Source organism: Streptomyces sp. NPDC055966 (assembly GCF_042269865.1).
GTDB lineage: Bacteria > Actinomycetota > Actinomycetes > Streptomycetales > Streptomycetaceae > Streptomyces.
The window spans coordinates 56,784-102,747 of the sequence record NZ_JBHJYK010000028.1; the positions used below are offsets into that span (position 1 = coordinate 56,784).

Sequence of the window (45,964 nt, forward strand, 5' to 3'; positions counted from 1 at the left end):
GGAGGCCGGCCACGTCGCCTGGGTCGGCTCCGAGGGCGCCGCCGACGCCTTCGCCGAGGGTGTGGACGAGGTCGTCGACCTCGACGGCGCCCTCGTCACCCCCGCCTTCACCGACGCCCATGTGCACACCACGTCCACCGGCCTCGCCCTGACCGGCCTCGACCTGTCCGCGGCCCCCTCGCTGGACGCGGCCCTCGCCCGGGTCCGCGAGTTCGCCGCCGCCCGCCCGGACGACCGCGTCCTGCTGGGCCACGGCTGGGACGCCGCCCGCTGGCCCGGCGGCCGCCCGCCGACCCGCGCCGAGCTGGACGAGGCCACCGGCGGCCGCCCGCTGTACCTCTCCCGCATCGACGTCCACTCCGCGGTCGTCACCACCGCCCTGCTCGACCTGGTCCCCGGCGACCTCCCGCGCACGGACGCCCCGCTCACGAAGGACGACCACCACGCCGTACGCCGGGCCGCGTACGCCGCCGTCACCCCGGCCCAGCGTGCCGAGGCCCAGCGCACCGCCCTGGCGCACGCCGCCTCGCTCGGCATCGGCACGGTGCACGAGTGCGGCGGGCCGCAGATCTCCTCCGAGGACGACTTCACCGGCCTGCTCGCGCTCGCCGCCGAGGAGTCCGGCCCGCGGGTCGTCGGCTACTGGGCCGAGCGGGCCGACGAGGGCGTGGCCAGGGCGCGCGAACTGGGCGCCGTGGGAGCGGCCGGTGACCTCTTCGCCGACGGCGCCCTCGGCTCGCACACTGCCTGCCTGCACGAGCCCTACGCCGACGCCGCCCACACCGGCACCGCCTACCTGGACGCCGGGGACGTCGCCGCGCATGTCGTCGCCTGCACCGAGGCGGGCCTGCAGGCCGGCTTCCACGCCATCGGCGACGCCGCCGTGAGCGCCGTCGTGGAGGGCGTGCGCGCCGCCGCCGAGAAGCTGGGCCTCGCCCGCGTCCGCGCCGCCCGCCACCGCGTCGAACACGCCGAGATGCTCACCCCGGAGACGGTCGCCGGCTTCGCCGAACTGGGCCTGATCGCCTCCGTGCAGCCCGCCTTCGACGCGCTGTGGGGCGGCGAGGACGGCATGTACGCGCGGCGGCTGGGCGCGGCGCGGGCCCGCACCCTCAACCCGTTCGCGGCCCTGCTGCGCGCCGGCGTGCCGCTCGCCTTCGGCTCCGACAGCCCGGTCACCCCGCTCGACCCGTGGGGCACCGTGCGCGCCGCCGCGTTCCACCACACGCCCGAGCACCGGATCTCCGTGCGCGCCGCGTTCACGGCCCACACGCGCGGCGGCTGGCGGGCCGTGGGACGGGACGACGCGGGGATCCTGGTGCCGGGCGCCCCCGCCGACTACGCCGTCTGGCGCACCGACGAGCTGGTCGTCCAGGCCCCCGACGACCGGGTGGCCCGCTGGTCGACCGACCCGCGCTCCGGCACACCGGGCCTTCCCGACCTCACCCCGGGTCGGGACCTGCCGGTCTGCCTGCGTACGGTGGTGGGCGGACGAACGGTGTTCGTACGGCCGGGCGAGTGATCTGCCGGGGTGGCGCGGCGCCGGCCGGTCGCCGCCGTCGCGCCGCCCGACCTGCGCATCCTCCCGGGCCGGCCCGGCGCCCCGGCCGTCGTGGCCGGTCCGGGGGGTGTTTGACAGTCGGCGCCCACGGGCCGGTAGGTTCGTCCGAGTCCACCACCGGACGTCCGACCGGGGAGCGTTCACGCGACTCGTCGCAGCGCCGCTGGGTCAGGGACGGTGTGCCGCACCGGGCACCGTCACTGGGAGCCAGGCTCAGCGCCCGCGCCGACGAGGGAACGTTCCGGCCGGTCGGCAAGGTGTGACCCGGGTGGGGCCCGGCGCTCAGTAGACAACGGCTTTCGGTCGATCCGCAGCCAGCGGGTCCCAGGTCGGCCCGAAGGGCGCCGGGCCTCCATCCGCAGGGGTCACAGGGGGCGTCGGGGTCACAGGCGGCGGTAAAGATACTCAATGCCCACCGCCAAGGTGCCGAAAAACGCGTTCTTACCCCACTCTTGTGGAATCGACACCACGATACGAACGATGTCGGTGCGACCGGCCAGGCCACGGCCACTATGGTTGGACCCCTGCGTACGACCAGAAGGGGCAGCAGTGAACGACGGCGACGGGACCCTGGACGCCAAAAACCAGGGGAGGCAGTTCGGTCCGCTCGGCACAGCCTTGGTGATCATTCCGACCTACAACGAGGCGGAGAACATCAAGACCATCGTCGGCCGGGTACGCAAGGCCGTCCCCGAGGCGCACGTGCTGATCGCGGACGACAACAGTCCCGACGGCACGGGCAAGCTCGCCGACGAACTGGCCGCCGAGGACACGCACGTCCAGGTGATGCACCGCAAGGGCAAGGAAGGCCTCGGCGCCGCCTACCTCGCGGGCTTCCGCTGGGGCATGGAGCACGACTACGGCGTGCTGATCGAGATGGACGCCGACGGCTCCCACCAGCCCGAGGAGCTGCCCCGGCTGCTCACCGCCCTCAAGAGCGCCGACCTGGTGCTCGGCTCCCGCTGGGTGCCCGGCGGCCGGGTGGTCAACTGGCCCAAGTCCCGTGAGTTCATCTCCCGCGGCGGCAGCCTCTACTCCCGCATCGCCCTCGACCTGCCGCTGCGCGACATCACCGGCGGCTACCGGGCGTTCCGGCGCGAGACGCTGGAGGGCCTGGGCCTGGACGAGGTCGCCTCGCAGGGCTACTGCTTCCAGGTCGACCTCGCCCGCCGCGCGGTCAGGGCCGGCTACCACGTGGTCGAGGTCCCGATCACGTTCGTCGAGCGCGAACTCGGCGACTCCAAGATGAGCAAGAACATCCTCATCGAGGCGCTGTGGCGGGTCACCGCCTGGGGCGCCGGGGACCGTGTCGCCAAGCTCAAGGGCAAGCGGGCCTGACGCTCGTCCCACGGTCGGGGCCGATCGGCCCCTTATCCCGTGCTGAAGGGCCGCCAGGCACACTGGGAGCATGACGACTGGCGTTCCCACCTCCGCGTACACCACCCGGCCCCGGCGCTCCCGGCTGCGCAGGTATCTGCCGCTGGGGGTCGCCGCGTGGCTGGTGCTGGAGATCTGGCTGCTGACCCTGGTCGCGGGCGCGGCCGGCGGTCTCGCCGTCTTCCTGTTGCTCGTCGCGGGCCTCGTCGGCGGCTCCGTGGTCATCAAGCGGGCGGGCCGCCGTGCCTTCCAGAGCCTCAACGAGGCCTTGCAGCAGGGCGGTTCCCCGGCGCGCGGCGGCGGCAACGGCCTGATGATGCTCGGCGGTCTGCTGCTGATGATCCCCGGCCTCCTCTCCGACGCGGCGGGTCTCCTGCTGCTCCTGCCGCCGGTCCAGAAGGCCGTGAGCCGCTTCGCCGAGAACACCCTGGAGAAGCGGCTGCGTGCCGCGGCCCCGGGGAGTCTGGGCGACGCCTTCCAGCAGGCCCGTATGCACCGGCCCGACGGCAAGGTGGTGCAGGGCGAGGTCATCCGCGAGGACGGCGCGGGACACCGTCCGGAGCCGGGGGAGCAGTACCCGCCCCTGACGCGCTGAGCGTCCCGTAACCCATACGAAGACCGCGGGCGCCGTACGTGAGATTCACGTACGGCGCCCGCGGTGTGTTCGTCTGCGGCGTTATGCGGACTTACGGCTGTCCCGAGGGTGAACCGCGATGTTCATCGCCCCCGAGCGCAGAACCGCCAGGCGCTCCTCAAGGACCTCTTCGAGTTCCTCACGGGTACGCCGCTCCATCAGCATGTCCCAGTGGGTACGCGCGGGCTTGGCCTTCTTCTCCTCAGGGCCGTCGCCGTCGACGAGGAGTGCCTGGGCCCCGCAGACCTTGCACTCCCACTCCGGCGGGATCTCCGCCTCGACCGAGAAGGGCATCTCGAAACGATGCCCCTTCTCACATGCGTACTCCACGGCCTGGCGCGGGGCCAGGTCGATACCGCGGTCCGTCTCGTAGCTGGTCACCACGAGGCGCGTACCGCGAAGAGCTCGCTCACTCATGAATCGTGCCTCCCGGGCTTGTCGCCCACAGGACAGGTGTCGCTGTCGTCGTCATCCGGTCAACGTCCGGTCGGCGGTAAAGATTCCCGTTCCGAGTCCCGTTCCGGGTCATGCGTCGCCGTCGTAGCCGCCCCTTGTTGTACCCACCAGCGCCCGGTTTGTCACATCTGCTAGCAGATGTCACCCAGCGTTTCGGCATCTTTGACGCGCAGTAACGGTACGCCTGGCAGGCCAAACGCGTACACTACCGCCCTTTCGCCTTGAGCGCTAAATCCGCGCTAGATCTTTTCCGGGACGGGGTTCCCCGCCTCGGCGATCGCCCGCCGCACCGGAACCCGGGCGAGCAGGGCGAAACCGATCACGAAGAAGGCCACCAGCGAGATGATCGCGGAACGATAGCTGCCGGTCAGCTGATACGTCACGCCGAACAGCAGCGGCCCGAGCCAGCTCATCCCGCGGTCGCTCATCTCGTATGCCGAGAAGTACTCGGCCTCCTTGCCGGGCGGTACGAGATGGGAGAACAGCGACCGGGACAGCGCCTGGCTGCCGCCGAGGACCAGGCCGATGCCGGAGGCCAGCACGAAGAAGAACACCGGCGCCTTCGCGGGCAGGAAGTAGCCGGCCGCCAGGGTGAGCGTCCAGGCCACCAGCGAGCCCAGGATCGTGCGCTGCGCGCCGTGCGTCCGGGCCAGCCGCCCCATCGCCAGCGCCCCGGCCACCGCCAGCACCTGCACCAGCAGCACCGCCACGATGAGCGTCGACTGACCGAGCCCCAGCTCCTGCGAGCCGTAGACCGAGGCCTGCGAGATCACCGTCTGGATGCCGTCGTTGTAGATCAGGTACGCCAGCAGGAACGACAGCGTCAGCGGATGCCGGCGCATGTCCCGGACCGTCGCCGCGAGCTGGCGCAGTCCGGGCGCCGTGGCGCGCTCCACGCGCGTGTGCCGGTCGCGCAGCCGGCTCAGCGGTACGAGCGTGAAGGCGCCCCACCACAGGCCCGCCGCGGCCAGGCAGATCCGCACCGCCTCCGTCTGGGACAGCCCGAAGGAGCCGTGCGCCGAGTACAGCACCAGGTTGGCGACGAGGACCGTGGAGCCCGCCGCGTAGCCGAAGGCCCAGCCCCGCGAGGAGATCGCGTCGCGCTCCTCGGGCGGGGCGATCTGCGGCAGGTACGAGTTGTAGAGCATCATCCCGACGGACTGCGCCGCGTTGGCCACGACGAGGAGCACCCCGCCGAGCAGATAGCGGTCGCCGTCGAGGAAGAACATGCCGGTGGTCGCGGCCGCCCCGGTGTACGCCGCCGCCGCGAGCAGGGGCTTCTTGCGGCCCGTGCGGTCGGCCGCGCTGCCGACCAGCGGCATCAGCACCACGGCCACGATCACCGAGAGGGACACCGAGTAGGCGAAGAAGGAGCCCGCCCGGACCGGCACGCCCAGCGGATGCACATAGCCGCCGGAGTCCGCGGCCCGCTCGGCGACCGAGGTGAGGTAGGGCCCCAGGAACACCGTGAGGACGCTCGTCGAGTAGACCGAGCAGGCCCAGTCGTAGAAGTACCAGCCGCGTTGCTCGCGCCGCAGAGCGGCGGTCTCGTCCGCAGCCCCTGTGCGCACGGTGTCGATTCCCACCCGTGCCCTCGCTTTCCCCGCTGAACTGCGAAGGCTCGGGCCGCCGCCGGGCCGGTCAGGCCCAGACGCCGCGGTCCTCCATGACCTTGCGCAATGTGTCGATGTGATCGGTCATGATGCCATCGACACCCAGGTCCAGGAGCCGGTGCATGCGTTCCGGTTCGTTGATCGTCCACACGTGCACGTGCAGCCCGCGCGCGTGGGCGGCGCGAACGAAGCGCTGGTCGACCACCGGCACGCCCGACTGCGCCTCGGGCACCTGGGCGGCGACGGCGGAGCGGCGCACGGCGGCCGGCAGACCCCACGAGCGCAGCCGCAGGCTGAGCACCCCGCGCGTGCCGAACGAGGTCGCGAGGCGCGGCCCGGCCAGCCGCTGGGCGCGCAGCACCCGCGCCTCGGAGAAGGAGCCCACGCAGACCCGGTCCCAGGCGTCCGTGCGCTCGATCAGGTCCAGCAGCGGCCGCAGGGCGGGCTCTGCTTTGACGTCGACGTTCCAGCGGACCCCGGGGAAGGTCTCCAGCAACTCCTCGAACAGCGGCACCGGTTCACGCCCGCCCACGCGCGCGTGCCGTACGTCCTCCCACGGCAGGTCCGCGATCCGGCCCGCCCCGTCGGACACCCGGTCCAGGGTCGAGTCGTGGAAGGCGACGAGCCGGCCGTCCGCCGTGGCGTGCACATCGGTCTCGATGTACCGGTAGCCCATCTCCACCGCGCGGCGGAACTGCGCCACGGTGTTCTCGATGCCGTCGGCGGCCCCGCCCCGGTGGGCGAAGGGGATGGGGCCGGGGTGGTCGAGGTACGGGTGGCGCTTGGCCGGTCTCGTGAGGGTCACGGACGCAGTATCACTCGTTCCGGTGTCGCTTCGGCAACGACCGTGCTGCGGGGCGATTCCGCCGGGATGGCGAACACCCGGAGGAAGAGCTGGGCGAGCGGGCCGATGGACACCGCGTACAGCACGGTGCCCACGCCGACCGTGCCGCCCAGGGCGAAGCCGGTGACCACCACCGCCACCTCGATCGTCGTCCGCACCAGCCGGATCGAGCGGCCGGTGCGCCGGTGCAGCCCGGTCATCAGCCCGTCGCGGGGGCCGGGGCCGAAGCGCGCGGAGATGTACAGGCCGGTCGCGGCGCCGTTCAGCGCGATCCCCGCGAGCATCAGCGGGATCCGTACGGCGAAGGAGTGCGGGTCGGGGACCAGTGCGAGCGTGCCGTCCATGGCGAGGCCGACGGCGAAGACGTTGGAGACCGTGCCGAGTCCCGGGCGCTGGCGCAGCGGGATCCACAGCAGCAGCACCGCCGCGCCCACGACGATCGACACGACGCCGATGGTCAGCCCGGTCAGCTTCGCGAGCCCTTGGTGCAGTACGCCCCATGGCTCCAGGCCGAGGCCCGCCGCCACGAGCAGCGCGGCACTCGCGCCGTAGAGCGCGAGGCCGGCGTACAGCTGGATCAGCCGGCGTACGAGACGGTCGGGAGTGGACATGAAATATCCCCCTGGGTGGTGGCGGTGGCCTGACGCATGTCACTCTGTGGCTTGGGATGAAGAGTCATCCATGGCCAATTCGGGGAAGGTGGACTGATCGTCATGGCGCAGTGGACCTCTGCGATGGGCGCCGCGCAACTCGCCCGGCTCCTCAACTCCCAGCAGGAGCGTCCGGCCGGTCCGGGCACCCGCCGCCCGCCCGCGTACCGCGCACTGGCCGACGGCATCCGGCTCCTGGTGCTCGAAGGGCGCGTGCCGGTCGCCGCCCGCCTCCCCGCCGAACGCGAACTCGCCCTCTCCCTGTCCGTGAGCCGCACCACCGTCGCGGCCGCGTACGAGGCGCTGCGCAGCGAGGGCTTCCTGGAGTCCCGGCGCGGCGCCGGCAGCTGGACCGCGGTGCCGGCCGGGAACCCGATCCCGGCCCGCGGCCTCGAACCCCTGCCCCCGGAGGCGCTGGGCTCGGTGATCGATCTGGGCTGCGCCTCGCTCCCGGCCCCCGAGCCCTGGCTGACCCGGGCCGTGCAGGGCGCCCTGGAGGAACTGCCGCCGTACGCCCACACGCACGGCGACTATCCGGCCGGGCTGCCCGCGCTGCGCGAGATGATCGCCGAGCGCTACACCGCGCGCGGGATCCCCACCATGCCCGAGCAGATCATGGTGACGACGGGGGCGATGGGCGCCATCGACGCGATCTGCCACCTCTTCGCGGGCCGCGGCGAACGCATCGCGGTGGAATCCCCGTCCTACGCCAACATCCTCCAGCTGATGCGCGAGGCCGGCGCGCGCCTGGTCCCGGTCGCCATGGCCGAAGGCCTGTCGGGCTGGGACATGGACCGCTGGCGCCAGGTGCTGCGCGAGGCCGCGCCGCGCATCGCCTACGTGGTCGCCGACTTCCACAACCCCACCGGCGCGCTCGCCGACGAGGACCAGCGGCGCCGGCTGGTGGACGCGGCGCGCTCGGCCGGCACCGTGCTCGTCGCGGACGAGACGATGACGGAGCTGTGGCTGGACGAGGACCTGAGCGCGGCGGACATGCCCCGCCCGGTGTGCGGGTTCGACCCGGCGGGCTCCACGGTGATCACGGTCGGCTCGGCCAGCAAGGCGTTCTGGGCGGGCATGCGCATCGGCTGGGTGCGGGCGGCGCCGGACGTGATCCGCAGCCTGGTCGCCGCGCGCGCGTACGCCGATCTCGGCACCCCGGTGCTGGAACAGCTCGCCGTCAACTGGCTCTTCAGTACAGGGGGTTGGGAGCAGGCGGTGGAACTGCGCCGCGCTCAGGCCCGGGAGAACCGGGACGCGCTGGTGTCGGTGCTCCGCCGTGAACTGCCCACCTGGGAGTTCGAGGTGCCGCGGGGCGGTCTGACCCTGTGGGTCCGCGCCGGCGGCCTGTCCGGGTCCCGGCTCGCCGAGGCGGGCGAACGCACCGGCGTCCGCGTCCCCTCCGGCCCCCGCTTCGGCGTGGACGGCGCGTTCGAGGGCTATGTACGGCTGCCGTTCACCGTCGGGGGAGTGGTGGCGGAGGAGGCGGCGGTACGGCTGGCGGCCGCGGCCCGGCTGGTGGAGACGGGGGCGACGGGGGGCGTGGAGCCGCCGCGGACGTTCGTGGCCTGACGCCTCCTGGGCGGCTTTGCGGGGCGCCGATCGCGGGACCCGGTACGCGCACCCCTTACGTGGTCTCCGCCCCCACCGTCTCCGTACGCACCGTCTCCGTGCTCACCGTCTCCGTGCTCACCGAGGGTTTCGTCAGATCCGCCGGCTCCCGCGGCTGGGCCTCCACCACCGCGGTCCGGGGCGGCAGCAGGTCCAGCACCGCCGCGCTGTCGGCGTCGCTCGTGGCGTCGTCGTACGGGTCCGGGGTGCGCGGCACCTGGAGGCGGTGCACCGGGCCGGAGCCCAGGCGGGCGTAGCCGCGCCCGGGCGGGACCTGGCCCGGCGGCGTGGTGTGCGGCGCGGCGCCGAGGACCGCCTCCACCTGGCGAGGCGTGGTGGAGCCGAGGACGACACGCGCGCGTGTGTGCTGGCGGACGACGTCGCTCAGCGCCTCCGCGCCGTCGAACTGCTCGGCCACCACGACGGTCACGTTCGCCGCGCGGCCGTGCCGCAGCGGGACCTGGAGCAGGGCCTGCGGGTCCTGGCGGCCCTCCGAGCCGGCGAGGTGCGCGAAGACGGCGGGTCGGTCGAGGAGGATCCACAGCGGGCGGCGGGTGTCCGCCGGCGGTGGGTCGCCCGCCTGCCGGGCCAGGTTGATGGCGATGAGCCGGCGTTCGGTCTCCTGCGCGGCCCACTCCAGGCTCGCCAGGGCGCCGGGCAGCGCGCACTCCACGGCCAGGACGCCGTCCCGGCCGGTCAGGCACGCGTACTCGCCGGTGCCGCCGCCGTCGACGATCAGGACGTCGCCGTACCGCAGCGCCTGGAGGGCGAGGGAGCGCAGCAGGGTCGACGCGCCGCCGCCCGGCTGGCCCACGGCCAGCAGGTGCGGCTCGGTGGAGCGCACGCCGGTGCGCCAGACGACCGGCGGGACGTCGATCTGTTCCTCGCCGTAGGCGAGGGGGAGCGTGCGCTGCACCTCGCCCGGGTCGGTGAAGCCGAGGACGGTCTCGCCCGGCGCGGTGACGAAGTGCTGGGCGGCGATGTCGGTGGGCAGCGGGGCGAGGACGGTGACGGTGAGCTGGTTGCCCTCCTCGTCCCACCCGAAGTGGTATTCGCGGCCGCGTCCGGCCTTCGCGGTGAGCAGGTGCTCGATCCGCGCGCGGGCCTCGGACTCGCCGTCCGGGAAGTAGGCCGGGTAGCGGATCACGAGGTGGCCGACGCGGCCGTCGTCGTCGAACTCGTGCGCCGCGAAGACCTTCTCCCACTCCCCGCCGTGCGTGTACAGGGGCGCCGGGTCCTCGGGGTCGGCGAAGTACGGCACCAGGGCCTCGTAGAGGGACTGGAGCCGCTCGATCTGGGACTCGTCCGGCCCTTCGGGGGCCGGCTCGGTGCGGTCCCGGCCGTGCCAGGCCGCTGCCGCCATCACGGACATGACGGCGAGCAGCGGGCCGTACGGCGCCAGCGCCACGACCAGGACCACGGCGGCCACCAGGAACAGCAGCGGCCCGCGCTTGTCCTCGGGCGTGTCCGCCCACTTGCGCCGCCCGGCCGAGGCCAGCCGGCGCATCCCGCGCGTGACGGCGATCAGCGGATGGAGGACGTCGGTGGCACTGTCGGCCGCCGTCCGGGCCAGCTCCCGGCTCCGGGCGAGCTGCGTCCGGGCGATCTGGGCGCTGTCCTTGCTCAGAATGCGGGGGAGAGGGCGCCGGGCCACTGCTGTCTCCTGGTGGTGCGTGCGGGCGGGAGGGGCTGGGTCAGAACTTGATGCCGCCGAGGAGGCTCGCCAGGCTCTCGCCGCCGGCCTTGATGCTCGGGGCGATGCCCGTGCTGGCGAGATAGAAGCCGAACAGGGCTGTCACGGTCGCGTGCGAGCCCTTGAGCCCGTCCTTGCGGAAGAACAGGAAGACGATGACGCCGAGAATGATCACGCCGGACATGGAAAAGACCATTTGAGGCCTCCTGGTGTCGAGGGGGACAGTCACCATGAGTTCTTCCAGGATCACAGGATGTGTCCATACGATAAAAGGTGCAAATGGGTGAAATCTGACCGCTTTCCCTCGGTCGGCGGAGCGGGCTCCGCCCGATTGGCCAGGGCTGATGCCCCGAACAGGGACGAGCGTGATCTTTACCTCGGGCGCATCGGGTCATGTGCCCCGCGAGCCAGTACGCTGACGATTCACTCGTACGGCCGTGTTCCGCTCGCTGCCGTACGCTCCCTGCAAGTCCCCGAAGTTTCCAGGAGAGGCGGTCCGGCCGATGAGCGAAGCCCCCGACCCCGAGGTCGTGGAGCTGGCGACCAAGATCTTCGATCTGGCCCGGCAGGGGCAGACCGAGGCGCTCGTGGCGTACGTCGACGCGGGTGTTCCGGCCAACCTCACCAATGACCGCGGCGACTCCCTCGTGATGCTCGCCGCCTACCACGGCCACGCGGCGACGGTGCGCGAACTGCTCGCGCGCGGCGCGGCGGCGGACCACGTCAACGACCGAGGCCAGACGCCGCTCGCGGGAGCCGTCTTCAAGGGTGAGGCCGAGGTCATCAAGGCGCTCCTGGCGGGCGGGGCCGATCCCGCCGCGGGCACGCCCTCCGCCGTCGACACCGCGCGGATGTTCGGCAAGACGGAACTCCTGGAACTGTTCGGCGCACACTGACGCACATGTCCTGACCAGGTACGACACACAAAACGGGGGAGGCGGTACAAGGCCGCCGGAAATACGGTCGCGGCAGCACACACCGCGGGTCATCATGACGACGTGATTCACGGACGCGATGGCTGGGCAGGTGTTGCCGCACCGCGCGGGCCGTGATGCGGTCCGCATGGGCCACCGACGAGAGGCAGAGAGAAATGGTCTACAGCAAGCAAGAGACGGCGGGCGCTCCGACGTTGTGTCACGCGGCCAGGTAGTGCGTGTTCTCCGGTTGCGTCGACGCTTGATGTGAGGCTGTTTCCCATGTTCGATCCGTTCATAGCGCCGAGCGGTACGCTGCTCGGCCTGTTGCAGCGGGGCCGCGGCGACGGCACGCTGCACGCGCTCACCGCCCCGCGCGCGGAAGCGCTCGCGGCGCTGAACCAGTGCGTGCTGCGCGACCCCCGCCAGGACTGGCAGGTGGAGAACCGCTCTCTCTACTACGCACGCCTGTACCTCGACCTGAATGGCGAGCTGGACGCGATCGCGGCCCATCTCTTCGGCCCCGAGGACGTTCTCGACACCGACGAGTCCCGCACCGGTCTCGCCCTCGCCGTGCTCGGACACCTCGCCTCCTACGGCAGGCTCGACGCGCTCGAACTGCTGCGGCGGTACGCCGCCACGGGCAGCAACTGGGCGTGGGCCCTGGACGAGCTGGCCCTGCGGGACGACGACGCGGGCCTGCGCGCCCTCGCCGCCCCCGTCCTGGCCCGCTTCGGCACCGACCCCGAGGGCGAGGCCGAGCTGGCCGCCGCCGTCCGGGACGCCTTCGAGCCCCGGCCGTGGCGGCTGTGGGCGGAGGATCCGCGCGAATCGATCGCCACGCGTGTGCGTGCCGCGCAGGAGACCGGCTGTTTCGACCGCTGGCAGCGGCAGATGCAGCCGACCGGTCCCCGGCCGGGCTGGAGCGTGCGCGCCGTCTTCGAGTGGGCGCAGGCGGGCATGGACCGCGGCGCCGCACTCCATGTGCCGGCCGCCCGCTGTCTGGTCGCCGTGGCCGGTCCCGAGGACCGCGCGGAGATCGTCCAGGCCGCCCGGTCCGGCACCGACGGCGCCCGCTGCACCGCCCTGCGCTATCTCGCCGACGGCAACGACGCCGAAGCCCTCGACCTGATCGAGGCCGCGGTCGCCGACGGCACCACCGTCGTCGTGGAGGCCGCCGTCGACGCCTTCGAACGGATGCGCAGCGTCGCCGCCGTCGACCGCGCCCGTCGCTGGGCCCAGCGCCCCGACCCCCTCGGCGCCGCCGCGGGCCGCATGCTCGCCTGCCGGGGCGGCGCGCGCGACAAGGACCTGGTCCTCGGCGCCCTGCGCGAGGCCGTACGCGGCGAGGGCCCCGACGCACCCACCCTGTGGACCCTCGTGGACGGTGCCGGACGCCTCGGCATCGCCTGCGCCGCCCCCGTCCTGCGGCACGTCTACCGCGAGACGGCCTCGTCCCACCTGCGCGGCCGCGCTGCCCACGCCCTGGCCGCCACCGACCCCTCCTTCGCCGCCGGCTTCGCCGTCGAATGCCTGTGGGACTGCGAGGAGACCACCCGCGAGATCGCCGCCCGGCACGCCGAGACCGGTGACACCCGGGTCGTGGAGCGCCTGCGCCGCCTGGCCGCCGATCCGGCCGAGGAGGCAGAGGTGCAGACGGCCGTCCGCAGCCGCTTCGGCTCCGACACCGCCGGCGGCTGAACCCCCCACGCGCGCGTACGGAACACGCGGACGACCGCCCGCCGGGTGAACACCGGATGACCGGCGGGTCAGGCGGCCATGACGGCCGTCTGACCCGCTCGGGTGTGCAGCCCAACGCTCACAGGACGTTCCCCGAGCGGAAAGATCGACGTTGACGCGGCCACGTCCAGCGCGGCGACAACACCCGTATGCGTGTCGTCATCGTGACCGAATCCTTTCCCCCCGATGTGAACGGCGTGGCCCACTGCGCGCTCCAGACCGCCCGGCACCTCGTTGATCGCGGTCACTCCCCGCTCGTCGTCGCGCCGGCCCCCGCTCCCGGCAGCGCACCGGACACGGACGCCCCGTGCCCGGTCGTCCGTGTCCCTTCCCTCCCCCTGCCCGGCTACCCCCAGGTCCGCGTCGCCCTCCCGAGCCGGCGCCTCGCCGCGGCCCTCCTCGACCACCGCGCCGACCTTGTCCATCTCGCCAGCCCCTTCGTCCTCGGCGTCCGCGGCATGGCCGCCGCCGCCCGGCTCGGCATCCCCGCCGTCGCCGTCTACCAGACCGATCTCGCCGGGTACGCGCGTACGTACATGGGCGCCGGGGAAGCGGCCGCCTGGCGGCGCATCCGCTCGGTGCACTCCGCCGCCGACCGCACCCTGGCCCCCTCCAGCGCCGCCCTCACCGACCTGGAGGCCCACGGCGTGCCCCGGGTCCGGCTGTGGCCGCGCGGCGTGGACACCGTACGTTTCAAGCCAGAACACCGTGATGAGGCCCTGCGCCGCGAACTCGCCCCGAACGGCGAGCTGATCGTCGGCTATGTCGGCCGGCTCGCCCCCGAGAAGCACGTAGAACTCCTCGCCGGAGTCTGCGGACTGGAGGGCGTGAAGGTCGTGGTCGTCGGTGACGGGCCCAGCCACGCCCACCTCGCCGAGGCGCTGCCCGGCGCCGCCTTCCTCGGCCGCCGCACCGGCCACGACCTCGCGCGGATCTTCGCCTCGCTGGACGTGTTCGCGCACACCGGCCCCTTCGAGACGTTCTGCCAGACCGTCCAGGAGGCCATGGCCAGCGGCGTCCCGGTCGTCGCGCCCGCCGCCGGCGGCCCGCTCGACCTGGTCGCCCACGAGCGCACCGGACTGCTCGTCCCGGCGCTCGACGCCGCCGCCGTGACGGAGGCCGTGCGCACTCTGGTCACCGACCCCGACCGCCGGATCGCGTACGGCCTCGCCGCCCGCACCATGGTCGAGGGCCGCACTTGGGCCGCCGTCGGCGACCAGCTGATCGGGCACTACGGCGACGTCCTCGCGGCCCGCAGGACGGCGGTGGCGGCATGACCGGCACCGGCTCCTCCCTGCGCATCGTCCGCCTCGCCAACTTCGTCGCCCCCGCCTCCGGCGGCCTGCGCACCGCCCTGCGCGAACTCGGCAAGGGCTTCCGCGCGGCCGGCCACGAACCGGTGCTGGTCGTGCCCGGCGAACGGCACACCGACCAGGACACCGAGCAGGGCCGTGTCATCACCCTGCCCGGCCCGCTGCTGCCCGGCACCGGCGGCTACCGCGTCCTCACCGACAAGCGGCGCGTGGCCGCCCTCCTGGAGGAGCTGGCCCCGGACCGGCTGGAGGTCTCCGACCGGACCACCCTGCGCTGGACCGGCCGCTGGGCCCGACGCGCGCGCGTGCCCGCCGTGATGGTCTCCCATGAGACCGCCGACGGCGTACTGCGCACCTGGGGCCTGTCCGAGAACCTGTCCCGCAAGGCCGCCGACGCCCTCAACACCCGCACCGCGCACGTCTACTCGCGGGTGGTGTGCACCACGGAGTTCGCCGAGCGCGAGTTCGTCCGCATCGGCGCGCGCAACGTCGTACGCGCCCCCCTGGGTGTCGACCTGATGCAACGCCACCCCGCGCTGCGCGACCCCGCCCTGCGCGAGCGCCACGCGCGCGAGGACGAGGCGCTGCTCGTGATGTGCTCGCGGCTCTCCGTCGAGAAGCGTCCCGGCACCGCCCTCGACGCCCTGGAGGCGCTGCTGCGGCGCGGCCGGAAGACCGTGCTGGTGGTCGCCGGGGACGGACCGCTCAAGGCCCGGCTGGAGCAGCGCGCGCGGGAGCGCGGGCTGCCGGTGACCTTCCTGGGGCACGTCTCCGACCGGGCCGTGCTCGGGGCGCTCCAGGCGTCCGCCGACATAGCCCTCGCCCCCGGGCCCGCCGAGACCTTCGGGCTGGCCGCGCTGGAGGCCATGGCCTGCGGCACGCCCGTCGTGGCGAGCGCCTCCTCGGCGCTGCCCGAGGTGATCGGGTCCGCGGGCGCGACCGCGGCCGACCACGGCGAGGCCTTCGCCGACGCCGTCGACATGCTCCTGGAACGCGGCGAGCGCGAGCGCCGCGAGACGGCACGCGCGCGTGCCGAGTGCTTCGGGTGGGGCACGGCCGTGGAGGCGTTCCTCGCCGCGCACGACGCCCCGGTGACCGCGCCCCGGCGCGGCGCCGTCCCGGAGGGCGTGGCATGAGAGCCGTCCGCTTCGTCGCCCTCGGTGACTCGCTGACCGAGGGCGTGGGCGACCCCGTCGGCACCGGCTGGCGGGGCTGGGCCGCGCTGCTGGCGCCGTCCCTCGCGGGGAACGTGGAGTTCACCAACCTCGCCGTCAGCGGGGCGCAGACCCGTGACGTGGGGGAGCGGCAGCTCCCGGCCGCCCTCGCCCTGCGCCCGGACGTGGCCTGCGTGGTCATCGGCGTCAACGACACCCTGCGCCACACCTTCGACATCCGCACGGTGGCCGCCCGCCTCGACGAGGCCTACGCCGCCCTCACCCGGCAGGGTGCCACCCTGCTCACCGCCTGCCTGCCCGACCCCGGCGCGATGCTGGGGCTCCCCGGCGCCCTCGCCCGCCCGCTGGCCCGCCGGCAGCGCGCGGTCAACACCGTCGTGCACACGCTGTCCGAGCGTTACGGCGCCGTCCATCTGCACGCGACGGGCGGTACCTGGATCATGGACCGGGCCCTGTGGAGCGCGGACCGGCTGCACCCGAGCGAGCGCGGACACCGGCAGCTGGCCGCCCACTTCCACGCCCTGCTCGCCGAGACGGGCCGGGCGAGCGGCCAACCTCCCTCGCCCGAGCCGGAGTTCCCCCCGCCGACCCGTACGGCGAGCCTGCTGTGGCTGGCCACCGCAGGCACGGGGTGGGTGGTGCGGCGGTGCAAGGACCTGCTGCCCCAGCTGCTGCGTCTCGCCGCCGACGAGATGCGCCACCAGGCCCGCGGGACCGGCGCCCGGCTCGACCAGAGCGCGTCGGCGGCGGTGTCCGCGGCCCTGGCCGCCCTGCCGGAGCGCACCGGCGCCGCCGGCGGGGCACAGCTGCGCCGTATCGTCGTGAACCGTGCCGCGACGCCCGGCGGTGCGGGCCACCGCGCGGAGGCGGAGGCGCCGGCGTCCCACCGGGAGGACGCGGAGGTGGCGGCGAACGGGATCGGCTAGCCGAGGCGGACGGATGATGGGTCGTTCAACAATCCGACAATACCCGTGTTGTCTGGTTCCGCCTGTCTGCGATTGAATTCCCGGCATGGCAGAGCAGCTGACGGGACTGGCCGGCGACCGGGCCCTCCTCGGGCGTACGAGCACGGCCGAGCGCGTGTCGGACATCCTCCGCAGCCGTATCGCCGACGGGTACTTCCCGCCCGGCACGCGGCTGTCGGAGGACGGCATCGGCGGGGCGCTCGGGGTCTCCCGCAACACCCTGCGCGAGGCCTTCCGGCTGCTCACGCACGAACGCCTGCTGGTCCACGAGCTGAACCGGGGCGTGTTCGTCCGCGTCCTGACCGTCGAGGACGTCGAGGACATCTACCGCGCGCGCACCCTGGTCGAGTGTGCCGTCGTCCGCGGGCTCGGCGAGCCGCCGTACCCGCTGGACGGGCTCGCCGCGGCGGTCGCCGAGGGGGAGACGGCGGCCGGCGCGACCGACTGGAAGGCGCTGGGCACCGCCAACATCCACTTCCATCGCGAACTGGTCGCCCTCGCCGGCAGCGAACGCACCGACGAACTGATGCGCAGCGTCTTCGCCGAACTGCGCCTCGCCTTCCACGTCGTGGACGACCCGCGCCGGCTGCACGAGCCGTACCTCGCCCGTAACCAGCAGATCCTCCGGGCGCTCCAGGCCGGTGACCGGCTCGGGGCGGAGGACCTGCTGGAGACCTACCTCACCGACTCGCTGGAGCGGGTGGTGGAGGTGTACCGGCGCAGGGTCGGCGAGGAGAGCGCCGGGCTCTCCTGAGCCTGTGTGACGCCCGTCGCTTCTGCGTCGTTTGGGTCGATGTCAGACCGAGGACCTAGTCTGTGCACCGTGACTTCACCCGCATCGACGGACAGTGTTCCGCCCCAGCTCAGCGCCGCGGCGCGCCCGGCTCCGGGCCCGGCCGCCGACGAGGGCCTGGCGCGGCGGCTGCGCGCCCTCGCCTGCACGGCGCCGCTGCACGACCTCGACGCGCGCAAGGCCAACCTCGCCGGTGAGTACTCGGTCTACGGAATGGCCGAGGTGGCCCTGGCCGCCATCGACCTCGTCACGCTCAACATGGACTTCGACACCGGCGCGGACCACGAGCAGATCGTGGCCCGGCTGATCCCGCGCATCGCCGCCCAGGCCCCGCAGCGGCCCGTCGGCGAGCACGAGCGCGTGGCCCGCTGGGTCGTGGAGAACCTGATCAACGTCGGCAGCGCCGACCGCGGCTTCCGGGCCGTGTACGGCACCTTCGGCCCGGACGGCACGTACGTCCGCCGGGACTACGACTTCAAGCTGATCGAAGAGGTCCCCGGCCCCGGCGGCACGGTCTACCTGCGCACCACGGACGAGGCGGTCAACGTCCTGGTCGGCGCCCTGGACACCGACGTCACCAGCGCCCAGATCGCCGCCGAGGTCAAGCTCGAAGTACTGATCAACCGCGGCCGGCTGGCGGACGCCCAGCTCGCCGCCGAGCAGGCCCGCTACCGCACGGTGCAGTACTCAGAGACCCTGCGCCGCGCCCTGGATGCCACCCGGCGCAACGTCCGCGCGGTCGACTGGCTGAACTCCGTGCCGGACATGATCGCCGAGGCCCTGGACCACGTGGCGGACCGCTACCGCCACGAGAACGCGATCCTCACCAACATCCGCAAGGCCCGCGACGAGACCGAGGAGCCCGAACACAAGCGCCGCGCCGCCGAACTCGTCGACATCGTCAAGGACTGCATCCGGCGGCACACCCAGCTCCAGTCCCGCCTGCTGGAGGCCGGCCCGCTCTTCCGCGCCGAGCAGGACCGGCAGGCCTTCGCCACCCCGGCGACGACGTCCGGAACAGACCTGTACGGCCATCTCGTGGCCCCCGTCCTGCCGCTGCCCGTGGAGCAGGCGATCCGGGTCACGGACGCCTTCTTCGCCCAGGGCACGGGGCTGCGCACACCGGTCTCCGTGCGCGTGGCGGACCTCGTCGACATACTGCTGACCCCGCCCGTCGAACGGGAGCACCTGGGCGCGGAGATGCCCGAGCCCGACCTGATCGCCACGCCGGACGACAGCCGGTTCAGCGAGGAGCAACTGGTCGCCGCGACGGAGCTGCTGGACCTCCCGGCCGACGCGCCGCGCCGGCTGTCTGGGCTGCTGGCCGAGGCCCGCCGCACCGGCGACCCCGATCTGGCGTATCTGGTGGCCCTGTTGGCGGTGCACGCGGCCAGCCCGGCCGTCGGCACGGCGTACCGCCAGGGCGAGGAGAAGCTGCTGTTCGCCGTGGACGACGGGACCGAGCTGGACGATCCCGAGTTCGGCGGGGCGGACCTGATCGTGGGCACCGCGCTGCTGGACGCGGCCGGGATGGCGGCCGACCGGACGGAAGCAGCATGACCGAGCAAGAACGCGACAAGGAGCCGAAGCCGTGACCGAGCACGTCGACTGGAGTGAGCCCGAGCCCGCCGCCGCGCCGGCCGGTGCCGCCGTCACCCCCGCCGACGCCGCCGACGCGGCGCGGCTCGTCGCCTTCGGACTGCAGCCCAAGGTGCAGCCCGCGCGCGACCAGGAGTACACGGAGCTGCTGCGCCGCTACCGCGACGACCCGGCGTTCGCGCGGCTCGCCGACGCCGTCGCCGCCGGGCTCGGCCTCGTCGTGCTGGAGGTGTCCCCGCGTGCGGGGATGGCCGTGACGGCCGCCGAGGACTCCGTGTTCGCCGTCCGCATGGGCGACTACGCGCGTCGCACCGCCGCCGACTCCGGCGACCGCTTCCTGCACGGCCTCGCCCATCTCGCCGCCGCCGCCCTGGCGTTCCCGCGCCCCGAGGACCTGGCCGACGACTCCTACATCGGCCGCGTCACGGTCAACGGTGTCGACGCCTTCGTACGGCAGGCCTGCCGGCGCCTGGAGGAGCGGGCCGAGCAGCAGGGCGAGAACACCGACCCGGCGAGCGACGCACCCGGTCTGGAGGCCGCCTGGCGGATCTGGGCCAGACGCAGCGCCACCGGCGCCACCAAGGACGCCCGCCGCCCCGCCGCCTCCACCACCGGCATCGTCGCGAAGGCCCTCGCCTTCCTCACCGACTCGGGCTTCCTCCAGCGCACCGGCGACGACGGAGGCGGCACCTACCGCACCACGGCGCGCTACCAACTCCAGGTCCGTGACATGGCCGGCGCCGCGGCGATGGCCGAACTGCTCGACCTGGGCGTCGTCCCGGTGACCGACGGCACGGCAAGCCTGCTGCCCGCCGAGGACACCGAGGACCTGGAGCTGGTGGCCGACGCCGGACTGCCGTTCCACTCCTGAGGGCCGCAGGGCCCCGCCACGACCTGAACCACCGCACCTTTCACCAGACTTACGAGAGTCCGCCATGTACGAGCTGTCCCGGGTCCGCCTCTACTCCATCGGGCCCGCCGGTGCGCGCTACGCCGACACCGTGCTTGACCTGCGGGGCGTGGGCGAGCCCGTGCCCGACCCGGCGCCCACGCAGGCGGAGTTCTTCGAGGAGGAGCCGGCCGGGCCGCCGCGCCGCCCCGCGCCCGCGGGCGTGCTCTTCCTGGAGAACGGCGGCGGCAAGTCCGTCCTGCTCAAGCTGATCTTCTCGGTGATGCTGCCGGGCCACCGCAACACCCTCGGCGGCGCCAGCTCCGGCGTGCTGCGCAAGTTCCTGCTCGCCGACGACTGCGGACACGTCGCGCTGGAGTGGCAGCACGTGCAGACCGGTGAGTGCGTCGTCGTCGGCAAGGTCAGCGAGTGGCGAGGGCGGCAGGTCTCCAACGACCCGCGCAAGTTCGCCGAGGCCTGGTACTCCTTCCGGCCCGGCCCCGGACTGAGCCTGGACAACCTGCCGGTCGCCGAGGCCACCGCCGTACGGCCGCCCGTCGAGGGCACCTCGGGCGCCCAGGGCCGGCGCCGCACCATGAAGGGCTTCCGTGACGCCCTGACCGAGGCGGGCAAGGCCTACCCGCATCTGGAGGCGCACTGGGAGGAGATCCACGACCGCTGGATCGAGCACCTCGGCGACCTCGGCCTCGACCCCGAACTCTTCCGCTACCAGCGGGAGATGAACGCCGACGAGGGCGAGGCGGCCGGCCTCTTCGCGGTCAAGAAGGACTCCGACTTCACCGACCTGCTGCTGCGCGCGGTCACCGACACCCGCGACACCGACGGCCTCGCCGACCTCGTCAGCGGCTTCGGCAACAAGCTGGGCCGGCGCGCCGAGCTGATCGCCGAACGGGACTTCACCGCCGGCTCGGTCGACCTGCTCGGACGCATCGTCGAGGCCGCCGAGACCCGCACGCGTGCGCGTGACGTCCACGCCGGTGCCGAGCGCCGCACCCGCTCCCTCGCCCGGCGGCTGTCCGCGCGGGCCGTGCGGGAGCGGGTACGGGCCGCCGACCTCGCCCAGCGCGTCACGGCCGCCGCGTACGCCGTCACGCACTCCGAGGGCGGGCGGGAGCGCAGCGCCCTGACCGCCGCCGAACTCGCCTACCGGCACGCCTCCCTGGCGCTCGCCGCCGCCGAGAAGTCCGCCGCCGCGCAGAAGCGCGAGCTGGCCGACGCCCGCACCCTGCACTCCGCCTGGCAGGCAGCCGAGGTCGTGCTGCGGCACCGGGCCGCCGCCGACCGCGTCGCGCGCGTGTCCGCCGCCATCCAGGAGGCCGAGCGGGACGCGGCGCCCGCGCTCGCCGCCCGCGCCAAGGCCGCAGTCGACCTCGTACGGGCCCTGCACGCCGCCGCCGAGAGCGCCGAGACCCTCGCCAACGAGGAGGAGGAGCGCTCCGCCGCCCTCCAGGAGGTCGGTGACTGCGCCCACCGCGACTCCACGACCGCCGCGACCGAGGCCCAGCGCGCCCGCAGCGAGGCCGGGCATCTGCGCCAGCGCCTCACCGAGGTCGAGCAGGAGACCGCCGAGGCGGTCCGCGCGGGCTGGCTCGACGACAGCGCCCCGGACGCCGACCCGGCCAGGGCCGCGCTCGCCGCCAGCGACGCCGAGAAGACCGCGGTGGCCGCCTGGGACGCGGCCCGCGAGGCCGCCCGCAAGGTCACCGAGCACGCGCGCGAGGCGGCCGCCGCCGAGTCCCGTGCGGAGCTGACGGCGGCCCGCGCGGCCGACGCGGCGGCCGCGGCCGCGCGCGCCCACGAGGCCGAGCAGCGCCTCGCCGAGTCCCTGGCCGCCGAGGAGCGGCTCGCCGAACTGCTGGGCCTGCCCGGCATCCCGAGCAGGGCGCGCGTTCCCGGCCCGCGCACCGACACCGACGACGACCTGCGCGCGACGACGGCCGCGGAGGCGACCCCCGCCGCCGAGGGCCCGCTGCGGCCCGAGCAACTCGACCGGTTCGCGGACGAGTTGCGCGCGCTCCTCGACGCCGCCGTGACGACCGCCGAACGGCATCTGTTCGAACTGCGCACCGCGGCCGCCGACGACGCCCGGATCCTCGGCGCGCTCGGCGACGGCGGGCTGCTGCCGCCCGGCCCGGACGTGCTGGCCACCGTGGAGTTCCTCGGGGAGCACGGCATCCCCGCGCTCCCCGGCTGGCGCTATCTCGCCCAGTCCGTCGACCCCGCCGACCACGCGCGTGTGCTCACCGCCCGGCCCGAACTGGTCGACGGCGTGATCATCACCGATCCCGACACGCACGCGCGCGCCCGCGACGCCCTGGCCGACGCCGCCCTGCTGCCCCGGTCGACCGTCGCCGTCGGCACGGCCGCCGCCCTGCTCGCCCCGCCCCCCGCCACCGACGCGTCCTCCGAGGACGTCTTCCTCGTGCCGCCGAACCCGGCCATGCACGACGAACTCGCCGCCGACGAGGAACGGCACGCGCTGCGCGCCCGGGCCGCCGAGCGCGACGAGGAGATCCGCACCCTGGCCGCCCGGCTCGGCAAGGACCGCGAGCTGGCCGCCCGGCTCGCCTCCTGGCGCACCGGCTGTCCCGCCGGACGTCTCACCGAACTCGCCCGGGCCGCCGAGGAGGCGGGCGAGTTCGCCGAGGAGGCCGAGGCGGAACTGACCGAGGCGCGCACCGCACGCGCGGAGGCCGAGGAGGCCGCCGCCGAGGCCGCCCAGCTGCGCGACGAACGGCAGGAGGCCGCGCAGAAGGCCCGCCGCGCCGCCGACGCCCTCGCCGGTCTCGCCTTCCGCCTCCGTGAGCGCGCCGGCTGGCAGGTCAAGCTCCGCGAACTCGCCGACGAGGCCGCCGAGTCCGAGGCCCGCGCCCAGGCCTGCCTGGACCGCGCCCGGGCCGCCGACGAAGACCGCCGCGCCGCCCAGCGCGCCGCCGACGACGCCCGCCGCACCGCCCGCGCCCTGCGCGCCGAACGCGCCGAGATCGCCGGCGCCCCCGACGATGTACCGGTCGAGGACGTGGACGCCCCGAAGGCGTCCCTGCCCGCCCTCCGCGAGGCCTACCGGGCCGCCTCCCAGGTGTACGAGAAGGTCGGCGTGGGTGCCGACCTGCGGGCCGAGCAGGCCCGCGCGGAGAGCGACGAGAGCGCCGCCCGCACCGAACTGGACCGGCTCACCAACAAGGTGCGCACCCGCGCCGAGCAGCTGCTCCAGTCGCCCGACGGCTCCGACGGCCCCTCCCGGCAGGCGGCCGCCGCACGCGCGGAGGAGCTGGTGCAGCTCCTGGAGACCCGCATGTCCACCGCGAGCGAGCAGCTCGGCCGACTGCGCGGCGAGGCCGAGCGCCACGCCCCCGAGGACGGCGAGGCACACACCGAGCTGCCCGAGGAACTCGTCCCGCGCGACGCCGAGCACGCCCAGGCGCTCCTGCGCACCGCGACGGGCGAACTCGCCTCCCGCACCGAGGCGTTGGCCGAGGCCCGCGAGGCGCACGCCGAGCTGCTGGACGCCCACCGGGGCGCCGAGGACGCGGCCGGCGGCTTCGACGAGATCGCCGCGATGCTCCGCGACCTGCTGCGCGAGCACGCCCCGGAGGAGGAGCAGGAGGAGCCGGAGCCCTACCCGGGCAGCCTGGAGGACGCCCGGCACTCCGCCGCCGAGACCCGCCGCTCACTGCGCGGCTGCGCCGGCGACCTGTCCGCCGCCGAGGCCGCCGTGCGCGAGGCGAGCGACGTCCTCGTCCGGCACGCCAACTCCACGCGCTACGAGCAGGTCCGCACCCCCGCCCGCCAGCAGATCCGCGAACTGCCCGCCTCCGCGCTGCCCGAGCACGCCCAGAAGTGGGCCGACGCCTTCGCCCCCCGGCTGCGCGTCCTGACCGACGAGCTGGCCCAGCTGGAGCGCAACCGCGACTCGATCGTGGACCGGCTGCGCGGGCTGGTGGAGTCCGCGCTCGCCACGCTGCGCTCCGCCCAGCGGCTCTCCCGGCTGCCGGAAGGGCTCGGCGAGTGGTCCGGGCAGGAGTTCCTCCGCATCCGCTTCGAGGAACCGGACCAGGTCACGCTCACCGAACGCCTCGGCGAGGTCATCGACGACGCCACCCGCGCGGCCGTGAAGAAGAACTCCGACCTGCGCCGCGACGGCATGTCCCTGCTGCTGCGGGGCGTCGCGGCGGCCCTCCAGCCCAGGGGCGTGGCCGTCGAGATCCTCAAGCCCGACGCCGTGCTGCGCGCCGAGCGCGTCCCTGTCGGACAGATGGGCGACGTGTTCTCCGGCGGACAGCTGCTCACCGCGGCGATCGCGCTGTACTGCACGATGGCCGCCCTGCGCTCGAACGACCGGGGCCGTGAGAAGCACCGGCACGCCGGCACGCTGTTCCTCGACAACCCGATCGGCCGCGCCAACGCGACGTACCTGCTGGAGCTCCAGCGGGCCGTGTCCGACGCGCTGGGCGTGCAGCTGCTCTACACCACCGGCCTGTTCGACACGACCGCCCTCGCCGAATTCCCGCTGGTCATCCGGCTGCGCAATGACGCGGACCTCAGGGCGGGCCTGAAGTACATCAGCGTGGAGGAGCACCTGCGGCCCGGGCTGCCCCAGCAGGCCCAGACCGGAGAAGCGGTGCACAGCGAGATCACGGCGACGCGGATGTACAAGAAACCGGCATGACGGTCACGCGGTGAGGCGGGGCCGCGCCGGGTCAGGGGTGGGACAGCTGACCGGCGCCGCCCCGCCTGCGTATCCGCTCCTGCTCGCGCAGGGCCGCTCGCTCCCGGCGCCGGCGGGCACGCCGCTCGCGGCGCAGGGCCCGGGCGGTGCTGCTCGGCTCGGAGACCACGCCGTAACGCTGGTTCCACACCTGGCGGGTGACCCACACGTCGACCACCGCCCATGTGGCCACCACTGTGCTCACCACGCTGCTGATCACCATGGGGAAGGCCAGCCAGGACCCGGCCATCGTGCACAGGAAGGCCACCATCGCCTGGATCAGCGTCACCGCCATGATCAGGACCGCCCGCACCGCCGCCGTCCGCACCGGATCGGGCAGCGGGTGCCGCTTGGCCGGCTCCTCGATCCACAACGGCCGGTACCCCGGCTGCCGTTCCTCCCCGGCGGACCGCCCGAGGCGCCCCCGCACCGGAATGTCGCGATCCGGCTCTCGCTGCCCCCGTGGCTCCGCCGGGCGCTCCGCCGCGCGCTCGGCGGGCGCCTCGCGCCCCTCCGCCGTCCCCATCACCTTTGTCACTCCCCACCGCCGGCACACCGCTCGCCCCGGAGTACCTGGACTCCGACTCCCCAGTGGCTGCCCGGCTTGCGCAGTTTTACGCCGCCGAGGTGCTAGATGCGGCACCTGTGGCCCATTCCGCACCCATTTCCCGAAGACCCGTCACAGACAAGGACGAACGAGATCGCGGGATGATTCCCCATCAGCGAAAAAATCCAGCCAACCACCTGGCCGTGACCCCGTGATCGGTACGGAGCCGGCTGCTCGATCGCGGGTGCAATCTCCCGCAATGACCGGACAACTCGCCATCTCTCGTCGTCGGAGCGGAAGTTCGCCCTCCGGACATGTCTTCGAGTTAACTGTGAGGCGGTAGTAGGCTCGCGCCGTTTGTTGACGCACATGTACACCCCCGGCCGGCGGGGGTCGAGCTGGGGGAGGCCATGCGGTTTCGCGGGAAGTCGATCCGCCGGAAGATCGTGGCGCTGCTTCTCGTGCCGCTGGTGTCCCTGGCCGCCGTCTGGGCCTTTGCCACGGTGATCACAGGGCGCGAGGTCGCCCGGCTGTTCCACGCCACCGATGTCGTCAAGGACATCGGCTACCCCACCGAGGACACGGTCCGCGCACTGCAGCAGGAGCGCCGCCAGACCCTCGTCTATCTCGCCGACCCCCGTGCCGCCGACGCGCTCGCCGCGCTGCACCGCACCCGCACCGCCACCGACCGGGCGATCGTCGAGGTCCGCAAGAACGCCGGGGAGCACGGCGGCGCCAACGGCATGAACGCGACCGAGAGCGAACGCCTCACCAACGTCCTGGACGCCTTCGACGGCCTCGACTCCCTGCGCCGCGACGTCGAGCAGGGCACGGTCAGACGCGCCCAGGCCCTCGACCTCTACAACCGCCTTGTCGACCCCTGCTACACCCTGCTCGACGGCCTCGACGGCGTGGACGACGTCGGGCTGGACAAGCAGTCCCGCGCGCTGGTCAACGTCACCCGCGCGCGCGAGCTGCTCTCCCGCGAGGACGCCCTGCTCGGCTCCTCGCTCGTCGTCGGCACCCTCACCCGCGACGAGACCCGGGACATCTCCGACCTGGTCGCCCAGCGCACCCTCCTGTACGACATCAGCCTGCCGCTGCTGCCCGCCGCCGAGCGCGCACGCTACGAACGCCTCTGGCAGGACGCCACCACCGCCCCGCTGCGCACGGCCGAACAGTCCGTCATCGGCACGGGCTCCGGCACGCCCCGCGACGTCACCGCCAAGAGCTGGGACTCCGCCGCGGCGAGCGTCCTGGACGAACTCGGCACCCTGGACGACCAGGCGGGTGACCGCTTCCAGCACCGCACCCGCCCCGTCGCCCTGACCATCATCTTCCAGGCGGCCGTACCGGGCGTCCTCGGCCTGATCGCGCTGCTGTTCTCCCTCTACGTGTCGGTCCGGATCGGCCGCAGCCTCATCCGTGACCTGCGCCAGCTGCGCCTGGAGGCGCACGAGGCCTCCGGCGTCCGGCTGCCCAGCGTGATGCGCCGCCTGTCCGCCGGTGAACAGGTCGACATCGAGACCGAGGCGCCGCGCCTGGAGTACGACAAGAACGAGGTCGGCGAGGTCGGCCAGGCCCTCAACACCCTCCAGCGCGCCGCCGTCGAGGCCGCCGTCAAACAGGCCGAACTGCGCGCCGGTGTCTCGGAGGTGTTCGTCAACCTCGCCCGCCGCAGCCAGGTGCTGCTGCACAAGCAGCTCACCCTGCTCGACACCATGGAACGCCGGACCGAGGACACCGACGAACTCGCCGACCTGTTCCGCCTGGACCACCTCACGACCCGTATGCGCCGGCACGCCGAGGGCCTCGTGATCCTCTCCGGCGCGGCGCCCTCGCGGCAGTGGCGCCGCCCCGTGCAGCTGATGGACGTCGTCCGGGCCGCCGTCGCCGAGGTGGAGGACTACGAGCGCGTCGAGGTGCGGCGGCTGCCGCGGGTCGCCGTCACCGGCCCGGCCGTCGCCGACCTCACCCACCTCGCGGCCGAACTGCTGGAGAACGCCACGGTGTTCTCGCCCCCGCACACCGCCGTCCAGGTCCTCGGCGAGCGCGTCGCCAACGGATTCACCCTGGAGATCCACGACCGGGGGCTCGGCATGACCGCCGAGTCGCTCCTGGACGCCAACCTGCGCCTCGCCGAGACCCCCGAGTTCGAACTGTCCGACACCGACCGGCTCGGCCTCTTCGTGGTCAGCCGCCTCGCGCAGCGGCAGAACGTCCGGGTCTCCCTCCAGCCCTCGCCGTACGGCGGCACCACCGCCGTCGTGTTCATCCCCGACGCGCTGCTGAGCGACGACGTGCCGGACACCAACGGCCTCGGCTTCCGCCTGGACCGGGACCGCTCGGCGAGGGGGCCGGGACAGGCGCTGGGCCGCTCCGCGCCGCCGGCCCAGCTGCCCGGGCTCCAGACCTCCCTGCTGGACGGCCCCGTCGAGCTGGAGGCGCCCGTCGATCTCGACGCCCTCGACGACTTCCCCGGCGCCCTCGGGGACGAGGACAGCGAGCGCGGCGGACTGTTCCGGCACCGGCGCGCCCGCCCCCGCGACGAGGACCGGACGCCCGCCCCGGCCGCCGACCGCCTGCCGCGTGACCCGGCCGGCGACCCCGGTCCCGTGCCGCCGCCGCGCCGTCAGACGCCCAAGCTGGTCAGCTCGCACGGCAAACCCGTCACCGACCAGCGCTCCCGCCGCGACGACTCCGACCAGGAGTCCGCCGCCGGCCCCCGCCGCCCCGACCAGGCCGCGCCGGCTCCGCTGCCCACCCGCCGGCGCGGCGCGACCGCCCGGCGCACCGGCGAAACCGCCGGGCGCGTCGAGGACGGCGGACCGGCCCGCGCCGCCGCCGACGAGACGCCCGGGATTCCCGCACTGCCCCGGCGCACCCGAACGAAGGGGACGGCCGCGGGCGGCCCCGGCGCCCCCCTGCCCACGGGCGGCGACGCGACGCGGCCGGGCGGCACAGCCCCGCCCGCCGACGGCGCTACGGCCGGACCCGACGGCCATGCGGCACGCCCCGGCGACGCAGCGCCGCCGAGCGGCGAAGGCGCCGTCACCCGCGCCGACGCGGACCCGCCGCGCGACGGGACCCCGGACCTCACCTCCGGTGCCGCGGCCGCCCGGCCGGACGCGGCACCGGACGGCATCGGGCCGTTGCCCCGGCGGGTGCGCCAGGCCAGCCTGGCTCCCCAGCTCAAGCAGGATATTGCGCGACGCGCCGACCGGACGGGACCGCCCGCCGACCGCGACGCCGAGGAGGTCCGCAGCCGGATGGCCTCGCTCCAGCGTGGCTGGCAGCGAGGCCGGGAGGAGAACGCCGCGGGCGACGGGTCCGGCAACGGCACAGCACCAGGAACGACTAAGGGGGACGGTCGATGACCGCACCGAAGGCCACCGGCCACACGACGACCGACAAGGGAGAGCTGAACTGGCTCCTGGACGACCTGGTCGACCGGGTCGCCAGCATCCGCAAGGCCGTCATCCTGTCCGGCGACGGCCTCGCCATGGGCGTCTCGAAGGATCTGGCCCGGGAGGACAGCGAGCATCTGGCCGCCGTGGCCTCCGGCTTCCACAGCCTTGCCAAGGGCGTGGGCCGCCACTTCGACGCGGGCAGCGTCCGCCAGACGGTGGTCGAGCTGGACGACGCCTTCCTGTTCGTCACCGCCGCCGGCGACGGCAGCTGCCTCGCCGTCCTCTCGGACGCCGACTCCGACGTCGGGCAGGTCGCCTACGAGATGACCCTGCTGGTCAAGCGGGTCGGTGTGCATCTGGGTACCTCCCCGCGCACCGATCTGCCCGCAGGCGGGTAGTGGGATGGCATGAGCACAGACGGTCAGGGAAGAAGCCACTGGTTCGACGACGAGGCCGGACCGGTCGTCCGCCCGTACGCCATGACGCGCGGCCGGACCACCAGTCCGGCCCAGCACCGCCTCGACCTGATCGCGGTGGTCGTCACGGAACCGGACGCGGGCGACGCGGAAGCGGACCCGACGCTCTCGCCGGAGCACGTGGCGATCGTCGGACTGTGCCGGGACGAGCCGCAGTCGGTGGCCGAACTCGCCGCGGAGGTCGACCTGCCGATCGGCGTGATCCGGGTGCTCATCGGCGACCTCGTGCACGCGGAACTCGTCCATGTGTCCCGCCCGATACCCCCGGCCGAGCTGCCGGACGAGAGCGTTCTGCGCGACGTGATCAACGGCCTCCGGGCCCTGTGACCGTCCCCCGACCCCATCAAGCAGGAGAAGAGACCGATGATCTTCGGGCGTACTGAGCGCGGCAAGCCCCCGGTCGAACCCGTCACGCTCAAGATCCTGGTGGCCGGCGGCTTCGGCGTGGGCAAGACGACCCTCGTCGGCGCCGTCAGCGAGATCAGGCCGCTGCGCACCGAGGAACTGCTCACCGAGGCCGGACGACCGGTCGACGACGTCAGCGGCGTGGAGGGCAAGCACACCACCACCGTGGCCATGGACTTCGGCCGCATCACCCTGCGCGAGGACCTGGTGCTGTACCTGTTCGGCACGCCCGGGCAGGAGCGGTTCTGGTTCATGTGGGACGAGCTGTCCGAAGGCGCGCTCGGTGCCGTCGTGCTCGCCGACACGCGCCGGCTGGAGGACTGCTTCGCCGCCGTCGACTACTTCGAGCGGCGGTCCATCCCGTTCCTCGTCGGCGTCAACTGCTTCGAGGGCTCGGCCCGTTACCCCGGTGAGGCGGTCCGGCGGGCCCTCGACCTGGACGACGACGTCCCCGTCGTCCTGTGCGACGCGCGTGACCGGGAGTCGGTCAAGGAGGTGCTCATCGGCGTCGTCCAGCACGCGATGCACCACGCGGCCGGCCACCGCGAACCCGCCATCGGCTGACGACGGACACGGCCCGTACCCCCGCCGACCGGGGCACGGGCCGTGGTCCGGTGCGAAGCACGCGCGCGTACGGATCTCCGTACGCGCGCGTGGCTTCTACGCGCCGTCCCCGGCACCCTCCTCCAGCCAGCCGAAGCTCTTCTCCACCGCCCGGCGCCAGTTGCGGTACTCGCGCTCACGCGCCAACGCCTCCATCGCGGGCGTCCACTCCGCGTCCTTGCGCCAGTGCGACTTCAGCTCGTCCAGGTCGTTCCAGACGCCCGTCGCCAGACCGGCCGCGTACGCGGCGCCCAGGCAGGTCGTCTCCGACACCCGCGGGCGGATCACCGGCACCCCGAGGACGTCCGCCTGGTGCTGCATGAGCAGGTTGTTCCTCGTCATGCCGCCGTCGACCTTCAGGGTGCTGATCCGCACCCCGGAGTCCTGGTACATCGCGTCCACGACCTCCCGCGTCTGCCAGCTCGTCGCCTCCAGCACCGCGCGCGCGAGGTGTGCCTTCGTGACGTACCGGGTGAGCCCGGTGACGACCCCGCGCGCGTCGGCGCGCCAGTACGGCGCGAACAGGCCGGAGAACGCGGGCACGATGTAGGCGCCGCCGTTGTCCTCGACGCTCGCCGCCAGCGTCTCGATCTCGTCGGCGGTGCGGATGATCCCGAGCTGGTCGCGGAACCACTGCACGAGCGCGCCCGTTATCGCTATGGACCCCTCCAGGCAGTACACCGGCGCCTCCCCGCCGATCTTGTAGCCCATCGTCGTCAGCAGCCCGTTCTTGGACGGCACCGGCCGGTTGCCGGTGTTCAACAGCAGGAAGCTGCCGGTCCCGTACGTGTTCTTCGCGGTGCCGACGTCGTAGCAGGCCTGCCCGAACACGGCGGCCTGCTGGTCGCCCAGTGCCGAGGCCACGGGCACCCCGGCGAGTTGTCCGACCGCCGTGCCGTACACCTCGGCGGATGACCGGATCTCCGGCAGCAGCGCGGCGGGGAGGTCCATGGCGGACAGGATGGCGGGATCCCACTGGAGGGTGTCGAGGTTCATGAGCAGGGTGCGGCCGGCGTTGGTGACGTCGGTGACGTGCCGGCCGCCGTCCGTGCCGCCGGTCAGGTTCCAGATCAGCCAGGAGTCGATGGTCCCGAACGCGATCTCGCCGCGCTCGGCCCGCTCCCGCAGCCCCGGCACCTGGTCGAGCAGCCAGGCCGCCTTGGGCCCGGAGAAGTAGCTGGCGAGCGGCAGCCCGGTCTGCTCGCGGAAGCGGTCCTGGCCGTCCGTGCCGCCGAGTCGGGCGCACAGCGGCGCGGTACGGGTGTCCTGCCAGACGATGGCGTTGTGCACGGGCTTGCCCGTGGCGCGGTCCCACAGGACCGTGGTCTCCCGCTGGTTGGTGATGCCGAGCGCGCTCAACTGGTCCGCGCGCAGCCCGGCCTTGGCCAGCGCCCCGGCCACCACGGCCTGCACCTTGGCCCAGATCTCGGTCGCGTCGTGCTCCACCCAGCCCGGCTTGGGAAAGATCTGGCGGTGCTCACGCTGGTCGACGGCGACGATCGCGCCGCCGTGGTCGAAGACGATGCAGCGGCTGGACGTGGTGCCCTGGTCGATGGCGGCGACGTACTTCTCGGCGGTGTCCGTCATGGCAGTCCCTGGGTCGCTGGTTCGCTGGGTCGCTGGGTGGGGTCGCTGAGGCGTGCGGGGGATCGGAGAACGGCGTGCGGGGATCAGGACGTACGGGATCGGCGCATACCCGGACGGTGAGGCACGGGGTCAGAAGGCCGCGTTGTAGAGAAGACCGGCGAGCGTGCCGCCGATCAGCGGGCCGACGACCGGGACCCAGGCGTAACCCCAGTCGGACGTGCCCTTGTGGGGGATCGGCAGGAAGGTGTGCACGATGCGCGGGCCGAGGTCGCGGGCCGGGTTGATGGCGTATCCGGTGGGGCCGCCGAGGGAGAGTCCGATGCCGACGACGAGCAGCGAGACGACCAGCGCGGTCGTACCGGACTCGCCGAGCCCCTTGGTCAGCCCGAAGGCGAGGACGGGCAGCACCAGCGCCATGGTCGCGATGATCTCGGTGATCAGGTTGGCGACCGGGTTCCGGATCTCCGGAATGGTCGAGAAGATGCCGAGCGTCGCCACCGGCTCGTCGGCCTCGCCGTCGCCCTCCCCGCGCACGTTGGCCCGGAACTGGGCGAGGTACACCAGATAGGCGAGTACGGCGCCGAGCATCGCGCCGACGAGCTGGCCCAGCAGATACACCCAGACCTTGCCCCACTTGCCGGTGTCGATCGCGATGCCGAGCGTGACCGCGGGGTTGAGCTGGCCGCCGGACAGGGGGGCGGCGGTGTACGCGCCCGCGAGGACCCCGAAGCCCCAGCCGAAAGCGATGACGACCCAGCCCGCGGCCCGCGCCTTGGAGTGTCTGAGGGTGACGGCGGCGCAGACACCGGCACCGAACAGGATCAGGATCGCGGTGCCGATGACCTCGCCGACGAAAATGTGCCCGTTGCTCATGGCGGCTCCCTTGGCGCAGGTTGGGGGGGCGCACGGCCCCGGGCCTCCGTGCAGGAACGGTTCCCTTGACGACTTCGGCCGACGGCGGGGCGCAGGACGGATCGATGGCACAGTGCCTGATAACGCCGAGAATGTACGGCGATGTCGGCCGACACCGGGAAGTGTTCACCGGCGCTCCGGGGGCGTCAAGGTTGCCGACGGCGACGGTGACACCGGCGCACCCGTCACATGGGTGCCTCAAGGACCGTATACGAAACGGGCGTTCAGAGCCCGGGCTCCATGGCCGCGTACCCGGCCTGCGCCGCAGTCGCCCCCGTGCCGCCGCGTCGCACCTCGCGACCCGCGGCCCCGGCGCGCCCGAGGACCCAGCTCGCGCCGCGCAACGCCTTGGCCTCCTTCTTCAGCGGCGCGAGATGGGCCGCGGCCTGGCGATGGTCGCCCACGCTGCCCGGGACGCACACGACGGTCGCGACGGAGAGCGTGACCGGCCGGCCGCCCGCCGACCACGGCGCGTCGAGCACGCCGGCGACCACCGAACCGAGCGCTTCCTCGTCCGCCAGCACCAGGAAGTCGTCCCCGCCGATGTGCCCCACGCGTGCGTGCCCCACGACCGCCTGCTGGAGCGCGCGGCCCACGGACCGGATCAGCTCGTCGCCCGCGGCGAACCCGGCGCCGTCGTTGACCTGCTTGAAATGATCGATGTCCAGCCAGCTGAGCGCGAACGTCCGCCCGTCCGCGATCCACCGGTCGACCTCGGCCGTGATCGTGTCCGAACCGGGCAGCCGGGTCAGCGGGTTGAGCCCGGCCGCTTCCTCGACCCTGCTCTCGGCCAGGGCCCGCACCAGGTCCGCGAGCCGTACGACCCCCACGCAGCGCTCGCGCGCGTCGACCACCGCCACGTCGTCGGAGGTCCGGTCCCGGCCGCCGATCGCGACCACGTCCAGCACCTCCCAGGCGGTGGCGTCCACACCGACCGTGCGGGGCACGTCGCCCAGCTTGAACGCGGGCCGGTCGGCGTACAGGGCGTGGCCGTAGCGGGCGGACATCGACAGCAGGAAGCGCGAGCGGTGCACCGACCGGACGGGCCGGCCGGCCTGGTCCACCAGCAGCACGCCGGAGACGTCCGGCGACCCGGTCAGCAGCGCCCGCACCTGCCCCGCCGACGCGGTCACCGGCAGGACGGCGGCCGGGCGCACGAACTCCCGCACGGACGGCACGGACGGCCCGGACCGGGGCACGCTCACGGCGCCGGGGGAGCGCGGCGGAACGTACACGTCCGCGGCCGGGATCCGCGCCGGCGGCGCGAACAGCTCGCCCTGGGCCAGCTGGGCACCGGCCGAGACCGCCGCCGCACACTGGAGCTCGGTCTCGACCCCCTCCACCGCGACCAGGGCGCCCAGTTCCTCGCACAGCGTCCGCATCGCGCGCACCGCGGCGGGCCGGGCCAGCAGCGAGGCGTCGAGCTTGACCAGGTCGGGGGAGAGGTCGTTGAGCAGCCGCAGCGGTACGTCGCCGTCGCCGATGCCGTCCGCGCTGATCCGGAACCCCTGTTCGCGCAGGGACGCCACCGCCTCCAGCAGCGCCCGCTGCGGCACGTGCGTGTACGGCGGGACGATGTCGAGCGTCACCTCCCAGGGCATGCGTCCCGTCGCGCGCACGGCGTCGTGCAGCGGGACGAGGCCGCCGAGGTCCGCGAGCGTGGCCGCGAACACGTTCAGGTGCAGCGGCAGCAGCGTCTCCTTGAGCGTCGCCGCCCGCAGGGCCAACACCGTGAGCCTGCCGTCGAGTTCGGGATCCCGGCGAGCCTCGGCGAGGATGTCACCCGTTTCCGGGCGGGCGAGCGTCTCCAGTGCGGTGACCGCGCCGGTCCTGAGGTTGACCACCGGCTGGAAGGCGAAGCGGAGAGTGTCCGTCCAGGAGTGCACGGGAGCATGATTGCGCTGCCCGGGCGTGCCCAGGCGCAGTTCATGAGACGTTCACACAGGATTCCGGCGTGATCACAGAGCGTGGAGAACCGCTGTGCCCCCGCACCTCGCACGCCGCTCTGTCTCCGTCTCCTTCACCGCACCGCGACCACCGACGAGCCGTGCCCGAACAGCCCCTGGTTGGCGGTGATCCCCACGCGGGCACCGGTGATCTGCCGCTCGCCCGCGGTGCCCCTCAACTGCCAGGTCAGCTCGCAGACCTGGGCGATGGCCTGGGCCGGCACCGCCTCCCCGAAGGAGGCGAGCCCACCGCTGGCGTTGACGGGTATGCGGCCGCCCGGCGTCGTCACGCCCTCGCGCAGCAGCTTCGCGCCCTCGCCCGCGCCGCACAGCCCCAGGTCCTCGTACCACTGCAACTCCAGGGCGGTGGACAGGTCGTAGACCTCGGCGAGGGACAGGTCCTCGGGGCCGATGCCCGCCTCCTCGTAGGCGGCACGCGCGATGGACGCGCGGAACGTCTCGCCCGGGGGCTGCACCGCGACCGCGGAGTCCGTGGCGATGTCCGGCAGGTCCAGCACCGTGTTCGGGAAGCTCGGGGTCACCGTCGACACCGCGCGGATCCGCACCGGATGCCGCACGCCGTGCCGGTGCGCGAAGCCGACGCTGGAGAGGACCAGGGCGGCCGCGCCGTCGGAGGTGGCGCAGATGTCGAGCAGCCGCAGCGGATCGGCGACCACCGCGGACGCGGCGACCTCCTCGGCGGTGACCCGCTTGCGGTACCGGGCGTACGGATTGAGCGCTCCCAGGGCGGCGTTCTTCACCTTGACCAGCGCGAAGTCCTCCGGCGTGTCCCCGTGCACCGCCATCCGCCGCCGCGCGTACAGCCCGAAGTACACCGGATTCGTCGCGCCCAGCAGCCGGAAACGCAGCCAGTCCGGGTCGTCGGGACGGTCCCCGCCCGCGGGCCGGAAGAAGCCCTTGGGTGCGGAGTCGGCCCCCACGACGAGGACGACCTCCGCCAGTCCGGCGAGGATCTGCGCCCGCGCGGCGGCGATCGCCTGCGCCCCGGACGCGCATGCCGCGTACACACTCGCGACCCGCGCCCCCTGCCACCCCAGGGCCTTGGCGAAGGTCGCTCCCGCGACGTACCCGGGATAGCCGCCACGCACCGTGTCCGCGCCCACGATCGAGCCGACGTCCCGCCAGTCGACACCGGCGTCCGCGAGTGCCGCGCGGGCCGCCGCCGTCCCGTACTCCACGAAGGAGCGCCCCCACTTGCCCCAGGGGTGCATGCCCGCGCCGAGCACCGCCACGTCCCTCGTCATGCGCGCACCCCCGTCGGCCGCCAGTGCCAGATCGTCCGGGCCGTCTCCGCGTCCTCGTCGAGCACGCCGGGGACGGCCTCCACCTGCATGCCCACCGCCAGGTCGGCGACGGTGATCCCGGGAGCCGCCTGTCCGAGCACCACGATCCGCTCGGCCGCCAGCTCCACAGCGATCAACGCGTACGGCTCCCACGGAAGTTCCGGATTACTCACATAGGGTGACGGTGGTCGATAGCGGCTGTCCGTGTACGACCAGATATGCCCCCTTCGCGACAGCGGGACCTCCTCCAGTGCGCCGCCCGCGCAATGCGGGTTGCGGCAGTGGACGTCCTCACGCGGGAAGAACACCGACCCGCAGGACGAGCAGCACGTGCCCAGCAGTCGGAAGCCCTCCCCCTCCCCGTCGAACCAGCCGGCGACCGCGGGTGTGCGTGTGTGCGGCAAGGCCCCTCCCCAGCATCGAATCTGACGAAGCGTCAGAAGTGTGCCACCGGCAGCGGGAAATGGGCAGGGCGTCCGGGGGAATCGCCTCCGATCGCTTCCCCGCCCGAGCCCGGACCTGATAGATGCAGGAGACATGACACGACTCACCGGTGCGGTCCGCGGTCTCGTCGCCGCCCTCGCCACCCTGCTGGCCGTGGCCGTCACCCCCGCGACCGCGACGGCCGGGGCGGCGACGGAGCCCAAGGCGCCCAGGGACTTCGTGGCCCTGAGCGCCGTCGATCCGACGATCATCCAGGAGATCCGCTACTTCACCCCGCACAACTTCGTCGGCGAGCCCGTCGACGGCTACCGGCAGCCGATCTGCATCCTCACCCGCCCCGCCGCCGAAGCCCTCCACAAGGCCCAGCGCACACTGCTGCGCAAGGGCTACACGCTCAAGGTCTACGACTGCTACCGGCCCCAGCGCGCCGTGAACGACTTCGTCCGCTGGGCCGAGGACCTCGGCGCCCAGTCGATGAAGGGCGAGTTCTACCCGAACGTCGACAAGACCCGGCTGTTCGAGGACGGTTACATCGCCGCGAAGTCCGGCCACAGCCGCGGCTCGACCATGGATCTGACGATCGTGAAGCTCCCCGCGCGGCCGACCCGGCCCTACCACCCCGGAGAGCCGCTGGTGCCCTGCTTCGCGCCCAGGAACGAGCGCTTCCCCGACAACTCCGTCGACATGGGTACCGGATTCGACTGCTTCGACACCCTCGCGCACACGCTCGACCCGCGCATCCAGGGCGTACAGCGCGCCAACCGGATGCTGCTCAAGAACACCATGGAAAGGCTCGGATTCGTGAACCTCGCCGAGGAATGGTGGCACTACACGTACCAGCCGGAGCCCTGCCCGGACACGTACTTCGACTTCCCCGTCTCCTGGAGGTCGCTCCGCGGAGCCCCTTAGGCGACCATCGGAAGATCTCCCTCCGCCGATCGGATACAGTCCGCGCGTGTCCGAAACTCAACACCTAACTGTCAACTCCGTACCGAACTCGCACTGTTCGAGCTGCGGAGCGCCCTATGGAGAGGGCGTCACCGGCTGGCCGCGGACCTGCCCGTCCTGCGGAAACGTCGCCTACCGCAACCCGCTGCCGGTCGCCATCGCACTCCAGCCCGTGTACGACACCCAGGGCACGGCCCTGATCGTCATCACCCGCACCATCGTCCCCGCGCGCGGAGGCACCGCCCTGCCCGGCGGCTACGTCGACGACCGCGAGGACTGGAAGCAGGCCGTCGTGCGCGAACTCAAGGAGGAGACCGGCATCGAGGCCGCCGCCCGGGACGTTCGGCTCGTGGACGCCATGAGCTCGCCCGACGGCCACCTGCTGCTGTTCGGAGTCCTCCCCGAACGCCCGGTCGACGGCCTGCCGCCCGCCGACCCCACCGACGAGACCGAGGGCTGGCAGCTGCTGCGCCGGCCCGAGGAACTCGCCTTCCCGCTGCACACCGTGGCCGTGCGGGCCTGGTTCGAGGGCCGCTACGTCTGAGCCGTCCGGCTCAGCCCAGCCCCCGCACCCGTACCGGGCAGGGCGGCTCCGCCGAACCGTCCTCCCGCTCCCGGGTGACCACCACCGAACGGCCCTGCCGACGAGCGACGTAGCGCTCCACCTCCGGTTCCTCCCCACCGTCGCCCGCGTACGGTACGACCAGACCGCCCCCGGTCCGGCCCCGCGCGGGCGCCCACACCTCCAGCTCCACATCGCCGTCGGCGCCGCGCACGGGAATCACCGCACCCGCGCGCGCGAGCACCGGTATCCGCGACAGCGGCGCGTTCACGTACACCCGCCCCGGCCCCTCGTACGCCTCCTCCGTCACCGTGTCGTACCAGCGGCCCCGCGGCAGCTGCACCGCACGCCGCTTCACGCCCGGATCCAGCACCGGCGCCACCAGGAGGGCATCCCCCAGCAGAAACGTGTCCTCACAGCCGCGCAGCGCCCGGTCCTCCGGAGACCCCCACCACACCGGCCGCACATACGGCGCGCCGGTCCGCCGGGCCAGATGCGCCAGCGTCACCCAGTACGGCAGCAGCCGCCGCCGCTCCAGCAACGCCACGCGCGCGTGCTCCAACACCTCCGCACCGAACTCCCAGGGCTCCCTGCGCCCCGCCCGCAGGCTCGCGTGCGTACGGAACAACGGCAGATACGCGCCGAGCTGGAACCAGCGCAGATACAGCTCCGGAGACGGACTCCCGTCGAACCCGCCCACATCCGGACCCGAGTACGGCACCCCGCACAGCCCGAGCCCCAGCACCAGCGACAGCGACGCCCGCAACCCCGTCCAGTCCGTCGCCACGTCCCCCGACCAGGTGCCGCCGTAGCGCTGCAGCCCCGCCCAGCCCGAGCGCGAGAACACGAACGGCCGCTCCTGCGGCGCCAACTCGCGCAGCCCCTCGTAACCCGCCCGGGCCATGCACAGCGCGTACACGTTGTGCGCCTCGCGATGATCGCCGCCGCGCCCCTCCAGATCGTGCCGGGCCGAACGCGGCAGGGTCGGCTCCCCGAAGGCACTGAACGACGTCGGCTCGTTCATGTCGTGCCAGAAACCCGCGAAGCCCCGCCCCAGCCGCTCCGCGTACAGACCGCCCCACCACTCACGCACACGCGCGCGCGTGAAGTCCGGGAACACCGACTCCCCGGCCCACACCACACCGCGCACCTCGCGCCCGGAGCCGTCCCGCACGAACGCGTCCAGCGCCGAACCGGCCTCGTACACGGCATTGCCCGGCGCCGCCTTCACCGCCGGATCGACGATCGACACCAGCCGGATCCCGTCCCGCCGCAACTCCTCCGCCAGCACCGGAAGCTTGGGGAACCGTTCCTCGTCGACGGTGAACACCTGGTGGTCGGCGTAGTGGTCGATGTCCAGGTGCACGGCATCCAGCGGCAGATCCCGCTCCTGGTACCCCGCCACGATCCGGCGGACCTCCTGCTCGCTGCCGAACCCCCACCGCGCGTGATGGTGACCGAGCGCCCACGCCGGGGGCAGCGCCGGCACACCGGTCAGCGAGGCCCACGTGGCCAGCACGCGCGCGGGAGTGCCCACGATCACCCAGCAGCGCACCGGACCACCGTCCATGCGCAGCTCGCACCGCCCCGCCCGGTCGTGCCCCGACCCGGCACCCTCCTCGCCCTCCCGCAGCACCACCGTGCCGTCCCACGTGGAGTCGTGGAACACCAGATGCGTGCCCGCATCGGCCACCACGAGCTGCACCGGCATGGTCAGATACAGCGGATCCTCCCCGGGCCCGAACGCCCGGCCCGGATCGGTGTTCCACAGCCGGTACGAGCCGCTGCGCAGCCGGGGCCCCGACGCCCGCCCGCCCAGACCGAAGAACCGGGCGTCCGCCGCCACCTCCGAGCGCTGCAACCACCGCGCCGTACCCCCACCCACCGGCTCCCACCAGCGCGGCGGCAGATCGTGCCGCAGCGTCACCCCGCCGGGCGTGCACACCTGCACCGCGCCGTGCCGCGAGACGACGACCGTCACCCGCTCGGCGACCACCCGCCAGCCGCCGTCCTTGTCCGGCTCCAACACCGCCCGCGGATCCGGCTCCGGACAACTGCCCGCCAGCGCGTACGACGGCTCCGGACCCGCCCCGTCCCAGCCCCAGAACACCGCCCCGTTCACCGCGACCGTGATCCGCAGCTCGGACCGCCCGAACCGGATGACACCGCCGCCCGGCCCCGGCTCCACACCCGCCACCTGACCCGGGACCCGCGCCCGCTCGGCCCCCCGCCGCGGCAGCCCGGCAGCGTCGATCCGCCGCCTGCGCCACGCCGCACGTACGGTGCGCAACCCCCGAAGCGCCCTCCCCGAACCAACCACACTCACCGAACGCACCAGGTCACGACCGTCCATGCTGCTCACCCTGCCACTGTGCGCCCCACGCGTGCGTGTCGTTCAACTGCCGTTCACCTGTGCCAGGGCCACATCTTCACGACACGGACTATGTGGGGCGAGCCCTGGTGCTGAAGTCGATCACATGGCATCGTCCCTGTCAGCCGCGTCACGCGCACACCCCAGCACGTGCGCGGACCGACGCCCACGACGCGCACAGCCCGGGAGCCGCCCCATGTCGACCGCGAACCCCCAGCCGCTCTGGCAGCCCGATCCCCAGCAGATCGCCCAGGCCCGCATCACCCGGTTCCAGGCATGGGCCGCCGAACACCACGGCGCCCCCGCCGACGGCGGCTACCCCGCCCTCCGCCAGTGGTCCGTCGACCAGCTCGACACCTTCTGGAAAGCCGTCACCGAGTGGTTCGACGTACGGTTCTCGACCCCCTGCACGCGCGTGCTCGGCGACCGTTCGATGCCCGGCGCCCAATGGTTCCCCGGCGCCACCCTCAACTACGCCGAGCACGCCCTGCGCGCCGCCGCCGACCGCGCCGACGAGCCCGCCCTGCTCCACGTGGACGAGACCCACGAACCGCGCCCCGTGACCTGGTCCGAGCTGCGCCGCCAGGTCGGCTCCCTCGCCGCCGAACTCCGCACCCTCGGCGTCCGCCCCGGCGACCGCGTCAGCGGCTACCTCCCCAACATCCCCCAGGCCGTCGTCGCCCTTCTCGCCACGGCCGCCGTCGGTGCCGTCTGGACCTCCTGCGCCCCCGACTTCGGCGCCCGCAGCGTCCTCGACCGCTTCCAGCAGGTCGAACCCGTCGTCCTGTTCACCGTCGACGGCTACCGCTACGGCGGCAAGGAACACGACCGCCGCGACACCGTCGCCGAACTGCGCCGCGAACTGCCCACCCTGCGCGCCGTCGTCCACATCCCGCTCCTCGGCACCGACACACCCGAGGGTGCCCTCGACTGGGCCGCCCTCACCTCGGCCGACACCGAGCCCGTCTTCGAACAGGTCCCCTTCGACCACCCCCTGTGGGTCCTCTACTCCTCCGGCACGACCGGCCTGCCCAAGGCCATCGTCCAGTCCCAGGGCGGCATCCTCGTCGAACACCTCAAACAGCTCGGCCTGCACTGTGACCTCGGCCCCGAGGACCGTTTCTTCTGGTACACCTCGACCGGCTGGATGATGTGGAACTTCCTCGTCTCCGGCCTCCTCACCGGGACGACGATCGTCCTGTACGACGGCAGCCCCGGCTACCCCGACACCGGCGCCCAGTGGCGCGTCGCCGAACTCACCCGGGCCACCCTCTACGGCACCTCGGCCGCCTACGTCATGGCCTGCCGCAAGGCCGGCGTCCACCCCGCGCGCGACCACGACCTGTCCGCCGTGCGGTGCGTCGCCACCACCGGCTCGCCCCTGCCGCCCGACGGCTTCCGCTGGCTGCACGACGAGTTCGCACACAGCGGGGCCGACCTCTGGATCGCCTCCGTCAGCGGCGGCACCGACGTCTGCTCCTGCTTCGCCGGAGCCGTACCCACCCTCCCCGTCCACACCGGCGAACTCCAGGCCCCCGGCCTCGGCACCGACCTCCAGGCCTGGGACCCGAGCGGCAACCCCGTCATCGACGAAGTGGGCGAGCTCGTCGTCACCAACCCCATGCCCTCCATGCCGATCCGCTTCTGGAACGACCCCGACGGCAGCCGCTACCACGACAGCTACTTCGACACCTACCCCGGTGTCTGGCGACACGGCGACTGGATCACCCTCACCGCGCGCGGCACCGTGATCATCCACGGCCGCTCAGACTCCACGCTCAACCGGCAGGGCGTGCGCATGGGCTCCGCCGACATCTACGAGGTCGTCGAGCGCCTCCCCGAGATCAAGGAGTCCCTCGTCATCGGCGTCGAGCAGCCCGACGGCGGCTACTGGATGCCCCTCTTCGTCCACCTCGCACCCGGCGCCACCCTCGACGACGCCCTCCTCGCCCGCGTCAAGCAGGCCATCCGCGAAGAGCTCTCCCCGCGCCACGTCCCCGACGAGATCATCGAAGTGCCCGGCGTCCCGCACACCCTCACCGGCAAGCGCATCGAGGTCCCCGTCAAACGACTGCTCCAGGGCACCCCCCTGGAGAAGGCGGTCAACCCCGGATCCATCGACGACCTCTCCCTGCTGGGCTTCTACGAGGAACTCGCCCGCAAACGCGCCTGAACCCACCCCGCACCACCTGCGCGAACGACCTCACCACCGAGCTACGTCCACCGGCGGCGCCCCCCGTTGTCAGTGCCGCCGGTTACGGTGAGTGAGCATTGATCGACTGCGCACTCTGGGGGAAACATGGCGCACACCGACGACCGGACCATGCGACGCGTCCTGCGCCGCGAGATCGCCGGCACCATCGGCCTGCTCACCGACGAACACGACTTCCGCGCCATGCGGCGCTACCGCAGCTTCACCTTCGACGACCACACGGCCTACCTCCGGCAGGTCGAGGCGGTCCTCATGGCCCGCGCCGCCCAGGGCAGCCACACCACCCTCGCCCTGTTCGACCCCGAGGACTACGCCGTGTACTGCGCGGACACCGGCCTCGACCCGGAAGCGCCGGCCAGCCGCACCAGGTTCACCGCCGAACTCGCGGCCACCGGCCCCACCATCCCGTACGACGGCCGTCCACTCGCCACCCTCGTACCGGCCCTCGTGGACGAGGCCGTACGCCAGGCCACCTGGGAGTACGCCACCACGCTGCTCTCCCGCCTCGGCCCCTGCCCCACCTGCGGAGAGGACATCGGCAGGGCCGCCTTCACCCGCGCCTCCGACCTCCTGGTCCGCATCCTCGACACCGCACCGCCCGGCGACCGGCACCTCGTGACCAGCGTCTCCGGCCCACCGGACACCCTGATCTCCGTCCTCCACGCCGACCAGGACGGCACCGACGCCACCCGCCTGGACGAGGCCGAAGCCCTGGAATTCACCAGCGTCCTCGCGCTCGGCCTGGCCACCCGCAGCCCCGGCGGACTCGTCATCCGCACCAGCCGCCCCGGGACGCCCGACCGCGTCTACGGCTGGCGACTGCGCTGCGGCGAGCTCCAACCCCTCACCGCCGCCGAGGTGTTCGACGCCTACTGCACCGACGTCGAATCCGGCGACCTCATCTCCCCGGAGTCCGGCGTCGACTACGACGCGCCCCCCGACCTCGGAAAGGACGGCACAGCCCCCGGCCACCACCACTGACCGCACACGCACCCGGCGCCGACACACGTCAGGGGCGCCCCACAGAAGGCGGGACGCCCCTGAACCCGACCGCGCGAACGCGCCGGGCCGACGACTACTCGCCGGACAGCACCGCCTGAGCAGCGCTGCGCGCATCCTCGGCGCTGTCCGCGGCACGCGCCGCCGCCGCGGCCCGCTCGCACTGCGCCAGCGTGTACTTCGCCAGCGTCGCCCGGACATAAGGAATCGACGCCGACCCCATGGACAGGGAGGTGACCCCCAGACCGGTCAGCACACAGGCCAGCAGCGGATCGGACGCGGCCTCACCACACACACCACAGCTCTTGCCCTCGGCCTTGGCCGCCTCCGCGGACAGCGCCACCAGGTCGAGCAGCGCCGGCTGCCACGGGTCCTGCAGCCGGGACACCGCACCCACCTGACGGTCGGCCGCGAACGTGTACTGCGCGAGGTCGTTGGTCCCCAGCGACAGGAACTCGACCTCCTGGAGGATCGAACGCGCCCGCAGCGCGGCCGACGGGATCTCCACCATCGCGCCGAACTTGGCCCGCAGCCCCGCCGCACGACACGCGTCCGCGAACGCCTTCGCGTCCGTACGGTCCGCCACCATCGGCGCCATGACCTCAAGGTAGACGGGCAGCCCCTCGGCGGCCCTGGCCAGCGCGGTCAGCTGCGTGCGCAGGACCTCCGGGTGGTCCAGCAGCGTCCGCAGACCCCGCACACCCAGCGCGGGGTTCGGCTCGTCGGCCGGAGTAAGGAACTCCAGCGGTTTGTCCGCACCCGCGTCCAGCACACGCACGACCACACGGCCCTCGGGGAACGCCTCCAGCACCTGCCGGTAGGCCTCCACCTGCTTCTCCTCGGAAGGAGCGTTCTTGCTGTCGTCCAGGAACAGGAACTCGGTACGGAACAGACCGACACCCTCGGCCCCCGCCTCCACCGCGGCCGGCACGTCCGCAGGACCGCCCACGTTGGCCAGCAAAGGCACCTTGTGCCCGTCCGCCGTCGCGCCCGGCCCGGTCGACGCGGCCAGCGCGGCCTTGCGCTCGGCGGCCGCGGCCTCCAGCTCCGCCTTCTTCGCCTCGGTCGGGTCCACGAAGATGTCACCGGTGCTGCCGTCGACCGCGATCACCGTGCCCTCGGCCAGCTCACCGGCACCGGGCAGCGCCACGACCGCAGGCACGCCCAGTGCCCGCGCCAGAATCGCGCTGTGGCTGGTCGGCCCGCCCTCCTCGGTGACGAAACCGAGCACCAGGGACGGATCCAGCAGCGCGGTGTCGGCGGGCGCCAGGTCCCGCGCCACGAGCACATAGGGCTGGTCGCTGTCCGGCACCCCCGGCATCGGAACGCCCAGCAGCCGGGCGACGATACGATTCCGCACGTCATCGAGGTCGGCCACGCGACCGGCGAGGTACTCACCCGCACCGGCCAGCAGCTCGCGGTACGCCGCGAACGCGTCGTACACGGCACGCTCGGCCGTGCTGCCGACGGCGATCCGCCGGTCCACGTCGGACATCAGCTCGGGGTCCTGCGCCATCATGGCCTGTGCTTCGAGCACGGCCTGGGCCTCGCCGCCCGCCAGATTGCCGCGCGCCATCAGATCGGCGGCCACGGCGTCGACGGCCTGGCGGGCACGCCCCTGCTCCCGCTCGGCCTCATCCGCGGGGATCGACTTGGCCGGCGGCTCCAGCACCGCCGTGCCCATGTGCCGAACCTCGCCGATGGCCACACCATGGCTCACGCCCACGCCTCGCAGCGTTGCTTCCATCTCACCCGTCTCCGATAGTGCGGCGGGTCCCGCCGCCGCGATGGTTGTCCTGAACGCCGCCCTGCGACGGCACTGCCGTCAGTTCCAGGCGAAAAGCTCGTCGCCGACCTTGAGGTCACCGTCCTCACGGACGTCCCCGAGGGAGCCGGCCGTGGCCTCAAGCGCGACGACGGGGCAGATGGGGGACTTGCCGGCGGCCTCGACGGCGGCGGGGTCCCAGCGCACGACGGCCTGGCCGCGCGTCACGGTGTCGCCCTTGTTGACGAGCAGCTCGAAGCCCTCGCCGTTGAGCTGCACGGTGTCGATGCCGAGGTGGGTGAGTACGCCGTGCCCGTCCGCGTCGACCACGACGAACGCGTGCGGGTGCAGAGAAACGATGACGCCGTCCACGGGTGATACGGCCTCGGAGGCCTCACGCACGGGGTCGATGGCGGTACCCGGGCCGACCATGGCCCCGGAGAAGACCGGATCGGGCACATTGGCCAGTCCGATGGCGCGTCCGGCAAGAGGGGACGTCACGGTGGTCATGGGAAGCCTCCCAGGAGTGGAGCTGCTTACGGGCCGCCACTGCCTGTCCCGGACGGCACTGAGCAGCAGCGTATGTCATAGGAAGTTGGGGTTCCGTATGGAAGCTACCAGCTAGTGGTCTAGACCACCAACCCGGTGGATTTGCACGGCGTTCACGGCTCCGTGTACAGTCGTACTCCTGCTTGGGACGGAGGGGCGCGAAAGCGGCCTCACTCAGCAGCACCCAAACTTGTCAGATCCTATCTCTGGATCTCCTTCTGCGTGTCCGCAGAAGGGTGGTCAGAGAGACGGAAAAACCCTGATAGAGTTTGGAACACCGAAGGGAAGCCCGGAGGAAAGCCCGAGAGGGTGAGTACAAAGGAAGCGACCGTTCCTTGAGAACTCAACAGCGTGCCAAAAATCAACGC

Annotated in this window: 36 protein-coding genes (1 of these 36 running past the window's edge); 21 read left to right on the forward strand and 15 right to left on the reverse strand. The window is 73.2% G+C overall.

What is annotated here, in order from left to right; translation table 11 throughout:
* From ACFC8N_RS41400 to fxsA, 3 genes are all read left to right on the forward strand, one after another.
* Positions 1-1,522, forward strand: partial view of an amidohydrolase gene (locus tag ACFC8N_RS41400; RefSeq protein WP_376294643.1) — the 3' portion only. The gene continues 95 nt to the left of window position 1, outside the view; 1,522 of the gene's 1,617 nt are visible here — the last part of the coding sequence; the start codon falls outside the window, past its left edge; its stop codon occupies positions 1,520-1,522.
* Positions 1,523-2,110: 588 nt separating this feature from the next.
* Entirely contained in the window at positions 2,111-2,899 is a 789-nt protein-coding gene (locus ACFC8N_RS41405; RefSeq protein ID WP_356032818.1) for a polyprenol monophosphomannose synthase, read from the forward strand.
* 70 nt (positions 2,900-2,969) lie between these two features.
* Positions 2,970-3,533 (forward strand): FxsA family membrane protein, encoded by a 564-nt coding sequence (gene fxsA, locus ACFC8N_RS41410; RefSeq protein WP_356032821.1) that lies wholly within the window; start codon positions 2,970-2,972, stop codon positions 3,531-3,533.
* Between the two features lie 81 nt (positions 3,534-3,614).
* Here the strand turns inward: fxsA and ACFC8N_RS41415 are convergent, their stop codons facing one another.
* The 4 genes from ACFC8N_RS41415 to ACFC8N_RS41430 form a co-directional block, all read right to left on the reverse strand.
* The gene (locus ACFC8N_RS41415; RefSeq protein WP_003977404.1) at positions 3,615-3,989 is read right to left on the reverse strand and encodes an RNA polymerase-binding protein RbpA; all 375 of its coding nucleotides are present in this window, start codon (positions 3,987-3,989) and stop codon (positions 3,615-3,617) included.
* A gap of 278 nt (positions 3,990-4,267) precedes the next feature.
* On the reverse strand, positions 4,268-5,614 hold the full coding sequence (locus tag ACFC8N_RS41420) for an MFS transporter (RefSeq protein ID WP_376294646.1): 1,347 nt from the start codon (positions 5,612-5,614) through the stop codon (positions 4,268-4,270).
* 55 nt (positions 5,615-5,669) lie between these two features.
* Entirely contained in the window at positions 5,670-6,446 is a 777-nt protein-coding gene (locus tag ACFC8N_RS41425) for a glycerophosphodiester phosphodiesterase (protein ID WP_356032826.1), read from the reverse strand.
* On the reverse strand, positions 6,443-7,096 hold the full coding sequence (locus ACFC8N_RS41430) for a YitT family protein (RefSeq protein WP_376294649.1): 654 nt from the start codon (positions 7,094-7,096) through the stop codon (positions 6,443-6,445). The genes ACFC8N_RS41425 and ACFC8N_RS41430 overlap by 4 nt, the downstream gene beginning before the upstream one ends.
* 102 nt (positions 7,097-7,198) lie before the next feature.
* On the opposite strand from ACFC8N_RS41430, the gene ACFC8N_RS41435 reads away from it, so the two are divergent.
* Positions 7,199-8,707 carry a PLP-dependent aminotransferase family protein gene (locus ACFC8N_RS41435; RefSeq protein ID WP_356032832.1) on the forward strand — a complete coding sequence of 503 codons (1,509 nt, stop codon included), beginning with the start codon at positions 7,199-7,201 and terminating at the stop codon, positions 8,705-8,707.
* Between the two features lie 55 nt (positions 8,708-8,762).
* On the opposite strand, the gene ACFC8N_RS41440 is transcribed toward ACFC8N_RS41435, so the two are convergent.
* A complete protein-coding gene (locus ACFC8N_RS41440) occupies positions 8,763-10,400 on the reverse strand; it encodes a hypothetical protein (protein ID WP_376294652.1) in 1,638 nt (545 codons plus the stop codon).
* Between the two features lie 40 nt (positions 10,401-10,440).
* Positions 10,441-10,635 (reverse strand): hypothetical protein, encoded by a 195-nt coding sequence (locus tag ACFC8N_RS41445; protein ID WP_356032837.1) that lies wholly within the window; start codon positions 10,633-10,635, stop codon positions 10,441-10,443.
* Positions 10,636-10,942: 307 nt separating this feature from the next.
* Here ACFC8N_RS41445 and ACFC8N_RS41450 point away from each other — a divergent pair, with 307 nt between their 5' ends.
* The 9 genes from ACFC8N_RS41450 (at position 10,943) to ACFC8N_RS41490 (ending at position 24,517) form a co-directional block, all read left to right on the forward strand.
* On the forward strand, positions 10,943-11,335 hold the full coding sequence (locus ACFC8N_RS41450) for an ankyrin repeat domain-containing protein (RefSeq protein ID WP_356032840.1): 393 nt from the start codon (positions 10,943-10,945) through the stop codon (positions 11,333-11,335).
* A gap of 300 nt (positions 11,336-11,635) precedes the next feature.
* Positions 11,636-13,054 carry a HEAT repeat domain-containing protein gene (locus ACFC8N_RS41455; protein ID WP_356032842.1) on the forward strand — a complete coding sequence of 473 codons (1,419 nt, stop codon included), beginning with the start codon at positions 11,636-11,638 and terminating at the stop codon, positions 13,052-13,054.
* 188 nt (positions 13,055-13,242) lie between these two features.
* Complete coding sequence (locus tag ACFC8N_RS41460) at positions 13,243-14,370, forward strand: glycosyltransferase family 1 protein (RefSeq protein WP_356032845.1); 1,128 nt, start codon at positions 13,243-13,245, stop codon at positions 14,368-14,370.
* Positions 14,367-15,542 carry a glycosyltransferase gene (locus ACFC8N_RS41465; protein ID WP_362822016.1) on the forward strand — a complete coding sequence of 392 codons (1,176 nt, stop codon included), beginning with the start codon at positions 14,367-14,369 and terminating at the stop codon, positions 15,540-15,542. The genes ACFC8N_RS41460 and ACFC8N_RS41465 overlap by 4 nt, the downstream gene beginning before the upstream one ends.
* The gene (locus tag ACFC8N_RS41470; protein WP_376294657.1) at positions 15,539-16,507 is read left to right on the forward strand and encodes an SGNH/GDSL hydrolase family protein; all 969 of its coding nucleotides are present in this window, start codon (positions 15,539-15,541) and stop codon (positions 16,505-16,507) included. The genes ACFC8N_RS41465 and ACFC8N_RS41470 overlap by 4 nt, the downstream gene beginning before the upstream one ends.
* A gap of 85 nt (positions 16,508-16,592) precedes the next feature.
* Positions 16,593-17,300, forward strand: a complete 708-nt coding sequence (locus tag ACFC8N_RS41475; RefSeq protein ID WP_356032852.1) for a GntR family transcriptional regulator — start codon at positions 16,593-16,595, stop codon at positions 17,298-17,300.
* A 69-nt stretch (positions 17,301-17,369) separates the two neighbouring features.
* On the forward strand, positions 17,370-18,899 hold the full coding sequence (locus ACFC8N_RS41480; RefSeq protein ID WP_376294659.1) for a hypothetical protein: 1,530 nt from the start codon (positions 17,370-17,372) through the stop codon (positions 18,897-18,899).
* Positions 18,900-18,930: 31 nt separating this feature from the next.
* Positions 18,931-19,809 carry a hypothetical protein gene (locus tag ACFC8N_RS41485; protein WP_376294661.1) on the forward strand — a complete coding sequence of 293 codons (879 nt, stop codon included), beginning with the start codon at positions 18,931-18,933 and terminating at the stop codon, positions 19,807-19,809.
* Between the two features lie 64 nt (positions 19,810-19,873).
* The gene (locus ACFC8N_RS41490) at positions 19,874-24,517 is read left to right on the forward strand and encodes a hypothetical protein (RefSeq protein WP_376294664.1); all 4,644 of its coding nucleotides are present in this window, start codon (positions 19,874-19,876) and stop codon (positions 24,515-24,517) included.
* A gap of 31 nt (positions 24,518-24,548) precedes the next feature.
* On the opposite strand, the gene ACFC8N_RS41495 is transcribed toward ACFC8N_RS41490, so the two are convergent.
* A complete protein-coding gene (locus tag ACFC8N_RS41495; protein WP_356032862.1) occupies positions 24,549-25,082 on the reverse strand; it encodes a hypothetical protein in 534 nt (177 codons plus the stop codon).
* 431 nt (positions 25,083-25,513) lie between these two features.
* Here ACFC8N_RS41495 and ACFC8N_RS41500 point away from each other — a divergent pair, with 431 nt between their 5' ends.
* Genes ACFC8N_RS41500 through ACFC8N_RS41515 form a run of 4 tightly spaced genes read left to right on the forward strand, consistent with a single transcriptional unit; the run spans position 25,514 to position 29,958 of the window.
* Entirely contained in the window at positions 25,514-28,480 is a 2,967-nt protein-coding gene (locus ACFC8N_RS41500) for a nitrate- and nitrite sensing domain-containing protein (protein WP_376294667.1), read from the forward strand.
* Positions 28,477-28,911, forward strand: coding sequence for a roadblock/LC7 domain-containing protein (locus tag ACFC8N_RS41505; RefSeq protein WP_376294670.1), 435 nt, complete (start codon positions 28,477-28,479; stop codon positions 28,909-28,911). Before ACFC8N_RS41500 ends, ACFC8N_RS41505 begins: the two co-directional genes overlap by 4 nt.
* Before the next feature lie 9 nt (positions 28,912-28,920).
* Positions 28,921-29,316, forward strand: a complete 396-nt coding sequence (locus tag ACFC8N_RS41510; RefSeq protein WP_356039085.1) for a DUF742 domain-containing protein — start codon at positions 28,921-28,923, stop codon at positions 29,314-29,316.
* 36 nt (positions 29,317-29,352) lie between these two features.
* Entirely contained in the window at positions 29,353-29,958 is a 606-nt protein-coding gene (locus ACFC8N_RS41515) for an ATP/GTP-binding protein (protein WP_376294673.1), read from the forward strand.
* 96 nt (positions 29,959-30,054) lie between these two features.
* On the opposite strand, the gene glpK is transcribed toward ACFC8N_RS41515, so the two are convergent.
* From glpK to ACFC8N_RS41540, 5 genes are all read right to left on the reverse strand, one after another.
* Positions 30,055-31,584 (reverse strand): glycerol kinase GlpK, encoded by a 1,530-nt coding sequence (gene glpK, locus ACFC8N_RS41520; protein ID WP_376294676.1) that lies wholly within the window; start codon positions 31,582-31,584, stop codon positions 30,055-30,057.
* A 129-nt stretch (positions 31,585-31,713) separates the two neighbouring features.
* Entirely contained in the window at positions 31,714-32,457 is a 744-nt protein-coding gene (locus tag ACFC8N_RS41525) for an MIP/aquaporin family protein (RefSeq protein WP_356039076.1), read from the reverse strand.
* A gap of 263 nt (positions 32,458-32,720) precedes the next feature.
* On the reverse strand, positions 32,721-34,382 hold the full coding sequence (locus ACFC8N_RS41530) for an EAL domain-containing protein (protein WP_376294678.1): 1,662 nt from the start codon (positions 34,380-34,382) through the stop codon (positions 32,721-32,723).
* Positions 34,383-34,516: 134 nt separating this feature from the next.
* Complete coding sequence (locus ACFC8N_RS41535; protein ID WP_376294680.1) at positions 34,517-35,707, reverse strand: lipid-transfer protein; 1,191 nt, start codon at positions 35,705-35,707, stop codon at positions 34,517-34,519.
* The gene (locus ACFC8N_RS41540) at positions 35,704-36,150 is read right to left on the reverse strand and encodes a zinc ribbon domain-containing protein (protein WP_356039068.1); all 447 of its coding nucleotides are present in this window, start codon (positions 36,148-36,150) and stop codon (positions 35,704-35,706) included. The genes ACFC8N_RS41535 and ACFC8N_RS41540 overlap by 4 nt, the downstream gene beginning before the upstream one ends.
* Before the next feature lie 133 nt (positions 36,151-36,283).
* On the opposite strand from ACFC8N_RS41540, the gene ACFC8N_RS41545 reads away from it, so the two are divergent.
* A complete protein-coding gene (locus ACFC8N_RS41545) occupies positions 36,284-37,099 on the forward strand; it encodes a M15 family metallopeptidase (protein ID WP_376294683.1) in 816 nt (271 codons plus the stop codon).
* A gap of 46 nt (positions 37,100-37,145) precedes the next feature.
* Positions 37,146-37,682, forward strand: a complete 537-nt coding sequence (locus tag ACFC8N_RS41550) for an NUDIX domain-containing protein (protein ID WP_376294686.1) — start codon at positions 37,146-37,148, stop codon at positions 37,680-37,682.
* 10 nt (positions 37,683-37,692) lie between these two features.
* Here ACFC8N_RS41550 and ACFC8N_RS41555 read toward each other — a convergent pair whose 3' ends face one another.
* Positions 37,693-40,053, reverse strand: coding sequence for a glycoside hydrolase family 31 protein (locus ACFC8N_RS41555; protein WP_376294698.1), 2,361 nt, complete (start codon positions 40,051-40,053; stop codon positions 37,693-37,695).
* A gap of 214 nt (positions 40,054-40,267) precedes the next feature.
* On the opposite strand from ACFC8N_RS41555, the gene ACFC8N_RS41560 reads away from it, so the two are divergent.
* A complete protein-coding gene (locus ACFC8N_RS41560) occupies positions 40,268-42,244 on the forward strand; it encodes an acetoacetate--CoA ligase (RefSeq protein WP_376294689.1) in 1,977 nt (658 codons plus the stop codon).
* A gap of 126 nt (positions 42,245-42,370) precedes the next feature.
* A complete protein-coding gene (locus tag ACFC8N_RS41565; protein ID WP_376294692.1) occupies positions 42,371-43,264 on the forward strand; it encodes a hypothetical protein in 894 nt (297 codons plus the stop codon).
* Between the two features lie 94 nt (positions 43,265-43,358).
* Here the strand turns inward: ACFC8N_RS41565 and ptsP are convergent, their stop codons facing one another.
* Together ptsP and ACFC8N_RS41575 are read right to left on the reverse strand one after the other, a co-directional pair.
* Positions 43,359-45,029, reverse strand: coding sequence for a phosphoenolpyruvate--protein phosphotransferase (gene ptsP / locus ACFC8N_RS41570; RefSeq protein WP_362822028.1), 1,671 nt, complete (start codon positions 45,027-45,029; stop codon positions 43,359-43,361).
* A gap of 78 nt (positions 45,030-45,107) precedes the next feature.
* A complete protein-coding gene (locus ACFC8N_RS41575) occupies positions 45,108-45,557 on the reverse strand; it encodes a PTS glucose transporter subunit IIA (RefSeq protein ID WP_356039051.1) in 450 nt (149 codons plus the stop codon).
* Positions 45,558-45,964: the final 407 nt, after the last annotated feature.

Excerpts from the sequence above, each read along its gene's own strand:
- ACFC8N_RS41495 (WP_356032862.1), bottom strand. The coding sequence starts at position 25,082 with ATGGGGACGGCGGAGGGGCGCGAGGCGCCCGCCGAGCGCGCGGCGGAG.
- ACFC8N_RS41555 (WP_376294698.1), bottom strand. The coding sequence starts at position 40,053 with ATGGACGGTCGTGACCTGGTGCGTTCGGTGAGTGTGGTTGGTTCGGGG.
- ACFC8N_RS41575 (WP_356039051.1), bottom strand. The coding sequence starts at position 45,557 with ATGACCACCGTGACGTCCCCTCTTGCCGGACGCGCCATCGGACTGGCC.
- ACFC8N_RS41545 (WP_376294683.1), top strand. The coding sequence starts at position 36,284 with ATGACACGACTCACCGGTGCGGTCCGCGGTCTCGTCGCCGCCCTCGCC.
- ACFC8N_RS41470 (WP_376294657.1), top strand. The coding sequence starts at position 15,539 with ATGAGAGCCGTCCGCTTCGTCGCCCTCGGTGACTCGCTGACCGAGGGC.
- glpK (WP_376294676.1), bottom strand. The coding sequence starts at position 31,584 with ATGACGGACACCGCCGAGAAGTACGTCGCCGCCATCGACCAGGGCACC.
- ACFC8N_RS41460 (WP_356032845.1), top strand. The coding sequence starts at position 13,243 with ATGCGTGTCGTCATCGTGACCGAATCCTTTCCCCCCGATGTGAACGGC.
- ACFC8N_RS41430 (WP_376294649.1), bottom strand. The coding sequence starts at position 7,096 with ATGTCCACTCCCGACCGTCTCGTACGCCGGCTGATCCAGCTGTACGCC.
- ACFC8N_RS41455 (WP_356032842.1), top strand. The coding sequence starts at position 11,636 with ATGTTCGATCCGTTCATAGCGCCGAGCGGTACGCTGCTCGGCCTGTTG.
- ACFC8N_RS41500 (WP_376294667.1), top strand. The coding sequence starts at position 25,514 with ATGCGGTTTCGCGGGAAGTCGATCCGCCGGAAGATCGTGGCGCTGCTT.
- ACFC8N_RS41450 (WP_356032840.1), top strand. The coding sequence starts at position 10,943 with ATGAGCGAAGCCCCCGACCCCGAGGTCGTGGAGCTGGCGACCAAGATC.
- ACFC8N_RS41525 (WP_356039076.1), bottom strand. The coding sequence starts at position 32,457 with ATGAGCAACGGGCACATTTTCGTCGGCGAGGTCATCGGCACCGCGATC.
- ACFC8N_RS41560 (WP_376294689.1), top strand. The coding sequence starts at position 40,268 with ATGTCGACCGCGAACCCCCAGCCGCTCTGGCAGCCCGATCCCCAGCAG.
- ACFC8N_RS41565 (WP_376294692.1), top strand. The coding sequence starts at position 42,371 with ATGGCGCACACCGACGACCGGACCATGCGACGCGTCCTGCGCCGCGAG.
- ACFC8N_RS41445 (WP_356032837.1), bottom strand. The coding sequence starts at position 10,635 with ATGGTCTTTTCCATGTCCGGCGTGATCATTCTCGGCGTCATCGTCTTC.
- ACFC8N_RS41490 (WP_376294664.1), top strand. The coding sequence starts at position 19,874 with ATGTACGAGCTGTCCCGGGTCCGCCTCTACTCCATCGGGCCCGCCGGT.
- ACFC8N_RS41535 (WP_376294680.1), bottom strand. The coding sequence starts at position 35,707 with ATGACGAGGGACGTGGCGGTGCTCGGCGCGGGCATGCACCCCTGGGGC.
- ACFC8N_RS41415 (WP_003977404.1), bottom strand. The coding sequence starts at position 3,989 with ATGAGTGAGCGAGCTCTTCGCGGTACGCGCCTCGTGGTGACCAGCTAC.
- ACFC8N_RS41435 (WP_356032832.1), top strand. The coding sequence starts at position 7,199 with ATGGCGCAGTGGACCTCTGCGATGGGCGCCGCGCAACTCGCCCGGCTC.
- ptsP (WP_362822028.1), bottom strand. The coding sequence starts at position 45,029 with ATGGAAGCAACGCTGCGAGGCGTGGGCGTGAGCCATGGTGTGGCCATC.
- ACFC8N_RS41515 (WP_376294673.1), top strand. The coding sequence starts at position 29,353 with ATGATCTTCGGGCGTACTGAGCGCGGCAAGCCCCCGGTCGAACCCGTC.
- ACFC8N_RS41465 (WP_362822016.1), top strand. The coding sequence starts at position 14,367 with ATGACCGGCACCGGCTCCTCCCTGCGCATCGTCCGCCTCGCCAACTTC.
- ACFC8N_RS41505 (WP_376294670.1), top strand. The coding sequence starts at position 28,477 with ATGACCGCACCGAAGGCCACCGGCCACACGACGACCGACAAGGGAGAG.
- ACFC8N_RS41475 (WP_356032852.1), top strand. The coding sequence starts at position 16,593 with ATGGCAGAGCAGCTGACGGGACTGGCCGGCGACCGGGCCCTCCTCGGG.
- ACFC8N_RS41510 (WP_356039085.1), top strand. The coding sequence starts at position 28,921 with ATGAGCACAGACGGTCAGGGAAGAAGCCACTGGTTCGACGACGAGGCC.
- fxsA (WP_356032821.1), top strand. The coding sequence starts at position 2,970 with ATGACGACTGGCGTTCCCACCTCCGCGTACACCACCCGGCCCCGGCGC.